46 protein-coding genes and 4 pseudogenes (2 of these 50 running past the window's edge) are annotated in these 57,671 nt (G+C 45.0%); 27 read left to right on the top strand and 23 right to left on the bottom strand.

All coding sequences use genetic code 11. The features are described 5' to 3' along the window. Positions 1–951, top strand: partial view of a pyrimidine-nucleoside phosphorylase gene (locus tag C0Q44_RS18570; RefSeq protein ID WP_105408751.1) — the 3' portion only. It extends 351 nt beyond the left edge of the window; the window shows 951 of its 1,302 coding nt (coding positions 352–1,302); its start codon lies off the left edge, out of view; its stop codon occupies positions 949–951. Positions 952–1,053: 102 nt separating this feature from the next. Here C0Q44_RS18570 and C0Q44_RS18565 read toward each other — a convergent pair whose 3' ends face one another. Together C0Q44_RS18565 and C0Q44_RS18560 are read right to left on the bottom strand one after the other, a co-directional pair. Then, positions 1,054–2,043: a TIGR03943 family putative permease subunit gene (locus tag C0Q44_RS18565; protein ID WP_105408750.1), complete on the bottom strand. Its 990-nt coding sequence runs from the start codon at positions 2,041–2,043 to the stop codon at positions 1,054–1,056. An 82-nt stretch (positions 2,044–2,125) separates the two neighbouring features. Then, positions 2,126–3,178 (bottom strand): permease, encoded by a 1,053-nt coding sequence (locus tag C0Q44_RS18560; RefSeq protein ID WP_105408749.1) that lies wholly within the window; start codon positions 3,176–3,178, stop codon positions 2,126–2,128. A gap of 187 nt (positions 3,179–3,365) precedes the next feature. On the opposite strand from C0Q44_RS18560, the gene rpmG reads away from it, so the two are divergent. From rpmG to C0Q44_RS18530, 6 genes are all read left to right on the top strand, one after another. Further along, a complete protein-coding gene (rpmG, locus tag C0Q44_RS18555; RefSeq protein ID WP_105408748.1) occupies positions 3,366–3,515 on the top strand; it encodes a 50S ribosomal protein L33 in 150 nt (49 codons plus the stop codon). A gap of 49 nt (positions 3,516–3,564) precedes the next feature. Further along, positions 3,565–4,272: a metal ABC transporter ATP-binding protein gene (locus C0Q44_RS18550; RefSeq protein WP_105408747.1), complete on the top strand. Its 708-nt coding sequence runs from the start codon at positions 3,565–3,567 to the stop codon at positions 4,270–4,272. Beyond that, complete coding sequence (locus tag C0Q44_RS18545) at positions 4,218–5,096, top strand: metal ABC transporter permease (RefSeq protein ID WP_105408746.1); 879 nt, start codon at positions 4,218–4,220, stop codon at positions 5,094–5,096. The genes C0Q44_RS18550 and C0Q44_RS18545 overlap by 55 nt, the downstream gene beginning before the upstream one ends. Position 5,097: 1 nt before the next feature. Beyond that, positions 5,098–6,162, top strand: a complete 1,065-nt coding sequence (locus C0Q44_RS18540) for a metal ABC transporter substrate-binding protein (RefSeq protein ID WP_105408745.1) — start codon at positions 5,098–5,100, stop codon at positions 6,160–6,162. A gap of 92 nt (positions 6,163–6,254) precedes the next feature. Then, positions 6,255–6,737, top strand: coding sequence for a hypothetical protein (locus tag C0Q44_RS18535; protein ID WP_105408744.1), 483 nt, complete (start codon positions 6,255–6,257; stop codon positions 6,735–6,737). A 43-nt stretch (positions 6,738–6,780) separates the two neighbouring features. Then, the gene (locus C0Q44_RS18530) at positions 6,781–7,488 is read left to right on the top strand and encodes a M50 family metallopeptidase (RefSeq protein WP_105408743.1); all 708 of its coding nucleotides are present in this window, start codon (positions 6,781–6,783) and stop codon (positions 7,486–7,488) included. A gap of 99 nt (positions 7,489–7,587) precedes the next feature. Here the strand turns inward: C0Q44_RS18530 and C0Q44_RS18525 are convergent, their stop codons facing one another. The 5 genes from C0Q44_RS18525 to C0Q44_RS18505 form a co-directional block, all read right to left on the bottom strand. Beyond that, positions 7,588–7,959: a DUF4363 family protein gene (locus tag C0Q44_RS18525; protein ID WP_105408742.1), complete on the bottom strand. Its 372-nt coding sequence runs from the start codon at positions 7,957–7,959 to the stop codon at positions 7,588–7,590. A 27-nt stretch (positions 7,960–7,986) separates the two neighbouring features. Further along, complete coding sequence (locus C0Q44_RS18520; protein ID WP_105409300.1) at positions 7,987–8,715, bottom strand: DUF421 domain-containing protein; 729 nt, start codon at positions 8,713–8,715, stop codon at positions 7,987–7,989. Positions 8,716–8,936: 221 nt separating this feature from the next. Beyond that, a complete protein-coding gene (locus C0Q44_RS18515) occupies positions 8,937–9,800 on the bottom strand; it encodes an SDR family oxidoreductase (RefSeq protein ID WP_105408741.1) in 864 nt (287 codons plus the stop codon). Further along, a complete protein-coding gene (gene uxuA / locus C0Q44_RS18510; protein ID WP_105408740.1) occupies positions 9,797–10,864 on the bottom strand; it encodes a mannonate dehydratase in 1,068 nt (355 codons plus the stop codon). The genes C0Q44_RS18515 and uxuA overlap by 4 nt, the downstream gene beginning before the upstream one ends. Before the next feature lie 40 nt (positions 10,865–10,904). Then, positions 10,905–11,570, bottom strand: a complete 666-nt coding sequence (locus C0Q44_RS18505; RefSeq protein ID WP_105409299.1) for a GntR family transcriptional regulator — start codon at positions 11,568–11,570, stop codon at positions 10,905–10,907. 280 nt (positions 11,571–11,850) lie between these two features. Between C0Q44_RS18505 and C0Q44_RS18500 the strand changes: the two genes are divergently transcribed. Beyond that, a complete protein-coding gene (locus C0Q44_RS18500; protein ID WP_105408739.1) occupies positions 11,851–12,153 on the top strand; it encodes an ArsR/SmtB family transcription factor in 303 nt (100 codons plus the stop codon). A 99-nt stretch (positions 12,154–12,252) separates the two neighbouring features. Further along, a pseudogene (locus tag C0Q44_RS18495) lies at positions 12,253–13,652 on the top strand (aldehyde dehydrogenase). 61 nt (positions 13,653–13,713) lie between these two features. Here C0Q44_RS18495 and C0Q44_RS18490 read toward each other — a convergent pair. After that, positions 13,714–14,625 carry an AraC family transcriptional regulator gene (locus tag C0Q44_RS18490; protein ID WP_105408738.1) on the bottom strand — a complete coding sequence of 304 codons (912 nt, stop codon included), beginning with the start codon at positions 14,623–14,625 and terminating at the stop codon, positions 13,714–13,716. Positions 14,626–14,834: 209 nt separating this feature from the next. On the opposite strand from C0Q44_RS18490, the gene C0Q44_RS18485 reads away from it, so the two are divergent. From C0Q44_RS18485 to C0Q44_RS18450, 8 genes and pseudogenes are all read left to right on the top strand, one after another. Continuing rightward, complete coding sequence (locus C0Q44_RS18485) at positions 14,835–17,009, top strand: glycoside hydrolase family 52 protein (protein ID WP_105408737.1); 2,175 nt, start codon at positions 14,835–14,837, stop codon at positions 17,007–17,009. Next, positions 17,006–19,146: pseudogene (locus tag C0Q44_RS18480) on the top strand (alpha-glucuronidase family glycosyl hydrolase). The gene C0Q44_RS18485 and the pseudogene C0Q44_RS18480 overlap by 4 nt, the downstream one beginning before the upstream one ends. 89 nt (positions 19,147–19,235) lie before the next feature. Beyond that, complete coding sequence (locus C0Q44_RS18475; RefSeq protein ID WP_105408735.1) at positions 19,236–20,303, top strand: NAD(P)-dependent alcohol dehydrogenase; 1,068 nt, start codon at positions 19,236–19,238, stop codon at positions 20,301–20,303. A 307-nt stretch (positions 20,304–20,610) separates the two neighbouring features. Then, positions 20,611–20,859 (top strand): type B 50S ribosomal protein L31, encoded by a 249-nt coding sequence (locus C0Q44_RS18470; protein ID WP_105408734.1) that lies wholly within the window; start codon positions 20,611–20,613, stop codon positions 20,857–20,859. 214 nt (positions 20,860–21,073) lie between these two features. Then, positions 21,074–21,376 (top strand): Dabb family protein, encoded by a 303-nt coding sequence (locus C0Q44_RS18465; protein WP_105408733.1) that lies wholly within the window; start codon positions 21,074–21,076, stop codon positions 21,374–21,376. 167 nt (positions 21,377–21,543) lie between these two features. Next, complete coding sequence (locus tag C0Q44_RS18460) at positions 21,544–22,305, top strand: SDR family NAD(P)-dependent oxidoreductase (RefSeq protein ID WP_105408732.1); 762 nt, start codon at positions 21,544–21,546, stop codon at positions 22,303–22,305. A gap of 256 nt (positions 22,306–22,561) precedes the next feature. Next, entirely contained in the window at positions 22,562–24,289 is a 1,728-nt protein-coding gene (gene poxB / locus C0Q44_RS18455) for a ubiquinone-dependent pyruvate dehydrogenase (protein ID WP_105408731.1), read from the top strand. Between the two features lie 308 nt (positions 24,290–24,597). Continuing rightward, complete coding sequence (locus C0Q44_RS18450) at positions 24,598–25,353, top strand: SDR family NAD(P)-dependent oxidoreductase (RefSeq protein ID WP_105408730.1); 756 nt, start codon at positions 24,598–24,600, stop codon at positions 25,351–25,353. A 229-nt stretch (positions 25,354–25,582) separates the two neighbouring features. Here the strand turns inward: C0Q44_RS18450 and C0Q44_RS18445 are convergent, their stop codons facing one another. Beyond that, entirely contained in the window at positions 25,583–25,924 is a 342-nt protein-coding gene (locus C0Q44_RS18445) for a ribosomal protein L7/L12 (RefSeq protein ID WP_181151074.1), read from the bottom strand. A gap of 45 nt (positions 25,925–25,969) precedes the next feature. Continuing rightward, positions 25,970–27,196, bottom strand: coding sequence for a cytochrome P450 family protein (locus tag C0Q44_RS18440; RefSeq protein ID WP_105408728.1), 1,227 nt, complete (start codon positions 27,194–27,196; stop codon positions 25,970–25,972). A gap of 159 nt (positions 27,197–27,355) precedes the next feature. Between C0Q44_RS18440 and C0Q44_RS18435 the strand changes: the two genes are divergently transcribed. The 9 genes and pseudogenes from C0Q44_RS18435 to C0Q44_RS30290 all read left to right on the top strand — a co-directional run bounded on the left by C0Q44_RS18435 (position 27,356) and on the right by C0Q44_RS30290 (position 43,008). Beyond that, positions 27,356–28,333: an aldo/keto reductase gene (locus C0Q44_RS18435; protein WP_105408727.1), complete on the top strand. Its 978-nt coding sequence runs from the start codon at positions 27,356–27,358 to the stop codon at positions 28,331–28,333. 374 nt (positions 28,334–28,707) lie between these two features. Continuing rightward, positions 28,708–29,807: pseudogene (locus C0Q44_RS18430) on the top strand (ATP-binding protein). After that, positions 29,795–32,209, top strand: a complete 2,415-nt coding sequence (locus C0Q44_RS18425) for a DUF5682 family protein (RefSeq protein ID WP_105408726.1) — start codon at positions 29,795–29,797, stop codon at positions 32,207–32,209. The pseudogene C0Q44_RS18430 and the gene C0Q44_RS18425 overlap by 13 nt, the downstream one beginning before the upstream one ends. Continuing rightward, entirely contained in the window at positions 32,206–33,384 is a 1,179-nt protein-coding gene (locus tag C0Q44_RS18420) for a VWA domain-containing protein (protein ID WP_105409298.1), read from the top strand. Before C0Q44_RS18425 ends, C0Q44_RS18420 begins: the two co-directional genes overlap by 4 nt. 51 nt (positions 33,385–33,435) lie before the next feature. After that, the gene (locus C0Q44_RS18415; protein ID WP_105408725.1) at positions 33,436–36,993 is read left to right on the top strand and encodes a DUF4132 domain-containing protein; all 3,558 of its coding nucleotides are present in this window, start codon (positions 33,436–33,438) and stop codon (positions 36,991–36,993) included. A gap of 4 nt (positions 36,994–36,997) precedes the next feature. Continuing rightward, entirely contained in the window at positions 36,998–38,830 is a 1,833-nt protein-coding gene (locus C0Q44_RS18410) for a hypothetical protein (RefSeq protein ID WP_146113476.1), read from the top strand. Continuing rightward, on the top strand, positions 38,817–39,095 hold the full coding sequence (locus C0Q44_RS18405; RefSeq protein WP_105408723.1) for a hypothetical protein: 279 nt from the start codon (positions 38,817–38,819) through the stop codon (positions 39,093–39,095). Before C0Q44_RS18410 ends, C0Q44_RS18405 begins: the two co-directional genes overlap by 14 nt. Before the next feature lie 367 nt (positions 39,096–39,462). Beyond that, positions 39,463–41,970, top strand: a complete 2,508-nt coding sequence (locus C0Q44_RS18400) for a WG repeat-containing protein (RefSeq protein WP_105408722.1) — start codon at positions 39,463–39,465, stop codon at positions 41,968–41,970. 879 nt (positions 41,971–42,849) lie between these two features. Beyond that, positions 42,850–43,008, top strand: coding sequence for a hypothetical protein (locus C0Q44_RS30290; protein ID WP_181151072.1), 159 nt, complete (start codon positions 42,850–42,852; stop codon positions 43,006–43,008). A 213-nt stretch (positions 43,009–43,221) separates the two neighbouring features. Here the strand turns inward: C0Q44_RS30290 and C0Q44_RS18390 are convergent, their stop codons facing one another. The 12 genes and pseudogenes from C0Q44_RS18390 to C0Q44_RS18330 form a co-directional block, all read right to left on the bottom strand. Beyond that, positions 43,222–43,596: a DUF2750 domain-containing protein gene (locus C0Q44_RS18390; RefSeq protein ID WP_105408720.1), complete on the bottom strand. Its 375-nt coding sequence runs from the start codon at positions 43,594–43,596 to the stop codon at positions 43,222–43,224. A gap of 19 nt (positions 43,597–43,615) precedes the next feature. After that, entirely contained in the window at positions 43,616–47,671 is a 4,056-nt protein-coding gene (locus C0Q44_RS18385) for a polymorphic toxin type 8 domain-containing protein (RefSeq protein WP_181151071.1), read from the bottom strand. Then, a complete protein-coding gene (locus C0Q44_RS18380) occupies positions 47,577–48,023 on the bottom strand; it encodes an SOS response-associated peptidase (RefSeq protein WP_258166427.1) in 447 nt (148 codons plus the stop codon). The genes C0Q44_RS18385 and C0Q44_RS18380 overlap by 95 nt, the downstream gene beginning before the upstream one ends. A 116-nt stretch (positions 48,024–48,139) precedes the next feature. Beyond that, positions 48,140–48,736 (bottom strand): ATP-dependent DNA ligase, encoded by a 597-nt coding sequence (locus C0Q44_RS18375; protein ID WP_258166477.1) that lies wholly within the window; start codon positions 48,734–48,736, stop codon positions 48,140–48,142. A 225-nt stretch (positions 48,737–48,961) separates the two neighbouring features. Continuing rightward, positions 48,962–49,162 (bottom strand): hypothetical protein, encoded by a 201-nt coding sequence (locus tag C0Q44_RS18370; protein WP_105408717.1) that lies wholly within the window; start codon positions 49,160–49,162, stop codon positions 48,962–48,964. A gap of 9 nt (positions 49,163–49,171) precedes the next feature. Next, positions 49,172–49,876 (bottom strand): hypothetical protein, encoded by a 705-nt coding sequence (locus C0Q44_RS30515; RefSeq protein ID WP_219845190.1) that lies wholly within the window; start codon positions 49,874–49,876, stop codon positions 49,172–49,174. 603 nt (positions 49,877–50,479) lie between these two features. After that, positions 50,480–52,159, bottom strand: a pseudogene (locus tag C0Q44_RS18360) (carbamoyltransferase N-terminal domain-containing protein). Between the two features lie 121 nt (positions 52,160–52,280). Then, positions 52,281–52,469: a hypothetical protein gene (locus C0Q44_RS18350; RefSeq protein ID WP_105408714.1), complete on the bottom strand. Its 189-nt coding sequence runs from the start codon at positions 52,467–52,469 to the stop codon at positions 52,281–52,283. A gap of 35 nt (positions 52,470–52,504) precedes the next feature. Then, on the bottom strand, positions 52,505–53,503 hold the full coding sequence (locus tag C0Q44_RS18345; RefSeq protein ID WP_105408713.1) for a cysteine peptidase family C39 domain-containing protein: 999 nt from the start codon (positions 53,501–53,503) through the stop codon (positions 52,505–52,507). Between the two features lie 1,264 nt (positions 53,504–54,767). Next, positions 54,768–55,205: an Imm26 family immunity protein gene (locus C0Q44_RS18340; protein WP_105408712.1), complete on the bottom strand. Its 438-nt coding sequence runs from the start codon at positions 55,203–55,205 to the stop codon at positions 54,768–54,770. Beyond that, entirely contained in the window at positions 55,186–56,289 is a 1,104-nt protein-coding gene (locus C0Q44_RS30510; RefSeq protein ID WP_483874454.1) for an RHS repeat domain-containing protein, read from the bottom strand. Before C0Q44_RS30510 ends, C0Q44_RS18340 begins: the two co-directional genes overlap by 20 nt. Further along, complete coding sequence (locus C0Q44_RS18330; protein ID WP_105408710.1) at positions 56,286–56,633, bottom strand: hypothetical protein; 348 nt, start codon at positions 56,631–56,633, stop codon at positions 56,286–56,288. The genes C0Q44_RS30510 and C0Q44_RS18330 overlap by 4 nt, the downstream gene beginning before the upstream one ends. A gap of 92 nt (positions 56,634–56,725) precedes the next feature. On the opposite strand from C0Q44_RS18330, the gene C0Q44_RS30280 reads away from it, so the two are divergent. Then, the gene (locus C0Q44_RS30280) at positions 56,726–56,944 is read left to right on the top strand and encodes a hypothetical protein (protein WP_181151068.1); all 219 of its coding nucleotides are present in this window, start codon (positions 56,726–56,728) and stop codon (positions 56,942–56,944) included. 723 nt (positions 56,945–57,667) lie between these two features. Here the strand turns inward: C0Q44_RS30280 and C0Q44_RS18325 are convergent. Beyond that, positions 57,668–57,671, bottom strand: partial view of a glycoside hydrolase family 43 protein gene (locus C0Q44_RS18325; protein WP_105408709.1) — the end only. The gene runs 980 nt beyond the window's last position; the window shows 4 of its 984 coding nt (coding positions 981–984); its start codon lies off the right edge, out of view; it ends in the stop codon at positions 57,668–57,670.

Below are 57,671 nucleotides of genomic sequence, written 5' to 3'. Positions count from 1 at the left end.
GGTGGTACAACAGACAAGCTGGAATCCGTTGCCGGCTTCCACGTAGAGCTTGAAAAAGAAGAATTCATTCGCCTCGTTAACGAACACAAAGTTGCGGTTATCGGGCAAAGTGGTAACCTTACGCCAGCAGACAAAAAGCTCTACGCCCTGCGTGACGTAACAGCTACCGTTAACTCCATTCCACTGATCGCCAGCTCCATCATGAGCAAGAAAATTGCTGCAGGTGCGGATGCGATCGTACTCGATGTCAAAACGGGTGCGGGCGCATTCATGAAAACGACCGAAGATGCCAAAGAATTGGCTCATGCGATGGTAAGCATTGGTAACAATGTTGGACGTAAAACGATGGCTGTTATCTCCGATATGTCCCAACCGCTAGGTCTGGCGATTGGAAATGCGCTTGAAGTGAAAGAAGCCATCCTCACGCTGCAAGGTAAAGGTCCGAAAGATCTGGAAGAGCTGTGTCTGGCGCTTGGACGTCAAATGGTATTCCTGGCTGGCAAGGCAGATTCCTTGGAGCATGCTGAGGAGAAATTGAAAGAAGTCATTCAGAACGGTAAAGCACTGGAGAAATTCAAAGACTTCCTGGCCAACCAAGGCGGAGACGCTTCAGTCGTGGATCATCCCGATCGCTTGCCGCAGGCTCAATACCTGGTTGAAGTCCCAGCGGACAAAGACGGATATGTTGCTGGAATCGTAGCTGATGAAATCGGAACTGCTGCCATGTTACTCGGTGCAGGACGTGCAACAAAAGAATCCGAGATCGATCTTGCCGTTGGCCTAATGCTGAACAAAAAAGTGGGTGACCCGGTGAAAGCTGGTGAATCCCTTGTAACGATTCATGCGAACCGTGAAGACGTAGCAGACGTCATCGCGAAGATCAAAGAAAACATTACTATTGCGGACCGTGCTGAAGCTCCTGTGTTGGTTCATGATATCGTAACGGAATAGTCATTCAGAGCAGATAAAAGGTAATCTTTTGTTTGGCTGAGTAAGGAAGCCCCGAAGCTGTGTACCACATAGCTTCGGGGCTTTTTCGTTGGAGAAAACATGCTATTTACGTTGTAAAAATTTTATATTCTCATACGCCATCACCGAATCGGCACTTGTGTATATATAAGGCGTAGCTGGCTGCTCGACAAGCATCACCTTTGTAGCGCGAATTTCAATGGTATCTTTGCCATCTACCTGAGCTGAACCAATGGTACCATCAATTTGCACCCAGCTATCTGTCGGGAAGTTGTCTGCATCCGGGATGTGAATCATTACACCGAAGGGTGCCGCATCAGCAGGGCAGCACATCACGAGAAATCGTCCCAAGGCAAAATGAGATTCATGTTCCATGCTTTTGTCCCGGTAGACAAAGCCAGTTAACGAGATATCTTTGCCTGCAAACTGTCGCTGGAACATGTCGATGGTACCAAGCGTTTCGGAGAAAATCTCGGGGTACACATCAATGACGGGTTCCGCATATAATTTCTCCGCCAGTTCAGCGAATTCGCGGCTGTACTCGTCTGGAGGAACGAATTGAACTTTGGTGACGGAAGAAGGGGGAACTGGCGTTTGTTGTACCAGGTCGTGTACATTCAGCTCCGATGCCAGAGTAGGTAAAGGTTCTTTACGACGAATCTCGGGAGGCGCATAGGTGAGAGACATTCCTTTTTGACTGGCCATGGAACTGCCAAGAGCCCGATCCGGTAACAGGAAGCCAAGCAATAAGGGAAGGGCAATCAGACCATATACCAGCGCGCTGCGTAGAAACCCGGAAGGAGGTGGATGCTCACAGTCGCAATGAACCTCGTTTCTACCGAACAGTCCATGCCAGGCCATGATAGCAGCAATAAACAATAAGGGAACAGGACAGCATAGCAGCAGCTTTTGCATCGTGGGTGCCAGATAATAATGTAGAGAATCACTTGAATTCAAGTGAATAATGTACACTGCCAGCCCGCCAATCCAGACCGCACGAATCAGGTTATGCCATTGAATGATGTGAGATCTTGGAACTGGAGGTTGGGTCATCGTATAGACAGTGTGGTTCATAAGATCACCTCATTTCTATTCATCGTCAGTAAGATAGTTCAGGGGATTAACCATTCAGGTCATGAAGTATGTGGCTCAACCATTATACCAGCAGATTAATCAACCATGAGCCGGCGAAGACGAGCGTGATAATGGCCAGACTCAAACCAATAACAAACCGGGTACGGAAGGTGGAGAGCAGCATCAGCGTACTTTTGAAATCAAGCATCGGACCCAAAACGAGGAACGATACAAGTGGCCCCAGTGCAAAGGTATGTGAGAATGCAGAAGCAACAAAAGCATCGGAAGTGGAGCAAAGCGATAACACGTACGCAAATCCCATCATGAATACATAAGAAGCGACAGGGCCATTGCCAAGAGAGATCAGATCGCTGCGGCTGATAAATGTCTGGATGCATGCTGTAATTAAAGCACCGATCACCAGATATTTGCTCATATCTACGAATTCGTCTCCCGCATGAATGAAGAAGCTGCGCCAGTTTTTCACATGATTGTGGTCATGGGCATCTGCGTGTGTATGAGCATTTGAGTGCGCATGAGGTTGAGCCATTTTAAATCCAGGATGCGTCTTGACCTCTGTCAATGCGACTTTCGGCATACGAAGGGGATTACGTCGAACGAACACATACACGAGCATGCCTATTGAAGCTGCTACGGCAAAGGCCAGTCCCATGCGGGCAATGGTAATCTCAGGATGGGAGGGAAAAGCGAGCAGGGTTGCCGTAAAAACAATGGGATTCACAACCGGTCCGCTTAGGATGAACGTTACTGCGATATAGGCGGGCATGCCTTTATGCATGAGTCGCCTGACTACCGGAATCATGCCACATTCACAGATAGGAAAAATAATGCCCAGCAGCCCTGCGACCAGCACACCGCCGATCGGATTCTTGGGTGTAAGTCTGCGTACCATCTCTTCGGATACAAACCATTGCATTAATGAAGACAAGAGTACCCCCATGAGCAGAAAAGGTGCTGCCTCAAGGAATATGCTTACGAATATTGCTTTCAGATTATGCATAGCTTCGCTGTTCCAGGCATCTTGCAGATCGGGAGCCAATGTAATAAGCACAGGAGTAAGAAATGCACAAGGAATCAGATAAGTTAAGAGCTTCAGGTTGGCTCCCAATTTCATGCAACAGACCTCCACAACTAAGACTTTGCTAGAATATATGCTTGTACTTGCTGCAACATACATGATTCAAGTGTTCTAATCCATATTTTTACGATTAATATCGTATCCTACATTGACATAATAAAGATCATAGGCTACTATCATTAAATAGTAATAATTACGATTAATGAAAAGGGAGGCTACAACCATGAGAGTCATTGTAACTTTAGCTTGCGCTGAGTGCGGAGACCACAACTACACCACAACCAAGAACAAGCGTAACCATCCGGAGCGCCTTGAGATGAAGAAATATTCGCCACGATTGAAGAAGATGACGATTCACCGCGAAACACGCTAAATTTTTTTGTTGTTTTTAAATCGTAATATTTACGAAAAGAGGAAGCGGGATGATACTATCTTCCATGCGTGATGTTGTATATGGATATGGCAAAGAGCCGGTCATTGATCACCTGTCGCTGGATATCCATGTGGGAGAGTTCGTAGGCATAACAGGCCCCAACGGTTCTGCGAAGACAACGATGCTGAAATTGCTGCTGGGGCTATTAAAGCCCTGGAGTGGTTCGGTTCATATGAATACTCAGAATATACAAGGCAAAAAACTGCAAGTTGGTTATGTACCTCAGCAAGTAGCATCGTTCAACAGTGGTTTTCCCAGTACCGTAATTGAACTGGTACGATCAGGATGTTATCGCAAGCTGGGGCTCTTTCGGAAATTTTCAATCGAACAGGAGAACGTGGTCGAGCGAAGTCTGCGGGAAGTTGGGATGTGGGATCACCGGAATACACGGGTGGGTGAGCTGTCGGGCGGACAGAAGCAGCGGATCAGTATTGCTCGAGCATTGGCAGGACAACCACAGGTGCTCATGCTGGATGAGCCCACCACAGGTATGGATCGACGCAGTCGGGAAGGATTCTATGACTTGATGCGCCACTATGCCGATGTCCATGGTCTAACCATCATTATGGTCACTCACGCTCTGGAAGAGATGGGCAACCGACTAGACCGGATGATCCTGCTGGAGCGTCAAGAAAGTGAGGAATGGCAGTGTTTGAGTACGAATTCATGCAGCGTGCCTTTTGGGCAGGTGGACTAATTGGTATCATCGCTCCAATCTTGGGTGTCTATCTGATGCTCCGGAGACAGGTGCTGATGGCCGATACATTATCTCATGTTTCACTGGCGGGAGTGGCGCTTGGCTCAGTCCTGAATCTAAATCCGGTAATCAGCGGTTTCGCTATTGCGGTCATCGGTGCATTATTGGTTGAACGGTTGCGAAGAAGTTACCGAACATACAGCGAGGTACCCGTAGCGATCATCATGACATCGGGGCTGGCACTAGCTGTGGTACTCATGAGCCTGAGAAAAAATCTATCCAAAACATTCAGTTCCTATTTGTTTGGTTCGATCGTCGCAGTCAGCAATATACAGTTGTTGATGCTGGTAATTGTATGTGTTATCGGTTTAGTTTTTTTCATTGTTTTACGAAGACCGCTATACAATTTGACGTTTGATGAAGAGACGGCCTCGATCGGGGGCGTTCAGGTTAAAGGATTATCGTTTGCTTTTGCCGTTCTGACAGGAATGACCGTAGCTTCAGCCATGCCGATCATCGGTGTGTTACTTGTATCAGCGCTCATTGTACTGCCGGCAGCACTTGCACTAAGAGTATCACGCAGTTTTGCAGCAGCCATTGTTATTGCTGTGGTCACTGGACTCCTCGGAATTTTTAGCGGACTGACAACTTCTTACCATTTGAACACACCGCCTGGAGGAACGATTGCACTCATTCTGTTGGTTTTTCTATTGACTGGAATATCAGCGCAGAAGCTGGTTTCACTATACAACCGTAAACGTCACCGCGCAGGGCAAGAACAACATAAAGCCAAACTATCCATACATTCAAAGGAGAATATTTAATATGAGATTTGGCAAAAAATCAGCACTTGTACTGTTCTTTAGTCTATCCCTCGTTGTTGCAGGCTGCGGTCAAACAAAGACCGCTTCCGAAGCAGATCTCTCATCGGCGAGTACTCCAAACACTGCTGAAGAGAAATTGAATGTGCAAGTCAGCTTCTATCCGATGTACGAATTCACCAAAAATGTAGCAGGAGACCTGGCAGATGTACATACACTCATTCCAGCCGGAATGGAACCTCATGATTGGGAGCCGACACCTCGGGACATGGCAAGCATTGAGAAAGCAGACGTTCTTGTGTATAACGGGGCAGGCATGGAGAATTGGATTGACCAGGTGAAGGACAGTCTGAGTAGTGAGAAACTCATTCAAGTGGAAGCAAGCAAAGGTATTGATCTGATTAAAGGTGTAGAACATGAGAATGGGGACGCTGCTGACGAAGATCATGTTCATGCGAATGAAGGAACTACAGAAGACCACGACCATGATCATACTTCTGAAGCGGAAGAGGGGCATACACATAGTCATAGTCACGATCATGGTGGACTTGATCCTCACGTTTGGTTGTCCCCTGCATTGGCTGTTAAAGAAGTGCGTAATATTGAAGCCGGACTGGCAGAGGCTGCACCTGAACATGCGGTAGAGTTTAAACAAAATGCCGATGCTTATGTGAGTAAACTGGAAGCATTGGATTCAGACTTTAAGGCAGCAGTAACAGGTAGTAAGAGGAAAGACTTTATTACACAACATGCTGCCTTTGGCTATCTTGCGCAGGAGTATGGATTGCAACAAGTACCTATCGCAGGATTATCTCCTGAGCAGGAGCCATCCGCTGCCCAGATGGCATCTGTGATTGATTTTGCGAAGGAGCATCAAGTGAAGACGATCTTCTTCGAAACACTGGTTTCTTCCAAAGTGTCAGAGACGATTGCAAACGAAGTTGGAGCCAAAACGGCTGTATTGAATCCGATTGAAGGACTCACTGACGATGAGGTTGCAGCTGGGATGGACTACATTGGCGTGATGAGACAGAATCTGGAGGCACTCCAACGGGCGCTGAACGAGTAATAATTATTGATTTGATGCCTGTCACCGAAAAAGGTACAATAATACAACATGCTGAGGAATGACCGGATCAAGGGGACAGGAGGACGCGATTGATGAGTGCCAATGAGGAACATGAAGTATTGTTAAGTAATCAGCCTGCCCATCTATGGAGACGGCGCAAGCTGGAACTGATGCAATGGACCGAACGTGATAAACATACCGTATCCCCGAAGAGAACAGTGTTATGGAAAGGTGTCGAGGTCGATACCGAGCTTGTGAAGGCGTTGTCCATACTCCAGAAGGCAGGCATGACGACGGAGTTTTCATGTGCAGGGGTGAGCCCACTGGATGAACCTGTCGATCATTCGCTGTATGCCTACGTTACCCTAGTACAAAGTGAGGTGGCGGATCAGTTCGTGCGTTACGCGCTCAACCGGATGCGGAATCGACTGCTCGTTACCTTGGAGGCGGAGAGGGGCTGCTATGATCTTTCATCTTTTTTCATTGGACACAATCGCAGTTTCTGCTGGTGGATGGAGCACTGCGCCTCACAGTTCACAAATCGAAACGGATCGAGCGAAAAAAGCGTAGTATAAAGGATAGGCTCGTTTACTTGAAGGTTAAGGAGGTCTCACCCGATTGAACAAGTGGCTCAAAACCATACTTTTTGTAGTAGCCTCTGTCTTTTTGACCCGATTCATTCCATTCTCGTCCTTGTTCCGCAACCTGGATACGATGATTCACGAGTTCGGTCATGCGCTAATGACACTGGTGTTATCTGGAAAGGTGCTGCGCATTGAATTGTACGCGGATCATAGTGGTGTAACGTATTCGTCCATGCTGACACCAGGCAGATCGATTCTGGTTTCTCTGGCAGGGTATATCAGTGCTTCACTCTTTGCCTGGTTGTTGTTCTACCTGTACCGCAAAGGTCGGCATATGTGGGGACTTGGTATCATGACAGCTGTAGCTCTCGTATCACTTCTGTTGTATGTAAGAGGGGAGTTCGGCATGTTGTGGTTGACGGGTTTCATCGTGCTGAATGTGATCATTATGATTTTTGGTGCCAAAATTGTGAAATTCTATTATCTGTTACTCGCTTTTCTAACGCTGGAAGAGTCTGTGGTTAGTGCCATGTATGTCGGGTGGATGTCTTGGACGCAACCTTCCAGAGCAGGGGACGCGGCCAATCTCGCACAGCAGACATTCCTTCCTGCATTGTTCTGGGGTACACTGTTCGCTCTGTTTGCACTATGGTGTGCGAAAGGAGCACTCGCTCTTTTCTTCCGCAAAGAAAGCACCTCCCGAATGACAAAGTCTAAATCTCGCAGATTACGTGGAGCGTAACAATAGAAATGCTAAAGGCACTTCCTTTTCTGATAAAGGAGGTGCCTTTGTCATGTGCATTTGGATCGCCTGTCCTTCATGCTTCCATTGTCGCTTCTCCTAGTCCCCCAAGTTATCCCATAACGCGTAAAAGTAATAGATTTCTTCTTTGATTGCCTTATCATCTTCAGCTGCAATCCCGCCTTTGATCCGTGCAAGAGTACCCAAAATATCATAGATCGTTTCTCGTTCTACACTGAATTGAATACGATTGACGATTCGTTCCCAGGCCTGCATCGCATAATCGATTTGAGACTTGGCTGCGTTCCACTGTTTGGCATCGACCTGCTTCTCCAGCGTTTGTACCGATTCCATCAAGCGGTCTTGGGTACCAAACGGTTTTTTGAGTAATGCTCCGCTGGCCATAATGGCGATAAAGATCAGAAGCAACAGGATTGGAGTCACATATAGCAACCAGAAACGCGTTTTCATTCAACCACCTCCCGCAAGATGTGAAATTTAGAATGGCCCTTCATAATCTCCCATATCCGTTTTCTCAGAAAAATGATCCTTGAAGAGATCGATGTACAGCTTGTCATTAGGGAGAATAGCGGCAAATGCAATATCCTGAATCGTCACTTTTTTCTTTTTTAACTGTTCCGTTAACCAGCGAATGTCTTTGTTCCTCTCTTCCAGGTTCTGTTGGATCAGAACGCCATCAATAATTAACTCCGTCATCAGCTTTCTTTGGGGAGAATGTATATGCATGTCCTTGGCGGTGACGGGCTGATTTTCAGGCTTCAATACAACAGAGAGAGAACCATCAGGCTCAAGAATTGCATAGTCCAGCGTTGTAATATCAAATACATCCTTCTGCCGCAGCATCATGGTCAATTCGTCAAATTTCACACGCATTTTATGTAGATTTTGTTCGAGAATTTTGCCGTTCTGAATGACCAGAGTAGGGTCGGAGTCCATCAATTTGGAGATGGTTCGATTTTTCATTGTAATAAATTGAAAGATAATTGTAATGATTGTGAAAATGGTCAGAGCAACAAAATGAACCCAGGCTTTGGACGATAAATCGGTTGCAAACGTACCCGCAATGGAACCGATCGTAATACCGTTAATGTAATCAAAATACGTCAGGTTACCCATCTGCTGTTTGCCCAATACCCTCGTATAGATGATCAGGGTCAAAAAGGCGATGATCGAACGAACAGCTACAACCCATGTTTCTTCCATCATGTATGTATCACCTTCCTTGACTTCTTGGGATGAATCTGGAATGGACAGTACAGTACTAGCATCAAGAGGGGGAGTTATACTCACCAATACAATCTTTTCCTTCGTCAGTGAATATTATTCTGAACGCAAAAAAAACCGAAGCCTATATTCACGTCCAGGCTTCGGATAGGAGGAGCCAATCGATATCGTGTTAATTCACGGTTTACAAAAGAAAAAGTGCACTATACACCAGAGTACGCCATAAACCCGCCATCTACTGGAATGACTGTGCCCGTGACGAAGCTGGATTGACTTTCATCTGCAAGCCACATTAACGTGCCCAGCAGATCTTCCGGTTTGCCAAAGCGGCGCATGGGTGTATGGGCAATGATTTTGCTAGAACGTTCTGTAGGTGAACCGTCAGGTTGAAGCAGCAGGTTCCGGTTTTGCTCGGTCAGGAAGAATCCTGGGGCAATCGCGTTGACACGAATACCGGATTCAGCCAGATGTACGGCGAGCCACTGAGTGAAGTTATTAATGGCTGCTTTGGCGGCACTGTACGCAGGAACTTTGGTCATGGGCGATGGGGCACTCATTGAAGAGATATTAATAACGGTTGCCGATACGTCACGTTCAATCATGTGTTTGGCAAAGATCTGGGTAGGAATAAGGGAGCCGACAAAGTTCAGATCCATAACCTGACGAAATCCCTCTACGCTTACATCAAAAAAAGTAGTGACGTCATGCTGTTCCAAGTCTTCCAGTCTGAAAATTTCATTCGTGGTGTTCGCACTGGCCTGATTACCACCTGCACCATTGATGAGAATATCACAAGGTCCGAGCTGCGCAAGCACCGTATCTGCCGCTGCTTGAACACTATCGACCTGTGTTACATCACAGGCGACAGCAATCGCTCTGCCACCTGCAGCTTCAATTGCAGCTACAACTTCAAGCCCCTTGGACACCGTACGGTTCAGAATGGCAACTTGAGCGCCGTGGCGAGCAAGTTCTTCTGCCATGGATCGGCATAATACCCCTGCACCTCCGGTAATTACAGCTATTTTGCCTTCCAGACGTGATGTGCGTTCCATTTGAATTCCACTCATACATTTATCCTCCTTTGCAGGGAATCCCATACACCCCAGAGATACATGATCCCCAAAGCCCGGTCATACAGCCCGTAACCAGGTCTGCACTGTTCTCCCCAGAGATGTCGGCCGTGATCCGGTCGTGCGTAGCCCTCATAACCAATATCATGATAAGCTTCAACAACGCCTGCAATATCGACGTTTCCGTCTTGGCTGCGATGTGAGGTCTCAATAAAGTCTCCGTTATCATAGATTTTCACATTACGAATATGGGCAAATGGAATCCGGTCCTTGAACTCGTGAATCATTCCGATAATATCATTGTCAGGACTCGCTCCCAGAGACCCACTGCACAGAGTCACACTATTGTAAGGACTGTCATAAAGGTTCAGATATTTGCGAACATTCTCCTGACTCGTAATAATCTTTGGTAATCCAAAGATCGGCCACGGCGGGTCATCCGGATGGATGGCCATTCGAATCCCCAATCGTTCGGCCGTTGGAATAATCTCTTGCAGGAAATAACGTGCGTGTTCCCACATATGTTCCTCGGTTACATTCCGGTAGGCTTCAAATAGATCTGATAGATATTGCAAACGCTCCGGTTCCCAACCGGGCATGGTCAGTGCAGAATTTTCGGTGATTTGACGAACGAGTTCCAAAGGTTCAATATTTTCGAGTTTGTTCTTCTCGTAGAAGAGGGCAGTGGAGCCATCCTCCATCTCCTTATGCATGTCGGTACGCAACCAATCGAAGATCGGCATAAAGTTGTAACAGATGACTTTCACACCAACCTGGGCCAGCTTCTCCATCGTTCGAATATAATTGGCAATGTACTTATCCCTCGAAGGCATACCCAGCTTGATATCCTCATGAATGTTCACACTCTCAACGACATCCAGATGTAACCCGGCCTTGTCTGCCGCCGCTTGGACCGCCAATATTTTGTCCATGGGCCATTCCTCACCCGCAGGAACATCGTGCAGAGCCCACACAATCCCTTCAACTCCGGGAATCTGCCGAATGTGGTCCAGTGTTACCGTGTCATTGCCTTCGCCAAACCAGCGAAAAACCATTCTCATCACGTTCACCTCATCATGAATAATAGTAAAATAAATTCACTCATTGAAAATAGGAAGGATATGTATCCTGCAATACAGCCAGATCGGTGACGGTTAAATGCAAGTGTTCCTGCATCAGTCGTTCTGCCGTCTGGGCATCATGCTGCCGAATAGCTTGGACCATGGATCTATGCTGTTCAATCAGGTGATCCCACTGATGATCCGAAGATAAACGGAGCATACGACTGCGATTCAAATGCACATTCATCTGCTGAATGACAGTCCATGTCTTGCTTTTATTACAGCCTGCAAAAAGAGTACTGTGGAATTCTTCATCCAAGTGGAACATTCGTTCATCATCCGGTTCAATCAAGCATTGCTGTTGTGACATAAGATTCTGTTCCAAGGCGAGCATCTGCTCATCCGGAAATTGTACACAGGCAAGCCGGATCACGGCTCGTTCGAGCTGTTCACGCATGAATCGTGCTTCCTCGACAAGATCGACCTGGATTAGGGAGACGTATGTACCACGCTGAGGATACACTTCCAGCAGACCTTCTTGCGCAAGCCTTACAAAACTTTCTCGAACGGGAGTTCGGCTAACCTTGAACTCCAACGAGATTTCCTTCTCGGAAATGGCTGTTCCCGGAGGCATCTTCAGACTCAAAATCAGCTGTTTCAGTGTGACGTATACGGCATCTCGGGTCGAATAAGACGGTTTGTTCATGGAAGACAGACCGTGTATGAAAGACGATGACAGACCAGCCTTGGATGATAACTTTGAGGTGTATTCCACAACTTCAACTCCTTCATTGCCATACTACCATACAAGTATGGTAGATTGGAAGCGCTTTATCATTGTGAAGTTCAATATTTATGATGTTTTACTTGTAGTCCAAGTCACGAGAGAGTACAATTCAGTTATTAGGTTCGAATGTTTAAACTAACAGACGTTAAGTGGGTAACGATCATTTAATAAATAGTAGAATGATAATCGAGGTGTAACCATGGGTCAAAAAGCGATAAATATTTTCGAAACTTGTATCCCGTTATTTCAAGTACTAAGTGACAACCATCGTCAAACTATACTGCTGACACTCAGTGAGAAGGGCAGAATGACGGTAAATGAAATTACAGAACGATCCAGCCTGTCCCGGCCAGCCATATCTCATCATCTCAAGCTATTGTTAGAGAAGGGGCTTATATCGGTTGAACAGAAGGGAACGCAGCGCTATTATTCGGCTTCATTGAATGCTTCTGTGGAACTGTTGAAGGAACTGGTTGCCGCATTGGAAGAGGAATGTCTGTAAAGGGATGAAGTGTACAAAGTAAAACATGCTTATGCATGTGTCTTATAGGTTCGTAAGTTTAAACTCTTAATCAATACGGTAACAGAGGAGAATGAAGTTATGACAACCATTCACGAAGTAAGCAGTCAGGAAGTCGAAGAGATTCTGGAACAGCAGCGTCAATTCTTTCGGTCAGGTGCCACACGGTCGGCGGAAGTCCGAATTGCACGTCTAACGCAATTGAAGCAGGCGATTCATAAGTATGAGTCCAGACTGACGGAGGCGCTCTATCAGGATCTGGGTAAAAGTGAGTTCGAGTCCTACACGACAGAGATTGGATTCATGATGGACAGTATCACACACACGATCCGCAAAGTGAAGAAATGGGTGAAACCCGTCAAAGTCAGAACGCAAATAGCTCTCCTTGGCTCCAAAAGTTATATTATTCCTGAACCTTACGGGTCGGTGCTAATTATCGGACCATTCAATTATCCATTTCAGCTCCTGATTGAACCTTTGGTTGGTGCTATTGCAGCAGGAAATACAGCAGTGCTCAAAGCATCCGAGAACACGCCTGCTGTATCTGCTATCGTACGAGAGATGATTGCGACTGTGTTCGAACCGGCATACGTACAGCTGCTTGACGGTGCCAAAGATACAACGACAGCGCTGATCAACGCCCCGTTTGACTATATCTTTTTTACAGGCAGTGTACCGGTAGGCAAGATTGTGATGGAAGCTGCCGCCAAAAATCTGGTTCCGGTGACATTGGAGCTGGGCGGGAAGAGTCCGGTTATCGTGGATGAACGGGCGGATATCAAAGTGGCAGCCGAGCGCATCATATGGGGGAAATTGCTCAATACAGGACAGACTTGTATCGCACCTGACTACTTGCTAGTGCATGAAGGCGTGAAGGAACAATTGATTACAGAGATGAGAGTAGCGATCGTTTCATTCTTTGGTTCGGATATCCAGCGTAACAAGGACTATGGTCGAATCGTGAACAAAGGACATTTCAAACGCCTGACGACGCTGATTGAACGGGATCAGGCGAAAGTGATTCATGGGGAGCATCGGATGAGGGAGATCGCTTTATTGAACCGACACTGATTGACGCGGAGTCCTGGGATGCAGCGACGATGGAAGATGAGATTTTTGGACCCATTCTGCCCATCATCAGTTATCGGGATATTAATGTAGCGATTGGAGAGATTGTGAAGCGGCCTAAACCGCTGGCCTTATATCTGTTCACTTCAGACACACAGGTTCAGGACAAAGTGCTGCGCGAAGTTTCTTTTGGAGGAGGTTGCATTAACGATACGATTACGCATGTAGCTAACCCACGTCTGCCGTTTGGCGGAGTTGGACATTCAGGTGTTGGCTCGTACCATGGTCAGTACAGCTTCGAAACCTTCTCTCATCTCAAAAGTGTATTGAAGAAAAGCACCAAAGTGAATCTGCCGATTCTGTATCCACCGTATGATAATAAACTGAAGCTCATTAAGCGTTTGTTGAAATAAATGCAATACATCTCAGCTTACGGATTACGCCATGCTGATAAGAAGCAGCCTGCAATGGATATCATTCCAGAGCAGGCTGTTCCTGTCGGTACCGGGAGGGTGACATGCCGGACCAGCGCTTGAATTGACGACTGAAATGGGCGATATCCTTGTATCCAAGCATAACAGCTATATTTTGAACGGACAGATTCGGATTACCCAGGAGAAGCTTCGCTTCATGCAGAACCATCTGGGACAAGACAACCCGGGGCGACTGACCAAATACCTGCTTGAAGACACGATTACAGTGTGAAGAACTAATGCCCAACTCCGCCGCGATATCATCAATACCATAGTGACTGTCGAGTTCATGCCCTTGTTTGAATTGTTGACTCATCAGACCCTGCAACCGAGTGCGGATCAGATGGGCAAGTTCGATTTTCTCGTATCCTTCGGTGAACGATTGGGCTGCTTCGTGAGAGACAGCCTCCCACAGATGACCAAAGAGTTCAAAGACCGCTGATTGCAGCTGCATGCGCTGACTCATCGTGCTTGCTGCCTGATTATCCGCGGAGGACATCAATTTGTGCAGAACCGGCTCAATCTGCCGGGTAACCGGACTGTCTGCGCTGAATAACACCTGTTTAATCCGTGCCAGCAACGAGAGGAACAATTGATCATCAATATCAAAGTGCATGCAGAAATAGGTGAATCCCTCGCCGTTACGGCTGTGGCTGGAATGAATGCTTCCCGGTGGAATCAAGAGCAATTCGCCAGCCTTTTGTACATACAACGTTCCGTTCACCATCATATGCTGCTCGCCCTCGGTTACATAGTTCAGTTCGTATTGAGGATGCTCATGCGCCGGATAGTCCCAATCCGTGCCGACACTTCGCAGATGGATAGCGAACAGATTGACGGTCGTTTGTACATCTGGGTAAAAAACTTCATGAGCACTTTCTCCCAGAGCGGGAGGCAAGTATGTAGATGACATGGAAATTCCCCCTTAGTTCAAATGGAATGCAGTATTCGCTTATCCAGACAAGTGATCAGATGTTTTAGTGTAACCGCTTCAATCATTATAGTATATCAGCTTGATTTGGGTAAATATCCGATTGATTTGATCATGGTCTGGGGTGGGATCGCGTGTTAGGATGGGGCTAATGAGAACGTATGCATATCATCTGAGAGGGGTTATGAATTATGAGCACATCCAAATCTATTTTTTATAATGCACATCACTCACCAATCGGCGCTTTCGCCAGCTTTACACTGGGGTACAAAGGGGCCAAAGGCGGCCTGGGTCTGGAACTCGGCAAGCCGGCAGACCAGAATGTATATATTGGATTACAGTCCCGTGATGGGGATCATTATCAGGCACTTCCTTTCTATGAAGCAACGGAGGACGAGAGCAGTCGATACGATGTAGAGAAGCTGGAGAACGGGGATCAGGCCAAGGCTCCACAACCGCTGATATCGGCATTTGCTGATGAGGATATTACTCGTAAATTCACTTTGGGAACGGACATGTGGGCTGCGGGAGACCTTACGTTCCAGATATATTCACCTGTACGTCCGGTACCAGATCCAACGAGTGGGGATCGCGAAGCGTTAATGGATGCACTCGTACCAGCCGTCTTGGTGGAGATGACGATTGACAACACGCAAGGTCAACAAGCACGTAAGGCCTACTTCGGCTATCAGGGCTCAGACCCATACTCTGCCATGCGCCTGATTGGAGGACCGGAGGGTGGTTCCACCACGGGTGTTGGACAAGGACGTCTTACCGCAATTATGTCAAAGGATGACGGGCTGTGGCCTGCGCGCGGATTTACGCTGGAGAAGATTCTGCAGGAGAAGCATCGTGAGAATCTGGCCTTTGGACTTGGCGGAACGGCTGTTGTACTGATGGAGGTGCCGGCAGGAGAGAAGCGTACCTATCAATGTGCTGTTTGTTTCTACCGTGATGGCATTGTGACATCCGGGATGGACACGACGTATTGGTACACACGCTACTTCGCGGATATCCAGGCAGCAGGAGAATATGCGCTTCAACGTTTCAGCGAGCTGACAGCATCCTGTGCAGAAGTGGATCAGCGCCTTGGAACAGCTGCCCTGACCGAAGATCAGTCATTCATGCTTGCTCATTCCATTCACAGCTATTATGCCAGCACTCAGATGCTGGATGCCGATGGTGAGCCACTCTGGGTTGTGAATGAAGGGGAATACCGAATGATGAACACACTTGATCTGACCGCAGATCAGTTGTACTTCGAACTTGCCATGAATCCGTGGACTGTGCGGAACGAGCTGGAATGGTTCGTGAAACGTTACAGTTACACCGATCAGGTTCGATTCCCAGGGGAAGAGAAGCTGTATCCGGGCGGTATTTCCTTTACCCATGATATGGGTATAGCCAATGTATTCTCGCGTCCTGGACACTCGGCGTATGAGTTGGTAGGTATTGATGACTGTTTCTCACAGATGAGTCATGAAGAACTTGTGAACTGGCTGTGCTGTGCGACGGTATACATTGAACAAACACAGGATCAAGCGTTTGTCAAAAACATGCTGCCTGTGATTCAGGATTGCTTCGAGAGCATGCTTCATCGTGATCACCCGGACGAAGAGCAACGGAATGGTCTGATGGGTCTGGATAGCAGCCGTACCCAGGGGGGAGCGGAGATCACAACTTACGATAGCCTGGATGTGTCACTTGGGCAGTCTCGCAATAATATCTATCTGGCGGGCAAGTGCTGGGCGGTCTACGTTGCATTGGAGAAACTGTTCGCAGCTGAGAAGCGGGCAGATCTGTCACATCAAGCAGGGCGTCAAGCGGATCGCTGCGCCGCGAGTATCGCTGCACAGTTAACGGATGGCGGCTACATTCCGGCAGTTATTGCGGAGAATAACGATTCCCGCATCATTCCGGCGATTGAAGGTCTGGTGTTCCCGTACTTTACAGGTTGTGAAGCCGCACTGGATGTCAACGGTCGGTTTGGACCTTACTTGAAGGCACTCCATACACATCTGAAGACAGTTCTTGTACCGGGTACATGCCTGTTTGAAGACGGAGGTTGGAAACTGTCCTCGACAAGCAATAACTCATGGCTAAGCAAAATATATCTGTCCCAGTTTATAACGAGAGAAATACTCGGCATGGAATGGGATGAGACAGGAAAGGCATCTGATGCGGCTCATGTGAACTGGCTACTGCATTCGGAGGAATCCTACTGGTGCTGGAGCGACCAGATCCTGTCCGGTGTGGCGGTAGGAAGCAAGTACTATCCGCGCGGGGTAACGTCCATCCTATGGCTACTTGAGGGTAAAGGAAATCGTCTTGCGCAGATCCATGCCAGCAAGGAGGCTGTACAATGAGCCAACCCGTTGTACAATCGGGTCTGGCAGGCCCGCAGTATGATGCATGGCTGGGATATCACTCAGGTCTGTTGAATTCGGAAGGAACTGCCCGAAAGGCAGCTCCTGCTTGGAGCAAGCTGATATTAGCTGAAGAAAATCATAAGATCATGACTACAGCTGTGACCGAGCTTGTTGACGGGCTGGAGAAGTTGTATCGCGTGAAGCCGGATGTTGCTCATCTGGCTGATGTACAGAAACGTGAACGGAACGAATGCGCTTCCGCAATACGAGTCGGCACTTGGGGGGAAGTCATGCTGTTGCTGACGCCTTCAGCGAGGAAGAGCGTTCAGCTGTGCAAGGTGAAGGATATGTCATTCGTGAGCACGAGGCAAACGGCACATTGGTGATTGGTTCAGAGACGCCCCAAGGCGTGCTGTATGGTGCATTTCATCTGCTTCGAGCGTTGACATTGGATCATGAAAGCAGCAGTGAGACGAATGAAGCGGCGAAGAAGTGGAGTTTCATTACGGAGCAGCCAGCCAATTCGCTGCGAATGATTAATCAGTGGGATAACGTGGACGGTAGCATTGAGCGGGGATATGCCGGAGATTCCATTTTCTATGATAACGGGGAATTCACGCAAGACTTGGGGCGAATCCGGGATTATGCACGATTGCTCGCTTCCACGGGAATCAATGCCATATCGATCAACAACGTCAACGTGCATCGGCGGGAGAGCCTCTTCTTGACGGAACGTTATCTAAGTGATGTTGCGAAGGTTGCTGCTGAGTTCAGATCCTACGGCATCCGGCTGTTCCTGAGCGCCAATTACGCAAGTCCGATCGAGATTGGTGGATTGCGTACAGCCGATCCGCTTGATACACAGGTACGAGAGTGGTGGAATATACAAACGGCCAAGGTGTATGCGGCGATTCCGGATTTTGGTGGATATCTGATCAAGGCAGACTCCGAGAATCGACCAGGCCCGTTCACGTATAATCGTGATCATGCCGATGGCGCGAACATGCTGGCCGAAGCACTTAGGCCATTCGGTGGACTGGTGATCTGGCGCTGCTTCGTCTATAACTGCAAACAGGATTGGCGAGACCGTTCCACAGACCGGGCGCGTGCAGCATATGACCACTTTACGCCGCTGGACGGACGCTTTGCCGAGAATGTCATTTTGCAAATCAAGAACGGACCTATGGATTTTCAGGTAAGAGAAGCGGTATCTCCGCTATTCGGCGCTATGGAACATACAAATCAGGTTATTGAGTTTCAGATTACGCAGGAGTATACCGGACAGCAGCGTCATCTGTGCTATCTGGTTCCCCAGTGGAAGGACATATTGGATTTTGACACGTACGCAAAAGGTGAAGGTTCTGAGATCAAACGGATCGCGAATGGCTCCCTGTATAACCGACCCTATAGTGGTTTTGCTGCGGTATCCAATATTGGAGCTGATGCCAGCTGGACAGGACACCCACTTGCACAGGCGAATCTGTATGGATATGGCAGACTTGCGTGGAATCCGGAGCTGACAGCGGAAGAGATTGCCAATGAGTGGGTCAGACTGACGTTTGGACATGAGGACGAAGTCGTGTGTCAAGTGATGGATATGCTTATGACTTCACTAGGCATATATGAGAATTATACAGCGCCTCTTGGTGTGGGCTGGATGGTTAATCCGGACCACCATTACGGACCAAATGTGGATGGGTACGAGTATTCCAAATGGGGTACGTATCACTTTGCCGATTGTCATGGAATTGGTGTAGATCGAACCGTGAACAGTGGTACAGGTTATACTTCTCAATATCACCCGGAGAATGCTGGTCGTTATGAGTCCTTGGACACCTGTCCAGATGAGTTGATCTTATTTTTCCATCACGTGCCGTACACCCATGTCTTGCATTCCGGTAAGACGGTTATCCAGCATATCTATGATACACACTTTGAAGGTGCTGTACAGGCGGAGGCGTTAGCCGAGACATGGAGACAACTGGAGGGGAAAGTGGACCCGGTCATCTTCAGCAAAGTTGCTTCATTACAGGACAACCAAGCCAAACATGCGAAGGAATGGCGCGACATGATCAATACGTACTTCTATCGCAAGAGCGGCATTGAGGACGAACAGGGACGAATCATCTATTAATGGGAAGTTGAAGTACAGATGGTTTGGATGAATACAGAATGCCCAGATGTAACCTAGACAGCTTTGACTTACAGGAGGAGGAGATACGTATGGGACAGCATCAACTGCCTGAGACGATGAAGGCAGCTGTCATGACAGCACCAGGACACATTATCATTGAGGAACAACCCGTTCCCCAACCCGCTGCGGATGAGGTTCTTATTCAGGTGATGGCTGTAGGTGTGTGCGGTTCGGATGTGCACTATTTTGAACATGGACGCATCGGCAGATTTGTGGTGGAGAAACCGATCATTCTGGGGCATGAGTGTGCGGGAATCATTGCTGCTGTTGGCGCGAATGTAACTCGTCTACAGACAGGAGATCGGGTTGCTATTGAGCCAGGGATCACCTGCGGACGTTGTACGTCATGCAAGGAGGGGCGCTATAACCTGTGCCCGGATGTTCAGTTTCTGGCGACCCCTCCGGTGGATGGTGCATTTGTACAATACATGGTGATGCGTGAGGACATGGCATTTCCGATTCCAGATCATCTGTCTTACGAGGAAGCTGCGATGAATGAACCTTTCTCTGTCGTTATTCATGCGGCTCGACGCAGCAAGTTGGCTCCAGGAACCACTCTGGCTATTATGGGCATGGGCCCCGTTGGACTCATGGCTGTAGCTGCAGCCAAATCATTCGGTGTGGAACGCATCATCGTCACGGATCTGGAGGAAGTCAGACTGGAAGCGGCTCGGCGGATGGGAGCAACCCACGTCATTAATGTGCGAAATGAAGATGCAATGGCTGTGATTCGCGAGTTAACCGATGGTGTAGGTGTGGATACCGCATGGGAAACCGCCGGTAACCCTAAGGCGCTACAATCGGCTCTGTATTCACTTCGGCGGGGAGGCAAACTTGCCATCGTGGGTCTGCCGGCACAGGACGAGATCGCACTCAATGTTCCATTTATGGCGGATAATGAAGTGGATATCTATGGAATATTTCGTTATGCCAACACATATCCGGTAGGAATTGAGTTTCTGAGCTCTGGTCAGCATGACGTGATGTCTCTCATTACAGATCGTTATTCACTAGAAGAGACACAGCAGGCTATGGAGCGTGCGTTACACAATAAGAGCGGCAGTCTGAAAGTCATGGTGTACCCGAATGGCGTATAAGACGATTGGAGCATAAGACTTTACTGGAAGAGTTCTGGAGATCAGGACTCTTTTTTGTTTTTTTTCGTAAACGCATTGTGTAGATGTCAAAAGCCTGCTGGGGATGGGATGAACTAGAGGCCTTGGAGTACATGCTGAATGTACTGGAGAGAGGCACAGCGTAACGCTGGATCAGATGAAAAATCACATGAGTTATAAATTTTTTATCTATTCCTCAAATCTTGCTGGTACTTCGTGCAAAAAAAGAGTATAATAAAATGTAGTTTGATTCTAAGAAGTACCCATATTAAAGGAGTGTAAATAGATTATGCCAAAAGTTGACATCCATCCAAAGACACAACTCGTAATTTTTTACGATGCAAGTGCTGATTTCAAATTCTTGAGTTCTTCCACGAAGTTCTCTAACGAAACAATGGAATGGGAAGACGGTAACTCTTATCCAGTAATCCGTGTGGACACTAGTTCCGCATCCCACCCGTTCTTCACTGGTAAACAAAGAAACGTGGACATCGGTGGCCGTGTTGATAAATTTAACCGTAAATACAACATTAAATAGTCTGTCCAACCATTACAAGAAAACCTCGGGATTCGTCCTGAGGTTTTTTTGTATGCCAATCAATGGGGAATCTGTGTAATCTGTGCCTGAAAGTTATAGTGATAACGATGAATATCTATTTCATTAAAAATTAATTCAACCAATTATTGCGCTTACAATACTTTCGGATGTACACTAGGAAACAGAGTAAGACATATTGGAGGAGGAAATAGAGATGAGTCGCATCACACATATGGTAACGTTTACACTTTACGCGGGTAAAGATACACCAGAGGCAGAAGCCTTTCTGACAGAAAGTTCGGATGCACTGGCAGCCATTCCTGGTGTAGAGCAATTTCAGGTTCTGAAACAGGTAAGTGAGAAAAATGAGTTTGATTACAGCTTCTCGATGGTCTTCGCTGATCAGGCTGCGTATGATGCATACAATAATCACCCCGTTCACCGCCAGTATGTAGAAGAACGTTGGGAAAAGGAAGTCAGTCGTTCTCAGGAAATTGATCTGATCAAGCATAATTGATGAATAATCCCGATAGATGAGACATCGCATGACTTCAATTCAAATGAGTATTAATGCGAGGTTATATATAACTAAGGTAACGTGAAATATGGTAGAAGTAACCGTGGTAATCGAAATCGTTTTCGGATTTGCGGAATATATGTGAACTCAAGGAGGTTTCTGTTAGGATGCAACTGGATCTCACAGGAAAAACAGCTCTGGTTACTGGTGCAACCGGACAACTGGGGAGAGTAATTGCCCGTACCTTGGCCGCATGTGGTGCCAATCTGGCTCTACATTACATAAATAATGAAACGAAGGCTCGAGAGCTACAGGGTGAGATTGAAGCTCTCGGTTGTCAGGCTGTAATCGTACAGGGGGATATTACGAAGCAGGATACGGCATTTCGAATGCGCGATGAGATACAGAGCGTCCTCGGCGGCGTGGATATTGTTGTTGCCAATGCGGTCATTCAATATGAATGGACAACCGTGCTGGAACAGTCACCTGAAGATTACTTGAGTCAATTCGAATCCTGTGTCATGCAGAGTGTATATCTTGCCAAAGCATTCATTCCGCATATGCAAGAAGTCAAAGCCGGTCGGTTCATTGGCATCAATACAGAGTGTGCGATGCAAAATTTCGCTCACCAATCTGCCTATACCGCTGGCAAGCGTGGAATGGACGGAGTATACCGTGTGCTTGCCAAAGAGGTCGGCGAGTATCAGATTACCGTGAATCAGGTTGCGCCTGGTTGGACGATTAGTGAACGTGATCGCTCCAGTGAACCTGGACATGATGAAGCATATACCCGCACCGTACCGCTGAAGCGCAGGGGTGAGGATCAGGAAATTGCCAATGCGGTAGCCTTTCTGGCATCGGATCTGTCCTCATTTATCACAGGTGCCTACATTCCCGTAAGTGGTGGTAACGTTATGCCTGCCATCTGAGTTTTAACCGTAATCCGTTTGTCATTCGACAAGCGGATTTTTGACGTTTTCCCACATCTCAGGAAGAGGCCGATTTCTTATACTGTGAGTGTAACCGGTCCTAACGTTGAGATAACGATTTCAATGGAACGTTTGTTCATATATTCACAATTACATATGTTTTGATTCGGAATTTAAAAGATTGGGGAATAAGAATAGGTATATTCACAGGATGGAAAGATAATCAAAACAAGCAATTAAAGGGGACCAATTTAAGATGAAAAAAACAGTTGCAGACGTTTTTGTTGAAGTATTACTGAACGCTGGCATCAAACGCATATACGGCATTGTTGGAGATTCTTTGAATGCGGTACTCGACTCCATCCGTCGTTCGGGCAAGATTGAGTGGATTCATGTACGCCATGAAGAAGTCGCTGCATTTGCAGCTGGGGCTGATGCTGAGGTAACGGGGAGTATCGCTGTCTGTGCAGGGAGTAGTGGACCTGGTAACATGCATCTGATTAACGGTCTGTATGATTGTCACCGCAATCGAGTACCAGTACTCGCCATTGCTGCCCATATTCCAAGTGATGAGATTGGCAGTGAATATTTCCAGGCGACACATCCGGAGTATCTGTTTCAGGAATGTAGTGATTATTGCGAAGTCATCACTACAGCCAAACAGATGCCGCGTTCCCTCACTATGGCCATCCAGACAGCAGTTGCACGTTCAGGTGTGTCTGTCGTCGTGCTGCCAGGGGATGTAGCTGGACTCGAAGCGGCCGATCTTCCTGTGCCTGAGCATGTGTACCACGCAACCCATCCAGTAGTACATCCTTCTGAGCCGGAACTTGTGAAGCTGGCGGAATATCTGAATCAGGACAAAAAAATCACGTTGCTGTGCGGTGCAGGCTGTGCAGGCGCTCGGGAACCCCTCATGCAGCTCTGTGATCGATTGAAATCTCCCATGGTTATTGCTCTCAGAGGTAAGGAATATTTGGAGTATGACAATCCGTATTCCGTGGGTCTTACGGGGCTGATTGGATATTCATCCGGTTATCATGCGATGATGGACTGCGATGTGCTGTTGATGCTGGGAACGGACTTCCCGTATCGTCAATTCTATCCGGAAGATGCGACTGTCCTTCAAGTCGATATTCAATCTTCCCATCTGGGCCGACGCACGAAGCTCGATTATGGCGTTTGCGGAGATGTGAAAGCGACCATAGAAGCTTTACTCCCTTACCTGACAGAAGAACACAGCGACAAACATCTGCATAAAAGTGTGGATCGGTACGTGAAGGTACGCAAAGATCTGGACGAACTTGCGGTTGGCAAACCGGGTAAAAAGCCTATCCATCCACAGTACCTTACTAAAATACTAAGTGATAACGCAGCTGAAAATGCAATCTTTACCTGTGATGTCGGTACTCCGACCGTATGGGCGGCCCGCTATATTGAGATGAGCCGCAATCGCAGATTGCTCGGTTCATTCAATCACGGTACGATGGCGAATGCTCTGCCTCAAGCGATTGGCGCGCAAGTGGCTGATCCTGGCAGACAAATTATCTCTTTGTCCGGTGATGGCGGTATTACGATGTTGATGGGTGATCTGTTGACATTAAAACAGCATAATCTTCCGATTAAAGTTGTGGTGTATAATAACGGCGCACTCGGTTTTGTTGAACTGGAGATGAAGGCTGCCGGCTTCTTGGAGTCGGGCACCGAACTCGTGAATCCCAACTTTGCGATGGTTGCTCAAGCCATGGGCATGGAAGGCATTCGGGTTGAGGATCCGGCTGAACTGGAAGGAGCAGTGCAGCGTGCGCTTCAGCATGATGGGCCTGTTCTGATCGACGTGGTGGTGAATCGCCAAGAATTGTCCTTACCTCCAAAGATTGATATCAAACAGGCGCAAGGGTTCACCTTATGGATGATGAAAGCCGTGCTGAACGGACGTGGAGATGAGCTGATTGAATTAGCCAAAACCAATTTACTTCGATAAGCAGATTACACGGCTTGCCGTTGATATGAACATCAATTTGAGATCGTTTTTGCATTCGAAGAAGGAGCATGCACAATGCCAGTTTGGTTGTGTGCTCCTTCAATTCAATGCTGAACGTGTGATGTGTGATATAGTATGTGTCGATATTATATCATTTGTTTTTATGTCGAAAGTCTATTAGAATAGGTGAAGTCAGGAAGGATGTATGACATTTCTGACCTACATAGGTTTGCAATATTTCATGAACGTTTCATATCGAATTCATTGATCCAATCACAAGATGACACAACCACATGGAGGAGATCATCATGAGTCACGCAGGAAAAGTAGCCATTATCACCGGAGCAGGAAGTGGATTAGGCCGAGCAGCAGCACTGAAGCTGGCTGAGAAGGGCGCATCCATTGTCGTCGTGGATCTTGTCGAAGAGACAGGTCTTGAAACAGTTAAGGAGATTGAGAAACTGGGGAGTAATGCCATTTTTGTACAAGCAGATGTGAGCAAGGCACCCCAGGTTGAGAATTATGTGAAAAAAGCAGTCGAAGAGTTCGGGCGGATTGACATGTTCTTTAACAATGCAGGTATCGCGGGTCCTGGTATCAAGTTGATTGAACATACCATCGAACAATTCGACCAGATTATTGATATCAACTTGAGAAGTGTATTCTACGGGTTGAAATACGTGATTACGGAAATGCTCAAAACAGGTGGGGGTTCCATCCTCAATACGGCCTCTACAGCGGGAATTGTTGGTGTACCTACAGTTGCGCCTTACGCAGCGACCAAGCATGGAGTGATTGGCTTGACCCGCACAGCTGCAATTGAATACGGCAAAGACAATATCCGTGTAAATGCGATTGCGCCCGGTACCATTGAGACACCCATGGTAGTTCAGTTCGGTAAAGACAACCCTGAAGTATTCAAAGCCACTGTTGACAGCATTCCGTCCGGACGTCTGGGCAGACCTGAAGAGATCGCGAATTTGGTTTCGTTCCTGCTTGGAGATGAAGCGCCTTATATTAATGGTGCTGTATATCCGATCGATGGCGCAGTTACGGCCCAGTAAGGTTCAGCAGCAGATCGAGTTCGTAGCATAAAATGGTCAAAGAGAGGTCACTGTGTATGTACAGTGCCTCTCTTTGACCATTTTGTTGTACTCCCATCTTCTATAAAACTGATCATGCAGCGTTATGCGATGCATGATCAGATTTGTGTTCTTTTACCTGATCCTGAACGGTATGAGCATATGACTATAAACAGGGCAACAGCATCACATGTATTTGGAGTTGTTCAGGTTACGAATTACGTGCCAGAGCATCCACATAATCTTTGGCTTCCTTTAACGATAGACCTCTGGCCTCGCGCAGTCTTTTGATGGCTACAATTTTATTTCCTTTCTGCACTATTGCAAGCAGTTCCTGATCCAGATCGGCCTGGCCTGGTTGGCTTGTGTGGGAAAGGGGTGTTTCCTTTGGAGACAATGTGGAATTGAATTCGGAGCGCGTGTTGACAGTTGAACCGTTTTCCAGGCGTTCCATATCTCTTTTCATTTCATTCACTTGGCGTTGCAGGCTGCTGACTCTGACCAGTAGTACAAAGATTAGAAGCAGAGAAATGATCCATATAATAGTGTTCATTTCCATGATGTAAGGGACCTCACTTTCATTCTTTGTGAATTTTAATTAATTAAGTCGAACCGGAATTTCTTTAACACCTCGAACAACCATGCCTGGTCTCCATTCGAGTTCATTCACATCCGCTTGTAGCTGCATATTAGGAAAACGGCTTAGCAGCGTACTCACTGCAATCTCGCCTTCCAGACGTGCAAGTGGTGCGCCGAGACATAGGTGTATGCCTTTGCCAAATGCCAGATGCGAACTCTTCTCGCGGGTAATGTCAAAGACACCTGCATCCTTAAACTGTTCTTCGTCACGATTAGCCGAATCCAGAGCAACGACAACCAATTCTCCTTGCGCAATATGCTGTCCACGGAATTCGATATCCTCCAGAGCCCAGCGGGATGTGCTAAATTCAACGGGCCCGTTATAACGAAGCATCTCTTCAATGGCTTGGTGGATCAGATCAGGTTGTTGGATAAGGGTTTCTCGTTGCTCGGGGTGCTCCAGTAGAGCAAGCATTCCATTACCAATCAGGTTAACCGTCGTTTCATGTCCGGCAATGATTAATAACGAGACAACGCTGAGCAGCTCTTTTTCAGACAGTTGTTGTCCAGATTCTTCGGCGATAACGAGTTGACTGATCAAGTCGTTCCCTGGTTGTTTGCGAACTTTGGCGAACCAATCAGTCAGATATTCGGTGAATTCACTGGAATGCTTTTCAAACATATCGGGATCGGAATGTAATGCATCAATAATGGTATTTGACCACAAGCGGAACTTGTCCTGATCTTCGAGAGGAACGCCCAATATTTCACTAATGACAATGATCGGTAATGGAAAAGCAAAGTCGTCAATCAGATTCATTTTCTCCTGAGATGCTAAGTTATCCAGTAAATGATCTGCAATTTCCTGAATATGTTCTCTCATGTCGGCTATTAATTTGGGGGTGAATGCTTTCTGCACCAATCCACGTAAACGACGATGATCTGGTGGATCGGAGAACAGCATGTTATTGACAAAAATACTTTGATACTCAGACCCATACCTTTTGGTGAAATCCTTGCTAAAGCGAGGATCTTTCAATATCTGGACTGCATCTTCATATCGCGTAATGATCCATCCAAGCTCTCCTTGGGGAAACAATACTCTGAAGACCGGCTCTTCTTTTCTTAATTTCTCATACACTGGATAAGGATTATGTGTGAATTCTTTGGTGAAAAACACTGGTTTTGAGGACTCGTTGGGTTCATTTGGGTTCAAAATACAAACTCTCCTCTCATATTCCTGCATAATACCTGCACCCTCTATATATTCAATACACAGGCTTTTGAAACCTTGTTTTTGCCCCGTATGGAAGAAGGAGCAGGAAAATAGAGGAAGAGGAAAGAAAATATGTAGAGAGAATCTACATCCTAGCGTCGTATAAATAAAAATGAGGTGAATTCTGACATGTCCTACACACAACTTCCCTTGCATCACTACCAGATTCCTGCCAGTCCCATCGTACTTGGCTGTATGCGGTTTGGGGGTGAATGGGATGGCCTTCCGATTACACCAGATCTGGTTCTGGAAGGTCATCGGGCGGTGGAAGCAGCTATTGAAATAGGCATTAATCACTTTGACTTGGCGGATATATATACACGTGGTAAGGCTGAGCATGTATTGGGACGAGTTCTATCCGAAGCTCCAGGTTTGCGGGAGAAGATCATTGTCCAGTCGAAGTGTGGTATACGTCTAGTGGGTGATGATGAAGGACCTCAGCGGTATGATACGTCGAGTACACATATCTTGGCAAGTGTGGATGGTATTCTGGAGCGGTTGGGTATCGAATATCTAGATATTCTGTTGTTACACCGTCCTGACCCACTCACTCATCCGCAAGAGATCGGTGAGGCACTGGCAGAACTGCATCATTCCGGTAAAGTGCGCCATTTTGGAGTTTCCAATATGGGGTCTGAACAGATTCGGCTTCTTCAGTTGCATAGTCAAGTACCTCTGATTGTGAACCAGTTGGAGATGAGTTTGGACAAAATCGGATTTGTGGAAGCGGGTGTAACGGTAAATCGCCTCCAAGCCAGAGATAATGTATTTCCTTATGGCACGATGGAATACTGCCAGGCAGAGCATATTCAATTGCAGGCCTGGGGCCCACTTGCTCAAGGTCGATTTACTGGCAGGGTAGTCGAGGGGCAACGCCCGGAGATTGAGCATACGGCCCAATTGGTTGATCGAATGGCCAAGGAGCGTGGTGTTACACCTGAATCCATTGTACTGGCTTGGTTATTGAAGCATCCGGCAGGTATTCAGCCCGTAATTGGTTCAATTCGGCCAGAGCGCATTCTGGCCTGCCGTGATGCGACGAACATTGAGCTAACGAGGTATGAATGGTACGAGCTGTATTCCGCTTCAGCCGGACGAAGAATGTAAGTAGGGGCATTGAAAGTATAAGAAGACACAGGCGCCTTGAAGTGGCCTGTGTCTTTCTGTGTAATATGCAACTTCAGTTGGTTGAAACACAATATAGAACGTTTAATGGTCCATAGGGTCATATGGCCTATCATACGAACACGTTTAGAATAAGTCCTTCAATTCGATCCGAACTCATGTGTTTAGCACGGATTGGATGATACGAGCTCTTCATATTTGTGCTAGGAACTATGTCCATGGACTTAGAAGAAATGCTGATAAGAAGGACGTTTCAACCATTTTTATCGTTTTTCGGGGCAGTTGCTGGGACGCTGTGATAAAATGATACAAATAAGAACATACGATCTGTTTGTGTGAGAGGAGACACCTTGACGATGGAGATGCTTAAACCACCCGCCGAGACATTATACGAGGCAGAATTACGTGCACTGCGAGGGGAAGATCAGGGTAAACGCCCCCGAACTGGTTGTTATCCCCCGCCTACGTGCGCGATTTTATTATTGGTAGGGATAAGCCTGCGGTATGGGACGGGGAAGAGATTCCGATCACTCGAAAATACTATGGGAATGACGTGTTAATTGAACGTGCAGTGGTCACGCTGGCAGGCAATCGAGGCTTGATGCTCGTCGGAGAACCCGGAACAGCCAAAACTATGCTTAGTGAACTGTTAACCGCTGCAATTTCAGGCACCAGTCTGAACACGGTTCAAGGTACGGCGGGCACTACGGAAGATATGATCAAGTATTCATGGAATTATGCCATGCTGCTTGATAAAGGCCCTTCGGAAGCGGCCCTTGTACCATCGCCGTTATATAACGGAATGAAGAAAGGTATTCTTACCCGTTTTGAAGAGATTACACGTTGTCCCGCCGAAGCGCAGGATAGTCTGATCAGTATTCTCAGTGACAAGGTTATGAGTATTCCGGAATTGGACGGCGGTGTACTGTTTGCCAAACCTGGATTTAACGTCATTGCTACAGCCAATATTCGGGACAAGGGTGTAAACGAAATGAGCGGTGCATTGAAACGCCGATTCAATTTTGAGACGATCAAGCCCATCCATAACGTGAAAATGGAAGCCAAAATTATTGAATCCCAGGCACGAAGCCTATTATTACATAGTGGAATTGATACTGAAATTAACCCGGATGTGGTTGAATTGTTGGCTACAACATTCATGGAGCTTCGCACCGGCATGACACGGGAAGGTTACAAGCTGGATACCCCACAGGCATCCATGAGTACTGCGGAGGCGGTGTCTGTATATGTTCAGAGTGCGATGACCTCCTATTATTACGAAGATAAGGCCATAGCGCTGGATCGGTTGGTGCAGAACATGCTGGGGACTATTGCGAAGGAAAACGAAAAGGATCTGTCCATCCTCAAAACCTACTTTTCCAAGGTGGTCAAAGAGCGTTCCAAGGAAGAGGAAATCTGGAAGGACTATTATGAGGAGAGAAAATGGATCGGTTAACAGGATTGCCTGATTCTGATGTTGCTCAGTTGCAATCATTATTCAAATCCCAGGTATATAACCTGAGTAACCACACGATCTATTATCCCATACGACACCATAGCCCTGTATGTTCATATCATTTGTTACGCTTAATTGGAGAATACAAACCGGATATCATCCTGATCGAAGGCCCGGAAAGTGGTAATCATCTGATTCCGGTAATTAGTGATGAGGCAACCATACCTCCTGTCAGTCTGTACTATACCTATGAGAATGCTCTGGAAAGAGAAGCCTGCTATTATCCGATGCTTCGGTATTCGCCCGAGTATGTGGCTTTGAAAGAAGCAGCACGTCTGGGCATCCCGGCGAAGTTTATTGATCTGGATTATCGTCATTTCACCAGACATGCAATCCAATCCGGGTCAATCGAACAAAGGGAAATCTCTATCCAGGACGAAACCTTGCTTGCAGGGTCTGACTTTATTAACCGGTTGTGCCAGAAGACAAACTGTCGCAGTTTTGATGAATTGTGGGAAAAGGTATTTGAGATTGGAGGTCTAGAGAAATCAACTTCCGAGTTCGTACAAGATGTATTCACGTATTGTACGTTATCCCGAATGTGCTATTCTGCGGAACGGTTGCACACAACAGGTGATCTGGCAAGAGAAGCACATATGAGACAACATATTGAGAAAGCGGTTCAGGAGCATGACCGTGTACTTGTCATTACCGGTGGATTTCATACGTATGGACTGTTGATGTTCGAGAATGAGGAATTCAATTCAGGTGCAGCGAACCTGAACGAGCAGCTTACAGATCAAGATTCGGTCCAGCAACAAATGTACCCGATGGTCTATACATTTGCTGAAGCGGATCGTCTCAACGGCTATGCGAGCGGGATGCCTTATGTGAATTATTACGATCAGATCTGGAACCAGCTACTTCGCCAAAAAAACACACCGTATAACGTAACGGCCCTGGACTTGTTATCCCGGTTAATGCGCAAGTTACGGGACGGCCATGAACACGTATCCACCAGTGATGCAATTGAGGCGTACAGCATGATTCAGGGTCTTGCGGGACTTAGGGGCAAAAGGGAAGGCGGCGTCTATGAGTTAATGGATGCAGCACTCTCTTCCTTTGTTAAAGGCGAACTTTCCTTGGCTACGGATAAACCGTTGCAAGAGCTACAGCAGTTATTGACAGGGGACGTCATTGGAAGTGTGGCTCCCAATTCATTCTCTATTCCTATCGTAGAGGACTTCAAGACCCGTTGTACGGATGCCAAGCTACAGATTCGCATAACAGGACAACACAAGAAAGTACTGGATCTGTATGCAAAATCGGATCACCGCCGGATCAGTCAACTAATTCAATGCATCACCTATCTGGTTCCTGAATTCGCCAAACGGCAATCCGGGCCAGACTGGGTCACCGAGCGTGACATGAATCTCGTTCGCGAAACTTGGGTTTATACGTACTCCTCTCGCATTGAAGCCCGATTAATAGAGAACTCGATCTATGGCGGAACATTAACGGGAGCGGCTACACGTAAAATGGAAGAAGAAATGCAGGAAATACCGGATCATCATAGCGGTGAACTTGCCCGATTAATGCTTCAGGCGCTGTTAATGGGACTTCAGGACACAGCGATGAAACTGTATGAACAAGTGCGCTCTGCTCTGAGAACAGACGGGAATTTTCTGTCTTTATGTAACAGTCTGCATGTCTTGAACCGAATCCATCAACACCGCAGGCTGCTGGGATTAACTGACGAGCAGCATCTCCCTGAGTTGGTATCCGAAGCTTACAGGAACGCAGTGGATAAGTTGCTTCAACTCTCCAGAACCAATTCCGATGAACATGAAGCGATTATTCAAGGCCTGAAGTTGCTGGCCATGCTCGCAGAGTCATCAGAGGAACGTTTCCAAGATGAGACATTCCGGAATCATCTGAGTGAACTTCTATCTGATCACCAGCTACCGGCACAGCTGGAGGGGGTATGTATTGCCATTGCCTCGGGTCTTGGCGACAGACCAAGGCACGAGATTGTTGATCGTGCACGCGGATATATCCGGGGTACTCCGGAACAGACCCGTCAAACAGCACTTTTTTTACAGGGAGTATTCGCAGTAGCACGGGACGCATTTTTGTATGAAGATCAGTTGTTATCCGAGTTAAATGTTCTGATTGAACAGCTGTCATATGATGATTTCATAAGCATGGTACCAGAATTGCGACTGGCCTTCACCTATTTCACGCCGATGGAGACGAGCTTGATTGCGGAGCGGGTGGCGATTCTTCATCAGGTGGAACCGGAAGAGATGTTATGGCCTGCGGTAGATGAGCATATGCTGATTCAGTCCAAAACATGGGATGAAGCACTTCGGAAGGAGTTTGCCGCATGGAAACTAATATGAAGAAGAATGAAAACTCCATTTCCGATGTAAACAGCCTGAGTGAGCGCAATGTTACTGAGACCCTGAATCGATGGCGACTTATTCTGGGTGAATCTGCCGAAGAAGGATTGTCCAATACAGGGCACTATACATCGGATGATTTCAAATATACGGAGATTGATGAGATCCTGGGCTATCTATATAACCGTGAATACGGTGAAGAACAAGGATACCGAAAAGAGGGCGGACGCGGCCCGTCTGATCTCACTGTACCGAAATGGTTGCATAAGGTCAGAGAGCTATTCCCCAAACCTACGGTGGAAATATTGGAGAAACAGGCACTCGACCGCTACGGACTCACGGAGTTGTTAACGGACAAAAAATTACTCGAATCTCTCGAACCCAACATGAACCTGCTCAAGAACATTATGCAGTTCAAAGGGCGGATGAAAGGTGAGGTGTTAAAGAGTGCGAAGGACATTGTGCGGACCGTGGTTGAGGAGCTCCGAAGCAAGCTGGAGTCTCAGACCCGAGCCAGTATTATGGGTAAGCGAAGTCGCTACACCTCAAGTTCTGTACGTTCCTTACGCAATCTGAACTTCAAGCGAACCATCACCAAGAATTTGAAGAATTACGATAAAAACAATCGCAGATTTGTCATTGAGCGTCTGTATTTCGACGGGAATATACAGCCCCATAACAAGTGGGACATCATCATTGGTGTGGATGAAAGTGGCAGTATGCTGGATTCAGTCATCTACAGTTCGGTGATGGCCAGTATCTTCTACCGTTTGAACGCCTTGCGTACAAAACTGTTCATTTTTGACACGCAGGTTGTTGATCTGAGCGACAGGCTGGAGGACCCCGTAGATGTGCTCATGAATGTGCAGCTCGGTGGGGGCACACATATTACCAGAGCTTTGCGCTATGGTGAGACGTTAATCGATAATCCAGGCAAAACCATATATATCTTGGTCAGTGATCTGGAGGAAGGTTACCCGATTGCGCAGATGTACAAAGCTTGTAAAGATATCATTGATTCAGGATGCAAGCTGTTGGTTCTCACCGCACTCGATTTTAACGGGGATTCGGTCTATAACCAACACGCAGCGCAGACGTTAACGAATATGGGGGCGCACGTAGCGGCGATTACCCCGAATGAATTGGCGGATTGGATTGGTGAGATCATCACTTAGCAGGTCAACTATCCATTATTTATAAACTCATATTTCAAGGAGGAATGTGTAATGCTTACCGCAGACCGCGCAGTAGAGACTTTGGTTGAAAAATTTGCTGTCACATGTTCAAATGATTATTCATTAAAAACAGACCGGAGTTCCGAAATTATTGATTATGTCATGGGAACGACAGACCAGTTCCCGGATATGCTGGGGAATTCGAGTCATTATGTCTATCAGACGGTTGACGCATTAGAGAAACTTGGCAAAAAAGAGGACGGAGAACGATTTTATCGTGCAGGGGCTGTGGCGATTCACTTGGAATCCAATTATTTCAGACGAAGCCCGTGGGGAGTCAATAGCTTTGCTGTCTGCCTCGGAAATGACTCTGAATCCTACGGACTAAGTGAAAAGAGCAAAAACGCTGATCGCATGGGTGGATTGTTGTCCCGCTTGGAGAAAATTAAACAGTTTGCTGGTGAAGAAGAAATTCATGCTGAATTAAAGAGCAGATTAAAGCGTGCTCAGTGGCTCTTTGATTCCAAAAAAGCAGACAGCCAAGGGAATTACCGGGAAGTGATCAATGCGTTGATACTCCTGCAGCTCTATTTGAAGATCAGCGATAGCCCTTCTCATCTTGCAGAGCTTCAAGCATCTGTTCAATCGTTGCCTGTGTTGTTTCAACATGTGATGGCCAATGATTCGGATAAACTGCGGGATGAGCTGCATACATTAATTGAACCTGTGGTGGTCTGCAATATTCAAGGGAAGCATAACGGATCTGCCCAAGAATTGCAGGAAGAATTCCTTAAACCAAAGCGTAATCGGCTCATAGCTGAGAACTACCCAAATACGTCTCTCTCTCCAAAAGAACAATGCTCACATAGTGTGTTCCATCAGACAATGGTTCTTGTGAGCAGTGCCTTGTTGTATCTGATCAATATTAGTGGAGGGAAACAGCGGTTCCTGAATGCTCAGAGTGAGACGGGCCTTGTTGTACTTGAAGCGTTACATCAATTACATGAGATCTATCCAATTGAAGTTCGCCGTTACTTGCTAAGTATGGACCCAAGAGCAAGGAATGCGAATGACTTGCTTACCGGCCTGGTACCTCTGGACGAGCCATACCAGTTGGTTGAATTACTGCGAGACGAGCTTAATATGTACACGGTATCCTGGAACATGTTGCAATCCGCTATAGCGAACCAGCCTGAGCAAGCGATTCGAGCATACGAGATTATCAGACCACCATTTCTCAAAGCTTGCATTCAGAAAATGATGGACGATCAGGGCTTAGTTCTACCGAATCCGGAGGGAACCTTGGAGCAAGAGGTCTTCAACGTTCTTAGGCATCCTTTAAACGGAGGACGACAAGGACTTGCAATTGCACGATATTTGAGCGGAGAGAATTCACTTGAAGAATACTGGGAGGACCCGAACAGTCGCGGACTGTTTAACCACCTGAATCGTGACCGGAAACGTATTCATAGTCTCATTAGCATTAGCTTCCTGCCCTTGGATTCGGAGGCCATGCGTCGTTTCGCCATCCTGACCACTCATCCCGATTGGACACTGGATATTGTGTCAGACATGTACAATTCGTACGCCTTCAGTGGAGAGAAACTGCTTCAACGTTATGGGCAGGATCCAGAGGTGAAACGCGAGAAACTGCTTACTAGTCTAATCTCACTTAATGGCATGACGGATTACCGTTATAAATCCATGCCGCAGGATGAATATCGCCGAATTATTCAGCAGAATCTGGACTTTGCACTGGCACAGTACAAGAAACTGCCAACGGACACGCGAATTTTAATGCTGGAGATTACCTTTGAACAACGTCAGGAACTTTCCAAAAAACAACTGGCTGAAGCGATTCGTGCCGGGTTGCAGGATTCATCCAAGAAAGCGAATGGCGTAGCTCTAGCCGAATTCAACCGGATGCCTGATGAAGACTTATATAAGCTTATATACCACTCGGAGAAAAAGGCGGGTATCAAAGAAATGGCTTTGACCGCCATCCGCAGTCTGGAGAATAGCAAGGAATTGTACCGTGAGCTTCTGAAGAATGAGAAGTCTGAGGATTGGAAGAACCTGATTCAAATTCTCCTGGATACAGCAGATTTAAGCCCAGAGTATGCTCATGCTGCGCTAGCTGATCAGGCAGATTCCAAAAAGCTGTCCAGACTAAGCTGGCTGTCCTTGAAAGAACTGCCCTCCCTAACGCGTAGAGAGGACAGCCAGCCGTTAGATGATCGAATTAAGCAATATGCCTTGGTGCAATCATTGGATCACACATCTGGACCCAATGAACGACTGAATGAACTTCGGGACTATGTAAGTGAGGCATCGTTAGCACGCTTTGCAAGTGAATTGCTCCAAGTATGGATTCAGGAAGGTGCTTCTGCGAAAGAGAAATGGGTGATGTATGTGTCGGCCCTCTTTGGTGATATTCAGATTGTGAATATTCTGGCTCCGCAGATTAAGGAATGGACAGAGAACAGTCGTGGCGCGATTGCAGCAGATGCGGTGAAGGTACTCGCTTACCTGAAAGATCCATCCGCGCTCATGGCAATTGACAAGATCAAACGTGGCGTGAAGAATCGTCAGGTTAAAGGTGCTGCTGAAGAAGCGTTGCAGCTTGCAGCGGAACAGATGGGACTTACCTCGGAACAACTGGAAGATCGTCTGGTCACGACGCTTGGTTTTGATGAAAAGGGGACCCTTCAGCTTAGTTATGGGGAGCGTTCATTCCTGATTAAGGTGAATGGAGACCTGCAAGTCGTTGTCCTGAATGAAGAAACGGGTAAATCCGTTAAGAGTCTGCCTGCACCTGCACAGAAAGACGATGCTGAACTTGCGTCGCAATCCAAAGCACGGTTCACGCAACTGAAGAAGGATCTCAAATCGATGGTCACTATTCAGGCACAGCGACTGGAAGAATCATTATCCAAGCAACGTCTGTGGTCTGCGGATGAATGGAAAGCTTTGTTCGTACAAAATGTTATCATGCAAAAATTTGCTGTCGGTCTGATCTGGGGAACGTATAAGGATGGCGCTCTTCTAAGTACCTTCCGTTATATGGAGGATGGAACATTCAATACTGTGGATGAGGATGAATTAGATCTGCCTTCAGATGTACAGGTGGGACTCGTACACCCGCTGGAACTAGATCAGTCCACTCTTGAAGGATGGACAACGCAGTTGGAGGACTACGAAATCAAACAGCCGTTCGAGCAACTGAATCGTGAGATTCATCAGCCGGAAGACGAAGATAAAACCAAAAGTGAATACGATCGTTTGCCAGAGTCCGGGTTCTCCCCAACCGCCTTCCCCAAAGCACTGGAGAAATACGGCTGGATCAAAGGCCCGGCACAGGACGGCGGTTGGTATCATGAATTTTATAAAGAGTATGGGGATCTTGTCGCAGAACTGCAATTCAGCGGCACCAGCATAACGTATTACGAAGGATTGGATGACATTACACTGGAATCCCTACATTTCTTCAAGCCGAGTAACAAGTCATATTATTACTATGGTGATAACAAGCCAATCGCTTTGGGCCAAATACCGGGTCGGGTATTCAGTGAAACGATCTATGATATTCTCAGAGCAACGGGGCGTTGATGACGTGAGTGGATTTAGAGAGAAATTCAGGAATTTTTCAAAATTTTGTACAGAGGATTATCTGATTCGGTATGCCAACAAGGGATTGTACAAAAGGGCTTTGAAAGAGCTGGATAATGGTGTAAGTGTAAAATACACATGGAATGAATCATCTGTGAGTTGCCAGTTAAGTGAAGGGACACGGTGTACACTCGAAAATACGCTGGATCGTTGGGAATGCGCCTGTCCGTCAGAGCATATCTGCAAGCATGTGCTGATTGCCATACTATACGATCAACGGGAACATTCATCAGAGGGTTCGATGAGTGCTGACGAGAAGCATATGCCGGATAAGGACTCAGTGATATCGGATAATGATCCGTTGGACGTATCAAAAGATGTACCAGTAACAGACTCCGTGTCAAACGTAGTATCAAACATGGACGATCCAGGCGAAGTTCCGCAGGGGGTATCTCGTGAGAACGATTCGCGTTTCCGCTGGATGACGGAGTCTGATCTCACACCGCTGATTAAACCATACAGTTCTTCCATGATAGAGGAAGTTGTTTTCCGACTAAGGTACCCAGAAGAAATTAAGATTATTGAAGATTCGCTTCTTACGGTACATCTAACCAGTCAGCATATCGAGGTGTCTTTTACGGAGGAACCAAACCTTGCCAAAGCGCTATGTAAGGTGCAGCAGACCGCTGGGAGAATGGCGAAGCTTGAAGCTTTGCTACGATATCGGGTACTGAAAGGTCTGGATGATACGGATGCATTAAGTGGACGGGTGTACGAAGCCAAGTTCTCTCTGCAGACAGTGCAGGAATGTCGCGCTATGCTGGCAGGATTGTTAAAGACGGGACTAGCCCGTCTTCCGGAGTCCTATATGGCACAACTGGAAACTTTGGCAATAGCAGCTCATAGTGGTAACCTGCCTGACATAGAACGCAGTCTGCGAGGGCTTCAAGGAGAACTACAGTTGTTTTTTAACAGACATGTACGTTTTTCCATGCAATCCATGTTGGATCGAGTGAGTAAGCTATATCTTGCGCTCAAGGTTCTTGAAGAAGAAAAGGTATCTGCCATTCAACAGAGCCAGCTGATTGGACAATTTCGAAGTAAATACTTTACGGTGCCTTCGCTCCATCTATATGGATTGGGGGCTGATGCGTGGGAGACACGATCCGGTTTCCGTGGAATAACCTATTACTTCTATTGTTTCGATGATAAGGAGATCTACACCTATAGCGATGTGCGTGCTGTGTATTATGATGATCAGCAGTTCTCGTATACAGAGCATTATGGTGCATTCACACCGTGGCTACCTCACCTAACCTTTCGTCAGCTCGTGGGGGAAGAAGTGCAGTTCCATTCAGTTAAAGTAAATGAGGAACGGCGGATATCTTCCGGGGAAGGTGCAAAGCTTGTGATTTTGCCACGAACGGATGTGGAGTCATTGAATATGGACAAATACATGCAAGATATAACTTCTGTAATTCGAGAGGAATCGCGATCTTTTGACTTGTTCGCTGCCCCTAAAGAACGACTGGCTGTCATTAAAGTCGCCCGAATAGTAGAGCATCACTTTGTGAAGCAGACCCAAGATTTGATGCTAACGATCGAGAGTGCTGAAGGAGAAAGCTTGATCCTAACTCTCCCGTATTCATCGGACTGGCAGATGATGATCCAGAGACTGGAATCGGGATATGGTTCCAAATCGCTCGAACATTTCTACGCCTTTGTTCGTGTGGAACCCAAACGGATTAGCCCGATCAGTTTCCTGAAGGGTCAAACGGTGCTCAGTCTGAAACTCGATATCGGCAATGGAAGGATGGGAAGACTTGGAAGAGCATAATCAGTTCATGCAGAACATTAGCGGCTGGTCAGAAGAGTTGCTGTTGCGAGGGTTATCCCAGTTTACGATCCGAGATATTGAGGTACTTGAACAGCTCGCAGTAGAGTCCTTACGGTTGCAGAAGAGTTTCCTTCATGAATTGTTAAGTGGTATCCTGGACACTGGGCGCCGCGTTGCGCTGGGACAAGGTGATGAAGATCAACTGTTGGCTCAGTATTGTCGTCTTACCCAATATGTACAGCTCAGTTTGCAAGAAGAGGCTTGATACTGGTTAGTAACCGCGAAGCGAAGGCGCATGAAGCGATATGATGTAGAAAATAAAGATGTACTATAGAATATAAGAAGATTTGCAGAAGGCTACAAGGCCACTGCAAATCTTTTTTATTGTGGAGTAAGTAAAAGTCATTTCTAAACGAATATAGGTAGGAAGCACGGATCAACACGAGCATTCGTGACTCACAGTGAATCGTGATCCTGAGGCTATGGAATGGGTGATGAGGAAGGTCGTTCTGTCATTGGAGTAGCTAGTGTGATTATTAGTTGGTTCAACTTATATAAAATGAATTTCATGTCATATCCCGATTTATGACGCATACCATTAGGCGAATGCGGTCATAAGGGAGGAAACTGAGATGTCCATGAGCGAACCGCTGTTAACACAAATTGTGAATCAACATATTCCGGCTGGTGCAACGGTCGTCACTATTGATAAACCTGTCCAACATCCAGCGATCTACGCGGCGGATCTTACTGGTGATGGTATGCCAGAGATAGCTGCTGTCTACCAGTTGAATGGTGAGCTGTACTTGCTTATTCTAAGATTTTACCAAGGACACTGGATCAAAATGTCTCTAATCAAGGGGTTGGGGTATGGGGTAACATTAATGACTGCAGCCCCTGTGACGTCAACGGCAAGGAATAATCTGATCATTGGCTGGCGGATTGGCGCCATCTGGTCTAAGCTCGCTGTATATGAGTGGACCGAATCAGGGCTCAAAGATCTGGCACCTGATGATCTATACTACAGCTATGCAGAAATCATTGATATGCCTGGACAGCACGGAAGAGATGGCAAGGTGGAAATTGCACTGTGGATTCACGATACAGGAGAAGCCTACCGTGTGGAAATTATCCGGTGGCAGCATGGGAAATGGGTGCCTGCAACAGACGTATATGCATCCTATTATCCCAAAGTGGTGCAATATTACGAGAAACTCACCCAACACTACCCGGACTATATCTTTTATTGGTACTATCTTGCGGATGCTCAGTACCATGCGGGTCAGTATCCGGCAGCACTCGCCTCCGTTCAGAAAGCACTCAGCTTCCCGGAAGCTTATCCTTCCAGAGAGGTATTACTTGAGCTGGAAAAGAAAATTAAACAGGCTATGACCCCGATAAGTCATGCCCGGTCAGCGACATGGTTATATCCAATCTCCGTTCGAACCACGAGTGGGACGCGTTGGGGATATATGGATGCCCAGGGGCATGTTCGGCTAGAGCCGGTTCTGGATGACGCGCATGAGTTTCAACCCAATGGATTGGCTGTCGTTGTGAAGCACGGTCATGCCGGTGTTATTAATTTGAATGGGCAGTATGTAGTTCAACCTGTATACGATTCCATCAACTCTTTTTCTGAAGAACGGGCGATGGTGATCGATGCTCAAGGATTTAAGATGATTAATGAACAAGGCACGGTACTGACCAAACGGGCATACTCGTATATCTCGAATATGAAGGACGGCCGAGCGTTGTTTTACGATTCTAATCCTAGTCAGACAGATGGATCGGTGAGTCTGTATGGTTATCTGGATGCCTCAGGCAATGAGGTGATACCGGCACAGTTCGCATCAGCGAACGATTTTCAAGATGGCAAAGCGGTTGTGCAGATCAAGGACAATGAATATGCGCTGATTAATCGGAACGGACAGCGGATTGCGACATATCCATATGCTTATGTGGGGCCACTAGGGGATGGACTGCTCGCTTTTCAAAAAGAGGCCTCGGGCAAATATGGGTATATCGACGAACGGGGTAATATTCGCATTCAGCCCAAGTTTTCATCGGCATTTCCTTTTAGCAACGGTCAAGCGATTGTTAATACAGCGGAGGACTACAAATCGAACTATGGTGTCATTAATACGCAAGGATCATTTATCATTCAACCCGCGTATAATGATATTCGCGAACTAGGCGAGCATCGTTATGCGCTGGGGCAAGCGATTAACCCGGAGCAGCCGTATATCGGCTCTGTGTACGCGATTGCAGATACTCACGGTAGAAGGCTTACGGAGTTCGTATATCGCGATGTGGGCAATTACAAAAACGGCCTTGCCTCCGCATCCGACGGGAGACAGACCTATCTGCTGGATCTGAGTGGAAGACCTGCCGCTGGGTATCCCCATGTTGAAGGTTCGGGTACGCTGGAGCTGGTGGCACCAGATCTGATCAAGGCGTATGTAGACCAGCGCTTATCGTATGTGAACCGTGCCGGACAGATCATCTGGCGGCAAAATACGATTGTTCCGCTTCATCCACCATACCGTGTACGCGAAGAGAAGTACAAACCGAATAGGGATTACCTCGTATATTATCCGCAGGTAGAAGGATTGACGAATCAAGCGGAGCAGCTTGCGTTGAATACGAAGTTGAAAGAACTCTCTCAGGTGAAGCCAGTTCCTACTGATCAACAGCTGGATTACACGTATACAGGCGATTTTGATATTACTTTCTACCAAAAGCAGTTGCTGCAATTCCAGCTTACAGGTTATAACTATCCGGCGGGTGCAGCGCATGGTATGCCTACGATGATCTATGCGATTATTAATCTGACGAATGGTCAGTTGTATGAGCTGAAGGATTTATTCAAACCGAATAGTGACTATGTCAAAGTGTTAAGCCAGATTGTGGGGGATCAGATCAAAAATGATCCTCAATACTCGTATGTGTTTCCGGACACCTATAAGGGGATTAGTGCAGATCAGCCGTTTTTTGTTACAGCGGATGCTCTGCATCTCTACTTCAACCCATATGATATCGCTCCCTATTCAGCTGGATTTCCAACGTTTACGATTCCTTTTGTTCAGATCAAAGATATCATTAATACAGAAGGTTCGTTCTGGAAAGCATTCCATATGTGAGTGTCATTTCACAACCTGTCAAAGTCAGAGGCCATATGTCCAATATGGCTTCTTTTAGGTGTAATTAGTTCAAAATCATGTAACTTGAGCGCTTCTAGCTGCGTTTATACATAGGGGGGAGCTGATGTTGGTGAATGCAGTTCAACGTTACATGGTATTAGGACTACTATTTATCGTGATTTTTTTTACAGCACTCATCGTTCTTGAAAGGATTGAAGGGTACCAAATAACAACAACAGAGTACTACGGCTTACGTAATCTAGGGGTCCTGATATATATTTTGTCGCTCATCCTGGGATTCGGTCACTATATGCTCGCTTTTTATGTTGTAATTCTGAGCCCAATCTCATGGTTGTTGCGGAAATATGTGCGCTCTCTTACAGTGAGAACTATCATATATATGGGTGGTTTTGGATGGGGAGGGTTGTGAATTTTTGATCAAATGTACAGTCCATATTTCGTGAATGGATATCAACTCAACCGAATGACATCTGTCTGGATCTTTGCTATCGCCGGTGTAGTCTATGCCATTATGGAGTATAAGATTTGGCAAAGAGGGCAGATGCAGAATGAAAAAAAGGATACTTAACTTCTGTTTAAGCATCTTTTTTTGGTTAACATAGGGAGCTACAAAATTAAAAAGGGGGATAAATGAAGTGAAAAAAGTGACATGGACAGCAGTTGAGAAATTTAATGATTTGTAATAAATTTCACAAAGATATATGAGAAAAATAGAAGCAATATCGAATATCGTAAATAGGTAAAATTTTCTGTTATACTATTTGAGTTGTGTACATAAATTTAGATATTTTTTAATGAAGGGAGTTTATGAAGTAATTTAGCCGTTTAGTTTAAAATTGTAGTTTGGAGGAAAGCATTTTGTATAAAGCAGGTTTTTGGATTAGATTAGGAGCAAGTATACTGGATAGTCTTATTATTTCAATTCCTTTAGTGATTATTGCGGGCGTGCTCGGTATGCGTGAAGATCGACGTGCAATTCATGACTTTATAGCAGGAACAGAAGTAGTTTGGGATTAATCAAAGAGGTTGAAAAACACTGTGCAGCTTTTAAATCATTAGTACTGTTTCACAAAACTCGTATTTTGTACATATGTCAATGGTAGTCCCAAAGAATAATCTACTTCATTCATCGATACCTCCCAAGCTTTTTGATCAAAAGATCAAAATAATTCATTTCATTCGACCGTCCCCGATCGGTTAATGTTCTGGGAACGGCCATTATCAATCCTTTTAGTATTTTTCAAGTTCTGTCTTTAAATCCTCAATTAGTATATCGACTTCTAATACAGCAGAATCAGCATTATTTAAGAATATTGAAGGTTTAAAACCCTCTTTTTTTAAATTGGGTAGAAACTCTTCTATGAACTCGTACAAATCCATACTTTTACTTGAGTAAATTTCCCAACCATCAGTTGCACAGTATTCCGCGAATTCTTTCTTAGGCCAAAATGGAAGTAATTTATTACCTTTATCATCTTCAGTAACTGACCAACCATTCTCATAAAGCCCCCACACTTCTTCTGAATCCACTACTTTTTTGATGAAGTATTCATAACGAATATTTGCAGGAAGATTGATGACTGATTCAAATTCTTTCTGATTCATATTTCCTCCTAATGATGTTTTATCTTATTTTTCCATTATTATCGTATCTATGTTGTGTCTTATGGTTTTTTGTAATATTTAAAACACTGTGTTCGTAACCGTAACCCTTTCTTGCCTCGAAACCACTTTTGTGCTGCATTTGGTATCCCTGAGGGACTCTTACATTTTTGCGTTTTTTTCTTTTAATTTCATTTAGATCACGTTTGATTTCTCCTCGTAATGAAGTTGAAACCTTAGCATCATTTGCTATTTCTTTGAGTCTAGCTTGTTTTCCTGACCTCCCCGTCTTCTTTGCTGCTGCAGATGATGTTCCCTTTTTTATTGCTTTTACTGTAGCTTTTTTCGCAGTCTTCTTGACTCCTGTTTTGACTACTTCCTTAACGACAACTTTAACAACGAAAATAACGAAATAAATTATAAAAGGGTTATTTCCATCATCATCTACATATACAACTGGATTATTTAGACCGTAGCTGTATCCATTTCGATTCAGCGGGTTATCTAGATCCAAATCTTGTTCGGAGTCCAACGAGATAAAGGAACCAAGCTGCGGATTGTAGTTTCTTGATATCAGGTAATACAATCCAGTTTCTGCATTGTATCTATAACTAGCATAACGGTATGGGTTTTCATCCGCAAGCGAGCCACTCTGATTTACAATATTCCCCCATGCGTCATATTCATACTGTGCTACTTCGTTACCAGCCTGATCTGTTAAACTGACAACATCTCCATGACCATTCAAATGGTAATAATAGGTCAATCCATCTTTAGTCATTGCTACCGGACTTCCACTATCATCCCATGTGTACTCTCGAAGTGTTTTATTATTTTCGTCCGTTTCATAGATGACTTCATCGCCATCGTAGAAGAAATTCACTGTTCCGGACTGACCAGTGGACTGAATACGTCTTCCGTTCTCATCATAACTATAGTGTTGTATTTTCTGACCAGATTGATCTTGCACTTCAATTAATTGATCCAGTGCATCATATATATACGTTTGTTTACCATCATTTAATAGGTTTCCATTATTGTCATACAGATAATCTTGTCCATTAACAGTAGTTAATTGGTTAGCGTTATTATGCTCGTATACAGTGGTTTGCTCTTGCCCATTTGTGACAACTACTTTTTGTGTCCGATTACCTACATCGTCATACCTGTATTTAATCGTCGTCCCATCAGGTAGAGTTTCTTGTTCGAGTTGGTTAAGCGCATCGTACTCATAGGTTGTATCACCTAATTCCGAATGAATTGTTTTTACATTCTCATTAGAGTCATACGTGTAGTCGTACTCGCGAATTACACTTCCTGTGCTAGAGTAATCACCGTAAGTGCGCAACTGTTCCCCAGTATCGTAGTCAGCCTTGGTTAAAATTCCGTTTGCTCGATCGGCTTGTTCCATTGCAGCCATATCATTGTACTGATATGAAATGAGGTTTTGATTATCTTTGCTAATGCTTTTGACTTGATCTAACTCGGTGTAATCATAACTTACAGTAGACGAATGTCCACCAGTTGCATATGAGAGCTCCTGAAGTCCACTATTCGCATTATAGATATACGACTTTTGATGTCCTCTATCTACCTCTGTTTCAGGTAACCCATCAGACTTATACGTAAAGGAACGAGCACCATTGTTTACATTGACAAGTAAACCATTTTCATTATATTCATAAGCCCACTTTTGTTGCCCGTCTATACTTATAGTTTTGAGTTGATCTAAAGCCGTGAATGTCGTAGATATTGTGTTCCCATTAGGAGTCGTGGTCTCAATTATGTTGCCATTTGAATCATATTTGTTATCGGTCACATTGCCAATGGCATCTGTCTTTTTCGTTAACTGATTTTGCCCATTGTACTCATACTGAACTACAGCCTGTTTTGGATTAATCGTTTTAGTCAAGTTTCCGGCTGTATCATACTCATAAGTTGTCTCTTTTCGCTTCGGATCAATTACAGCTTTCAGACGATTTAACTTATCATAATGGTAATCGGTACGATTGTTATTTCCGTCGGTATTTGCGATCATATTCCCAATAGTATCTGTTGTCACTGTTGTTGTGTTTCCTGCTGCATCTATTACCGATTTGATATTGTTACCTTTATCCTCGTAACTGTACGTTTCAATCGATTGGTCTGGATACGTCGTCTTTTTTAAGTTACCATAGGTGTCATATTCATAACGCGTAACCTTTTGCTTGGCATCCACGATGGTTTCCAAATCACCAGCTGCGGTATACGAGTAATTGGTAATATTTTGTCTAGGGTCAATTTCTTTGACAACATGGTTCAGGCCATTGTACTCGTATGTCGTAACATTTCCGACCTCATCGGTTTGAGTCAGAACATTACCTTTACTATCATATGTCTGCTCAGCAACAGTTCCATCTGGATTGGTTACTTTCTTGACATTGTAGTTTGCATCTAGGACATACTGGGTAATCTCACCTTTGGCATTTTGGATTTTCTCTGCCACGAAGTTAGAGTTCAGCGTATAGTTTGTCGTATGGCCATTTGCATTTGTTATGTCTGCTGTACGAGCAGTGGTGTCATATTTGTACTGGGTTGCCGGCCGATCACTTGCATCTGTAACCGAAACCGTTGAAGGTTCCTGCACTTTAACCAAGTACTCTTGATCATAGGTATAAGTGGTTAATCGATTATTCGGGTCAAAGATGGTTTTAATGTAATTGCCGCCATAACTAAACTGAGTTCGACTGTAAGTACCATCCTCACTATACTGATCTACAGTGACTAACTTTCCATTTTGGTACGTATAATCCGTTTTACGCCCTTCTAGCATGGGATAATCAACTAACCCATCTGAAGTATATTCAAATGTAATGGTACGTCCTGATGGGTCCTCTATACCAGTTAGTGCTCCGTTCCCATTCCTTTTATACGTAATTCGGTTTCCATGCATATCTTGTTCATAACTGAGTTTGGCTTGAGTGATGCTTACTTGATCATCATTGGAAACCGTATCAAAATGCATCAGGTATCCATGTTTGTCCGTTAACTCATAACCAGTCGTTGCCCCTGCGCTACTTTTCACCTTTTTTAGTGTCAGATATTCGCCCGCTGAAGGTGTATACGCAGAGTATTCCGTCCATGCTTTATTGACACTATTTAGTGTGATATCTACATTAGTATTATTTGAAACGGACGCTAACCAGAGGTTCAAGTCAGCCGTTAAAACCTTTGCCCCCTGTGGGATCGTCGATGTGTCAAACTGAATGAGAGAACGGATGACATTAGAGCTAGTAGCGTCTTTATATAGACCTACACCTAGTGTCGTGTCGGTTGCTCCAGTTTGTTTGGGAAAAGCACTACGTATATTGGTATCCGCTAAGCGGTATGTCGGTTGAAATTTAACAATAGTCGGATCGATGGTGACTGGGTATACACGTGACGCATCATTAAGCCATGCGAGACTGGGAATCACGTCAATGTATAACTGTCCATTTTTCTCTTTCAATTCATAGTGAATATCGTAGGAAAGAGATTCTTCAGGGTAAGCATTAACTCCCTCTGCTTGCTGATAGCCTTCGGGTATAAAAGAGTCATACATCAACGGTTTATCGATGATATATTCAATATGGCCATTAGATGGGTTAATCAAGGAAACGGAGCCATCCTGTTTCTGGCGGTAATCCAGATTACCTAGGGTTAAGGCAAAGGAGTAAATCACTGACTTTTTGCCTGTCGGCTTTTTGCTAAGTTTAAGCTCTTCTTTGAGTCTATCGTTTCCTAGGGTATAGATTAAATCAGTATCGGGATAAAGCCCCTTATACGTCATTACATTATTCTTAACAATCCCTGCAGGCTTTGTACTAGATAGGCTTTGCGTGGTTTTTACCGGATTTGTTTCCGCTACTGGGTTTAAGCCAATGCTGAATTTATCCTCTTTGATTTCTACTAAATCGTCAGTAGTAGAGTGTTTCTTGTTCATTTCTACTTTGAATTCATGATCATTATTGTAAGCCGTTTGACTCGTCGTGTTTAAACTCCGTTGTGATAATGGTGCACGTTGATAATTTCTTTCCGTCCGGATCCAACCAAGTGTCAAACAGACCGGCAAGGGAGAATATAGAGCCATCTCTCATTAAGATTCGCATTGGCTGCTTTCCGGAGTCCTCCTTTTTCCACTCATAAAAACCTGAACAGGGAATAATGCACCTCTTAGTACTGACCAGCCGCCTAAATGAAGGTTTCTCGTTTAGCGTCTCAGCACGTGCATTTATCATCTTAGCTCCGATTTTGTCATCTTTAGCCAATGAAGGTACCAAGCCCCATCGGAGTGAACCTAAGCGATTACCATTACTGGTTGCAATGATTGACGGGATAAACTGCATAGGGGCAGCGTTATAATTTGGACGATAGTCAAAACCTTTAGTGTCTGAAGCCAGGTATCGTTCCATTATGCTATCAATAGGATCAATAATTGTAAATCTGCCGCAAATACGAATACACCTCACTTTAAAATTCGTTATAGGTCCAGGTGGGGAATTGTTATTCTCCCAGACTCCGCACCTCGTTATGCTACAGTCAAATCAACTAGTTTCTCTATTATTGGTGATCTTAGTTTACCATCTTTGGTAAAGCACTGAAATCGAACTTGGCAGCTTACAACTGGCTCAAGATAAATCCAATCCTTATTCTCATTTCTTACAAGCCTCTTGGCTTGAGAATGAAACTTAGACAGTATGTCTTTATGTGGTGGGAATTCAAGTATCCCTACGTGTTTGCCATTCAATTGTAGCCCCCAGCCAAATGCTCCTTTTCGAGTTGCTGAGACCTGGCAAGTTACATATTGATATGCCTTTATTTTTGTAATTACATCTTTTGGTCTTACATTTAAAAAATATGGTGCATCACTGTTGTATTGAACTATGCCCTCTAACCCCTGTTGTTTTACTCCTAAGAAGAGCTGGAGGCCGTCATCATATAAAGGTGTTATGGATATTGTCTCAGATGGGTTTAACACCGTCTGAAGAAGTTCACGCCTCTTATCAAATGTCATTGTCGTTACCGACTGGCCATCGACCCACAAAACGTCCCATATCGGAAATGGTAAAGTTAACCGGCTTGCCGGTGAGGGCTGCTGAAAATTTGAGGTTAGGGCTGGACACAGCTCAATAGAAATAAACTCTATATATTATAAAACAGAAGATTCTATTTTCTGGCATGGGTGTTTGTAGGGGAGAATGCATGTTGGAGGAGATATATTTCATTATTTCCTGAAGATAAGCAGAAAAAAAGCATCTCCTGGAGGAGATGCTTTTTTTCTTGAGTAAGAAACATTTGTTAGGATTGCTACTGGGAATCATTCGTCCTAAAGTGAGGAAGTATAAATATATTACTCTCTTTTTTCAGCATCTAATCGCCGACGAAATACCAAAGCCGAGACAGCAAATACAATAAACGATGCTGCTGAAGCAGCGGTAACCATCTTCAACACATTGCCTATTGGAGAGTTAAACAACAGAGCAACTGAGATGATTAAAACAGCACCAGTTAAACCCATCCCCAAAACCGAGATCGCTAAAATCTTGTTCATCAAATCACCTCACAGGTAATTGAAACAAGCTACTGCCCCAGCGATAGCACCACCACCAAGAAGTGCATATGCACCAATACATGCAGCACATATCGGAGCAGTCACAGGTGTCGGTACTGCACACGAACCCCCACACGCGACCGCAATAATATAAGCCGCCGTACCACCAATTCCAAGTACTGCTCCAAGACAACCTGCCACTGCGCCTACACTATTTGGTTGCACTCCAGAGTTAACTGGCTCTTCTGCAAGCATTTCTTCATCTGTGATATAAGGTCTGTCAGTGTCCACGGATTTAACAACTGATCCATTCAAATACGTCTCAACTCGGAAGTTTCCTGCCTCATTCTTGGTCACCAGCATTTCATTTGTCTGCAATACGGTATTATCCTCATCGAAGAATACTGTTACGTTACTAGGAAGGCTGTAATCCCCATGCAAAGGAACTGTAACAACCGTAACTCCACCGCCAACCGTGTACACACTCGATTTTTCCAAATCAAAAGCAGAGACAGGGGCGATATTCTCAATTTCACCTGCTTCTACTCCATGTAGCGTTGCATCGATCAATTCCTTGGCTTCATTACCTATAACTACAGCAAAATCTTGGCTGTTATCCGCTTGTGCTGTAACACTCAAATTTGGAGATAAACTTAAACAGAAAATAGACAAAATCATTAATACTGGCAAAAAGACCTTTTTCGCCTTTAACATAATAAAAAACCTCCTATTTTTTAATATTTCGTCATAACATTTCCTCTTCAAGATTGATACCATCTGTATGCAATTGCTTAGATACCAGTTCGATAGCATCTGCATGTTCAATGATGGCTTTTTCTTTCTCGTTGTCCGACGTACCTGGGAGTGTATTATAGAACTGAATGCTGCTAGGCCTGGATTTGGATTTCTTTTCCTGCCCCGAGTTGGTCTCCTGACACGTTGCCCATTAAGCTGAAGCTTAGGCCAAACGTACCCGCAATTAACCAAGTCTTCTTATATTTCAATAACATTCACGCTCCTTATAACCAGTTTTGAGGATTTCCCTCACATATATAGACACCCAAAAAGGAAAATAGTTTCCTTTTTATTCATTATTTTGTCACAGAGTCCAAAAAAAGTTATAATAAGCACCTATATGGACGACACACCGTAGAAACAAATTCCACATACTAAGTAAGAAAATCCGTCTCTAAAGGTATAGCTTCAGTAATCTGATCTAAGGTCCGAACAGGAACCTGAATAACCCCGTTCATAATTCTACTGAGAGTTCCTGAATTAATCCCTGCTCTCTCGGAAAAATGAGAGATGATTATTTGATTATCTTTTATGTGATTGTATAATTCTGATCGGATTGTATAATGTGTATTTGTGCCAATAAAGCCTTACCTGAATGTACTTTTTACTTAGATATACACCTAATCGGCAATAGGACGGTGTTCTTGTCCATTTCGGTAATCGGTACAAGTTCTTGTCCTTGGCTCGGGACAAGAACTTGTACCGATAAAACAAAAAAGCCGCTAAAATAGCGACTTTAATGGGACCATATTCTTGTCCCTCGACATCGGAATAAGTATTACTTAATAGTTTTTGAGTTTTTTCTCTATTTTCTTGAATTGTCCTTCTCTCTTCTATATCTAAATCTTCAACCCTTTTGTTACTTTGGGTTAGTTTGATGCTTATCTCTACTTCTTCATTTAGTATAAAAAAAAGATGTTCTGACATGCGACCTTTATAATATTCATACCACTCGTAACGCTCTATTGCACCTTGACATATTTGACCTGTTATTGGTTTCCCATCTATCATGGGCTGAGAATATCCAACCGCGTGTGTTGATCGGTTGCCAAGAGAACATGTGCCGAATTCAGCACTCTCCTGCATCCACCCAACCGAATGACGATGCGCTAGCAAGTCTGCTACCTGCTCCGCAATGCTCATTCCTAACTCTTGTCTGATCGTTGTCCATTCCCTCCAATGCGCAGTCTGCTCCTTAATCTGGTCTTGCATCTCTATTGCAGTTCCCCAGTAGACATGCTCCATTTCGGGCCGTGTCTTTTCCTCGCTATTTTCCATGGAAAACTGTGCCAGAGCAGCGCCCAGTGCTGCGCCTGCATCATGTGTGATCGGTTGAACAAAAACAGCGGTGAACAGGCCCGAATCCAGTAGCTTCGAGTTGAGAGCTACATTGCCGGCAAACTCTCCTCCCACGCACAATGTATCCATTCCCGTCTCTTCCTGGAAATACCGGACGATATGAAACACGATCGCCTCTAAGACTTCCTGTAGTGCAGCCGCCAGATTACATCGTTGTTCGATCCCTCCTGAATGGCCCTCTAATCGCAGACCTTCTATTAGTCCATTGGGGTCAAACCGCAATTTGTAGGCGCCATCAGGCAACAATTCATAACAGGCCTGAAAGAAGGCACGGTAAGGGGCTGCACGTCCCTTCATCGCGATGTGCGAGAGCTCCGTCAGACTTCCAATTGGGGGGTTCATGATTTCGCCAACCTGATGACAGAGACCAACCATTGAATCAACATCATGAAAAGTATGAAGCCGCTCTAGCTTTCCCTCGCTCCCCTTGGCTACAAGTCCGGAAAACCCATCTTCTGCCTTGTCAAGCGATAACACAAGTGCTCGTTCATAACCGGAACAGGCCCAAGCGCTCATCGCATGTGAATACTGATGCTTTACGAAGAATATTGCGCTTTCATTTATTTCGTAGCCACATTCCTCGTTAAGATACTACTGAATAAGCTGTCGCATGGTTCCATAAAGGGGATAGCGATTTGGATCATGCAGATAACTTTTCTGAATTAAATGATTATAAAACTTCTCCTCGCCATAGACTGCAACTCCATCGATGTCAGCTAGCGTCAAGCCGGCTTCATTCAAACATTTCTGAATCGCAAGCACAGGCCTCTTATTCGTGCCAGGGATGCGGTTGAGTCGCTCCTCCTCGATAGCAAAGCGCACCCTGCCATCCTCAACTAGCACAGCAGCAGCATTCTCACGAACCTTGCTCCAATTAAAATTGCTAGGCTCATCGTCCCAGATCTTGTCCAATCCCCCGCTTAACCCAAGTATTCGCATGCTTTAGTCCCTTTCCTTATCGTTTTTACCCGTTTTCTTCCGAACGGACAGGAACAACCTTTAAAATATTGCGTGGATCGATAATGACGTCGCCAATTACAATCGTCTGAGTCTGACGCTCATTGATTTTGCTATTGATTTCTTCTGCATTGTAATGCTCAACAGTCGTTGTGACTTTATTGTAGTCTTGTGTATAAATTTCAAGTCGGATCACCAGTGCTCACCCCCTCCACAAATTTACAATAGCCTTTATATAACTAGATTTTTAAGTATATTTTCGGTTAAAGCTTCATCGACTTCCTTTAGATTCACGGAGAGCGAGCGAACCCTCTCGATAGCCTCTTTGTTTGTACCAAGCGAGATTTTGAGATAAGCATGGCGTAACCGCATCGCGAGATCGACCATCTCACGGGGCTTGTTCAGCAGTTCATCGGCATGGTTCAGCCGATGTTGCCCATTCAAGTATTCCAAACGCATTGACATGCACTGCTTATGCTCCATTAGCAGGTGAGTCAACCGAATGTCATAGTAGAGCTTGTCCTCTCTGACCCTATCCAAATGATCCAGAAACCCATGATAAACTCCAATGCCGAAATCATACTGATCAGACAATGGATTAATAAAGGAACGTAATCGTTTAGTAGAATTGTAGGAGTCAAGATAATCAGTTAAAGCGTTCTGAATCGCTTCCATGTCCAGTTCATAGTGAATCCCCTTCTTGTAGATCTGGGTTATTGGTGCATCTACGCTCTTCATCGCCTGCGCCATCTGCTCAAATCGTACTTTGGTCTCCCGGTATATCATATTTTCGTCATAGCCAACAATTGTATAGGTTCTATCTGTGAGGTCATAGCCCTTGATCAGGACATCGTGATGGAAATGCTGTTGCTGGTAGGAACGCCGATGGGGAATGTAGTATTCATCTACTAAGGTATAAATATAAAACTGCTCCTGTAGTGAGGCTTGCAATAACTCATGGATATCGCATCCTAATTTCCCTAGGAACACATCCTTGATCAAGGGACAATAGTCTAGCCATGGAAACGCAGTATGGAAATCCTCCGATGGAGTAAGAAAGTCTATACGGTATTCAGTCGGATTTTCCCCTTGTCGTCCTACCAGTTGAATAAAGTTGGAATAGAACCACGGCCAGCTTTCCTCATGATGAAGAATAATAGATAGCCTATAGGCATGAAGCTGTAAATACTTAATTGGGGAATTCGCTAAAGGAAGCGAACATTTCTCCATGCATTCAACTCCTTTCTATATCTTTTAGTTTTAGTTAAGGCTAGCACACTTTTCCAACAACGTTAACCTGATGTATTATATGTCTTTAGAGGTCGGAGCCAATGATCAAAGAGAGTTGAATGGGTCTGAAAGGAGGAGTCGCTAAGAAAAAATAAAGTTTCCTGAGCAATTTAGACGGCCAACTAGTCAACAGGAACTATGACTTAGCGATAAGATCGGGTTGAGAACAGCTTTCCTTAGATTTTGTGGTAAAACTGGTGATGAAAGAAGATTAAGAAGAGAACGGAGTTTCTACATGGCAAAGGTCCTAACTTGCACCAGTTCCATGGACTTCCACCCCCAAGAGATTAGCCGGTTAAAGACAGAGTAAGTGATTACCAGCAGAAGTAATATGTGAAGCGACAAGGGTGCCTGAAGTGGGCCAAATAATTATATTTTTGGCGAAGGGGATTGTTGGTGTCAAGCAGGCTTTCTTTCCTACAAGTTACAAGGGAGTTTGGTTAAATTGAAGAGTATCGCCCTCATTACAAACCTGAATATGATCTGATTCATATGTTATCGTATTACTATGTTTGTAACATTCATGAACAGCTTAGAGAAGCCCAGCTTGAAGATTATGAAGTAAACAATAGTATGTCTGCCGTCTGGATCGACATACATCAGGCCATTATGCATAATCGACAGTTTAATAAAGTAAAGGGACCAAACTCTCTCCCTAAACAGGGACAAGAGTTTGGCCTTTATAATTAAACTAATCTGCCTGTTAGTTTAATGGATTAACAGGCAAAATAACGATTAGATAAACGCTTAATCGGCAATGAGAACATGTTCTTGTCTAATTCGGGTAATCGGTACAAGTTCTTGTACTCAGCGGCTAGTTCTAGTGCCAATATTTCGCTTTTTTAATACGTACCCGCCCATTTTTATTTCTATCGAGCTGTTTTTTCCATAAAAAAATTGATAACTGTGCTACAATATGCTGCCTGTTGAGTCTTAAATCACATCGTTTTTTTTGATGCTCACCTAATCGGCAATCGGACTATGTTCTTGTCCCTCGACAAGTTTAGTTTTGTTTTTTGTTAAAAAATTCAATTCATTCTTCTACTTGATTTTCTTAAATTTTGTGTAATCTCCAGCACCAATTAAAACTGCTAATGCTTCATCCATATACTAAATAAAGCTAAGGATCGCCCTTGTCGGGAAACGATCATTAGCTTTATTTTCATCAGAGTGATCTCTGGAACTATAGGTGATAAACTCTACACTATCTAGTCGGGTCTCGGTGCCACTTATCATCTCCCATTATTCTATCAACAATATGATGAGCTTCCCAAGCAGCCGCCATCTCTAACCCTTCACATTCTTCGTGAGTAGAAGGTCTAATCTCTCCCAAATGATATATTTCATACCCTCCTGATATCCTATCAATGATACAGGCAGGTGGGGGCCACGCCTCTTCTTCATCCGGGAACGGACGATTCTCAACGACCGGCCAATCGCCTGATTTCAGTACATCATCATATACACCCACGATAAATTGGTATTCCTCTTCTTGAGGTATCTCTTCTATCGTGTCACTTATCACATTATAGATTGCAATACTGGCATCTTTAAGCCTTCTCCCAAAGGCAAACTTACCGTTAGGCAGAGGTATAGCGTAGATATCACCCAATTTTATTCGTTTACGTCTCGTATTTTTCACGGTTTTCCAAACTCCTTCGTTGCGGCTTTAATATACTTACTGTACTTCTTATTTTTTGGAGCAATTCCATTATACGCATTACCAGAAGTGCCCTTTTCAGATTTGGCTCGGCATTTTTAATGATCATTTGCTGTTCTCTTCCACGTATTGCATTTTTGTTACTTGAAGACTTATCTATGAATGCACGACCATATCCTTGTTTGTTCATATGGTGAAACCTATCCCTTGCTGTAACGTTTTCCAAAGGTGTTTTTCTTCCACTTGTTCGCCCTGTATAAACCTTACCCGTTTTAGGATGAGTTTTAGTGTAAGTTTGATACGTTTTGGTTGTGGCTTTTTTTATTGCCTTAGTCGCTGCTTTTTGGGCAACCTTTTTGACTGCAGTTTTTACTACTTCTTTTGCTACGACTCTTACAATCACTATAATAATAATGGGGATAAAAGGGAAATTTCCATCATCATCTACTAACGAAACCGGATTATTTAGCGAGTAACTATATCCATTTCGGTTTAATGGAATTTCTAAATCCATATCCTGTTCAAGATCTAGAGTTATGAAATTTCCATGCTGAGGATTATAATATCGACTTAATAAATAATAGAATCCTGTTTCAGTATCATATTTATAACTAGCATACCGATAGGGGTTCTCTTTTGCAAGCGTACCGCTCTGGCTTAACACATTCCCCCATGCATCATATTCATACTTTGCTACTTCTTGTCCGTCTTCATCAGTTAAAGCTACAACATCACCATGACCGTTTAAGTGATAGTAGTAAGTATGTCCATTTTTAATCATTGCAACCGGACTACCACTGTCATCCCAAATATACTCTCGAAGTACATGGTTACTTCCATCTGTTTCATAAATCACTTCATCGCCATCGTAGAAATAATTTATTGTTCCAGACTGGCTAAAGGACTGGATACGTCGTCCCTTATCATCATAATCGTATTGAATAATCCTCTGACCGGCTTGATCTTTCACTTCGATTAATTGATCTAGTGCGTCATAAATGTAGGTGCGCTTGCCATCGTCTAATAAGTTACCATTTTTGTCGTACTGATATGCTTGCCCATCTATATCGGTAATCGGTACAAGTTCTTGTCCTTAGCTTGGGACAAGAACTTGTACCGATTACATATAAAAGCCGCTAAAATAGCGACTTCAATGGGAATATGTTCTTGTCCCTCGACAATACTCACCATAGTATCATCTGTAAAGATGAAATCATCATCAAAATCTTCTCTATTTAAAAATTCGGCTAGTATAAACTCTTCCGAATCTTTCGAACTATGAGTGTCAATGCTACTAACTGAACCAATTTCTAAATCAATATCGTTATCAACGCACCAAGAAAACATAGTTGAAAACTCTTCTTTTAACTCTTCTGGATCAAATATAATTTTACCCAACTGTTCTCTCATCTTTCTCTCCTAAAATAAATTCACCTAATTTATATCGATTTAATAATACTAAGTGATTACAATGTTTTATATAATCTACTTTAGATTTTTTAGTGAGAAAACAGTATTTTGAGGGTAAGTATTTTATTTTTGATATTGCCAAACAATTTGTCAATGTATCCACGCCATTCATCTACACTCAGGCAGTTATAGCACTCTTCCCGGCTGACGTCACAGAAGATCAGTTCGGCACCCAAGTCGTTCGTGCATGCGCTTCTCAGCATACCCGCCAATCACCCAAGCGCTTCTGCACTTGCCATACCTGGTCTTAATTATTTATGTACTGCCCTAACATTTGATAGCAACCCGTCAGGCAGCAAAGAGACAGCGGCGAACAATTTATCCATATCAACCACGATATCGCCACGGTTCATATGCTCAGCTACGTATTCGTCATGCCAGCTAGAAGCGGGCCGTATACGATATATACACTCAGTTTGAATTGATAACCGAATCGCCGGTTGATTTGATTGTGGCATTCATGGTGAACAACCATAAAGAAGCCGCTAAAATAGCGACTTCAATGGGAATATGTTCTTGTCCCTCGACAATAGAGTGTTCGATAAACCCCAAAATTATCACAAGTATTTTTTCCTCACTTTTGGTTAATTCATGGTTAATTTAAGTAGGTTGATTAAATACGGATTCAGTATATTGCCAAATGCAACGTGTGGCGGAACCTCGCCCTCTTCTTTCCATAGTTCATTTAGCTCTTTTATGTATAAAGTATTTAATATCAGCAATAGCCTAAGCATTCCGTGAACAACATTTTTATAATTTAACGTTATCTCTTTCCTCTTTAAGCAAGGTTAGTCCCACTCAACTCTTCGACTTATTTGTTAAACTATCCTGCCCTTATGATACGGTTCGGCGTATTATCATTAGAGCGAAATTGAAGGCACACAGTAGGGTGCCTTCGATGTTCTTACTGTCTCTCTTTGGCAAGTTGGATAAACGAACTCAAATCCATCAACCAACCTTGTTGTGACACTCGTTCAT

Source organism: Paenibacillus sp. PCH8, assembly GCF_002968835.1.
Classification (GTDB): Bacteria; Bacillota; Bacilli; order Paenibacillales; family Paenibacillaceae; genus Paenibacillus.
Note: the sequence above shows the minus strand (reverse complement) of the source record. Positions and strands in the feature narration are given on the sequence as shown.

Excerpts from the sequence above, each read along its gene's own strand:
- C0Q44_RS18525 (WP_105408742.1), bottom strand. The coding sequence starts at position 7,959 with ATGAAAACGCGTTTCTGGTTGCTATATGTGACTCCAATCCTGTTGCTT.
- C0Q44_RS18400 (WP_105408722.1), top strand. The coding sequence starts at position 39,463 with ATGTCCATGAGCGAACCGCTGTTAACACAAATTGTGAATCAACATATT.
- C0Q44_RS18425 (WP_105408726.1), top strand. The coding sequence starts at position 29,795 with ATGGATCGGTTAACAGGATTGCCTGATTCTGATGTTGCTCAGTTGCAA.
- C0Q44_RS18440 (WP_105408728.1), bottom strand. The coding sequence starts at position 27,196 with ATGCAGGAATATGAGAGGAGAGTTTGTATTTTGAACCCAAATGAACCC.
- C0Q44_RS18435 (WP_105408727.1), top strand. The coding sequence starts at position 27,356 with ATGTCCTACACACAACTTCCCTTGCATCACTACCAGATTCCTGCCAGT.
- C0Q44_RS18420 (WP_105409298.1), top strand. The coding sequence starts at position 32,206 with ATGAAGAAGAATGAAAACTCCATTTCCGATGTAAACAGCCTGAGTGAG.
- C0Q44_RS18550 (WP_105408747.1), top strand. The coding sequence starts at position 3,565 with ATGATACTATCTTCCATGCGTGATGTTGTATATGGATATGGCAAAGAG.
- C0Q44_RS18490 (WP_105408738.1), bottom strand. The coding sequence starts at position 14,625 with ATGTCATCTACATACTTGCCTCCCGCTCTGGGAGAAAGTGCTCATGAA.
- C0Q44_RS30515 (WP_219845190.1), bottom strand. The coding sequence starts at position 49,876 with ATGTTAAAGGCGAAAAAGGTCTTTTTGCCAGTATTAATGATTTTGTCT.
- C0Q44_RS18535 (WP_105408744.1), top strand. The coding sequence starts at position 6,255 with ATGAGTGCCAATGAGGAACATGAAGTATTGTTAAGTAATCAGCCTGCC.
- C0Q44_RS18415 (WP_105408725.1), top strand. The coding sequence starts at position 33,436 with ATGCTTACCGCAGACCGCGCAGTAGAGACTTTGGTTGAAAAATTTGCT.
- C0Q44_RS18485 (WP_105408737.1), top strand. The coding sequence starts at position 14,835 with ATGAGCACATCCAAATCTATTTTTTATAATGCACATCACTCACCAATC.
- C0Q44_RS18345 (WP_105408713.1), bottom strand. The coding sequence starts at position 53,503 with ATGGAGAAATGTTCGCTTCCTTTAGCGAATTCCCCAATTAAGTATTTA.
- poxB (WP_105408731.1), top strand. The coding sequence starts at position 22,562 with ATGAAAAAAACAGTTGCAGACGTTTTTGTTGAAGTATTACTGAACGCT.
- C0Q44_RS18460 (WP_105408732.1), top strand. The coding sequence starts at position 21,544 with ATGCAACTGGATCTCACAGGAAAAACAGCTCTGGTTACTGGTGCAACC.
- uxuA (WP_105408740.1), bottom strand. The coding sequence starts at position 10,864 with ATGAGAATGGTTTTTCGCTGGTTTGGCGAAGGCAATGACACGGTAACA.
- C0Q44_RS18515 (WP_105408741.1), bottom strand. The coding sequence starts at position 9,800 with ATGAGTGGAATTCAAATGGAACGCACATCACGTCTGGAAGGCAAAATA.
- C0Q44_RS18465 (WP_105408733.1), top strand. The coding sequence starts at position 21,074 with ATGAGTCGCATCACACATATGGTAACGTTTACACTTTACGCGGGTAAA.
- C0Q44_RS18540 (WP_105408745.1), top strand. The coding sequence starts at position 5,098 with ATGAGATTTGGCAAAAAATCAGCACTTGTACTGTTCTTTAGTCTATCC.
- C0Q44_RS18545 (WP_105408746.1), top strand. The coding sequence starts at position 4,218 with ATGGCAGTGTTTGAGTACGAATTCATGCAGCGTGCCTTTTGGGCAGGT.
- C0Q44_RS18500 (WP_105408739.1), top strand. The coding sequence starts at position 11,851 with ATGGGTCAAAAAGCGATAAATATTTTCGAAACTTGTATCCCGTTATTT.
- C0Q44_RS18445 (WP_181151074.1), bottom strand. The coding sequence starts at position 25,924 with ATGAACACTATTATATGGATCATTTCTCTGCTTCTAATCTTTGTACTA.
- C0Q44_RS18470 (WP_105408734.1), top strand. The coding sequence starts at position 20,611 with ATGCCAAAAGTTGACATCCATCCAAAGACACAACTCGTAATTTTTTAC.
- C0Q44_RS18330 (WP_105408710.1), bottom strand. The coding sequence starts at position 56,633 with ATGAGAGAACAGTTGGGTAAAATTATATTTGATCCAGAAGAGTTAAAA.
- C0Q44_RS18370 (WP_105408717.1), bottom strand. The coding sequence starts at position 49,162 with ATGAACAAGATTTTAGCGATCTCGGTTTTGGGGATGGGTTTAACTGGT.
- C0Q44_RS18560 (WP_105408749.1), bottom strand. The coding sequence starts at position 3,178 with ATGAAATTGGGAGCCAACCTGAAGCTCTTAACTTATCTGATTCCTTGT.
- C0Q44_RS18450 (WP_105408730.1), top strand. The coding sequence starts at position 24,598 with ATGAGTCACGCAGGAAAAGTAGCCATTATCACCGGAGCAGGAAGTGGA.
- C0Q44_RS18565 (WP_105408750.1), bottom strand. The coding sequence starts at position 2,043 with ATGAACCACACTGTCTATACGATGACCCAACCTCCAGTTCCAAGATCT.
- rpmG (WP_105408748.1), top strand. The coding sequence starts at position 3,366 with ATGAGAGTCATTGTAACTTTAGCTTGCGCTGAGTGCGGAGACCACAAC.
- C0Q44_RS18380 (WP_258166427.1), bottom strand. The coding sequence starts at position 48,023 with ATGGAACGATACCTGGCTTCAGACACTAAAGGTTTTGACTATCGTCCA.
- C0Q44_RS18520 (WP_105409300.1), bottom strand. The coding sequence starts at position 8,715 with ATGATGGAAGAAACATGGGTTGTAGCTGTTCGTTCGATCATCGCCTTT.
- C0Q44_RS18390 (WP_105408720.1), bottom strand. The coding sequence starts at position 43,596 with ATGAATCAGAAAGAATTTGAATCAGTCATCAATCTTCCTGCAAATATT.
- C0Q44_RS18505 (WP_105409299.1), bottom strand. The coding sequence starts at position 11,570 with ATGAACAAACCGTCTTATTCGACCCGAGATGCCGTATACGTCACACTG.
- C0Q44_RS18475 (WP_105408735.1), top strand. The coding sequence starts at position 19,236 with ATGGGACAGCATCAACTGCCTGAGACGATGAAGGCAGCTGTCATGACA.